Source organism: Streptomyces sp. NPDC058671 (genome assembly GCF_042716475.1).
Classification (GTDB): Bacteria; Actinomycetota; Actinomycetes; order Streptomycetales; family Streptomycetaceae; genus Streptomyces.
In genome coordinates this window covers 1-57,074 of record NZ_JBHXSA010000007.1, presented here as the reverse complement: position 1 = coordinate 57,074, position 57,074 = coordinate 1, and the positions used below count along the sequence as shown (strand labels likewise).

The window sequence follows — 57,074 nt, the reverse complement described above, 5'->3', positions numbered from 1 at the left end:
GTACCGGCGGACTGGGTGGGCCCGTCCGGGCGGAGCAAGCAGAGCTGTGGAGCACGTGCGGATGACGCGTTACCCGTTCGGGTGAAGCGGCGAACGGTGATGCGAAGATCCGGGGAGAGAGTGACAGGAATGACGAGGACCTGTCAGGAGTGCGGCCGGAAGTTGGCCGGAAATCGTCCGCTGCCCGGAAGTCGGTGTTCGTTAACCGGAGGGTAGGCAGCCGGCCACCCGAAACGGTGGACCGGCCGATTCCGTTCGCTCCACACCGGCAGAGATCCCCCGACGGAGAGCCCCGCCCCCGTCCCCTCAGCTCACCAGGCTGTCCCGCCACGCCCGGTGCAGGCCCGCGTAGCGGCCCTCGCCCGACACCAGGTCCGACGGCGTGCCGTCCTCGACGATCCGGCCCGACTCCATCACCAGGACCCGGTCCGCGACCTCCACCGTGGAGAGGCGGTGGGCGATCACCACGGCCGTACGGCCCGCGAGGACCGTGTCCATCGCCCGCTGCACCGCCCGCTCGCCCGGCACGTCCAGGGAGCTGGTCGCCTCGTCCAGGATCAGGACCGCCGGGTCCGCCAGGAGGGCGCGGGCGAAGGCGACCAGCTGACGCTGACCCGCCGAGATCCGGCCGCCGCGCTTGCGCACGTCCGTGTCGTAGCCGTCCGGCAGGCCCGCGATGAACTCGTGCGCCCCGATCGCGCGGGCCGCCTCCTCGATCTGCGCGCGGGTCGCGTCCGGGCGGCCGATCGCGATGTTCTCGGCGACCGTGCCCGAGAAGAGGAACGCCTCCTGCGTCACCATGACGATGCCCCGGCGCAGTTCCGGGGTGGCCAGGTCGCGCAGATCCACGCCGTCGAGCAGGACGCTGCCGTCCGTGGGGTCGTAGAAACGGGCCAGGAGTTTGGCGAGGGTCGACTTGCCCGCGCCCGTCGCCCCGACGACCGCGACCGTCTGGCCGGCCGGGATCGTCAGGTCGAAGACGGGGAGGACCTCGCCGCCCGTGCGGTAGGCGAAGCGGACCTCGTCGAAGACGACCTCGCGGCCCGGTGCGCCCGCGCGGGGCGGCAGGGGGCGGGGCGCCGTCGTCTCGGGCACGCCCGGTTCCTGGGCCAGCAGGCCCGCGATCTTCGTGAGGGACGCCGCCGCCGACTCGTACGAGTTGAGGAACATGCCCAGACGGTCGATCGGGTCGTACAGCCGGCGCATGTAGAGGACCGCCGCCGCGAGGACGCCGAGCTCCAGGGAGCCCGAGGCCACCCGGTACGCGCCCCACAGGCACATCCCGGCGACCGCCGTGTTCGCGACGAGGCGCGAGCCCACGACGTAACGGGCCATCTCCAGGAGCGCGTCGCCGTTGCTGCGCTCGTGACGGCGGTTGAGCGCCGCGAACTCGGTGTCGTTGAGCCGCTCCCGGCGGAACGCCCGGACCGGACGGATGCCGTTCATCGTCTCCGCGAACTTCACGATGACGCCCGCGATGGCCGTCGAACGCTCGGCGTAGACCGCTCCGGCGCGCTTCCGGTAGAGGCGGATGAGGAGGTGCAGGGGGAGGAAGGACGCGACCGCCATCGCCCCGATGCCCAGATCGAGCCAGAGCAGGATGACGGAGATCGACACGAAGGACAGGACGACGCCGATCAGTTCCTGGAGGCCCTCGGAGAGGAGTTCCTGGAGCGATTCGACATCGGTGGTCGAGCGGGAGATCAGCCGGCCCGAGGTGTAGCGCTCGTGGAAGTCGACGCTGAGGACCTGCGCGTGGCGGAAGATCCGGCCGCGCAGATCCAGGAGGACGTCCTGGTTGACGCGGGCCGCCCCGCGGACGAAGACGTACTGGAGGGCGCCCGAGAGCGTCGCGCAGAGGAGGTATCCCAGGGCCACCGCGATCACCGGACCGTGGTCGCCGGCGCGGAAGGCCGGGACGCCCCGGTCGATGGCGTACGCGACGAGCAGCGGGCCCGCCTGGATCGCGCCCTCCTTGACCAGGAGGACGAGCGCGCCCCACGCGACCCGGGTCCGGTGCGTGGCGAGCAGCGAGCGCAGCAGCGCACCCGTCGCCCCGGGCGGGGCCGGCAGGTCGTCGCGGTCGAAGGGGTCCCCGTCCGGGGCCGGAGCGGCGGGGGGCGTCTGGGTGAGCGTGTCCGTCATCGGTCCTCGTCCTTGCCTTCGCCGGACATCAGCCAGGCGTACTCCTCGCTGGTCCGCAGCAGTTCCTGGTGGGTTCCCACGGCCGCTATCCGGCCCTTCGAGAGCAGCGCCACCCGGTCGGCCAGCATCACCGTCGACGGGCGGTGCGCCACGACCAGGGCCGTCGTCTCCCGCAGCACCTCCCGCAGGGCCGCCTCGACCCGCGCCTCCGTGTGCACGTCGAGCGCCGACAGCGGGTCGTCGAGGACCAGGAAGCGGGGGCGGCCGACGACCGCCCGTGCCAGGGCGATCCGCTGCCGCTGACCACCGGACAGGCTCAGGCCCTGCTCACCGACCCGGGTCGCGGCGCCCTCGGGCAGCCGGTCCACGAAGCCGTCCGCCTGCGCCACGCAGAGGGCGCGCCGCAGCTCCGGCTCCCCGGCCCCGTCGTCGGCGCCCATCAGGACGTTCTCGCCGACGCTCGCCGAGAACAGCGTCGGCTCCTCGAAGGCCATCGACACCAGGGTCCGCAGCCGCTCCCGTTCCATCAGGGCGATGTCCTCGCCGTCGAGCAGGATGCGGCCGCCGGACGCCTCGTGCAGCCTCGGCACGAGCGCGGTGAGCGTGGTCTTGCCGGAACCCGTGCCGCCGACGAGGGCCAGGGTCTCGCCGGGCCGGATGTGCAGGTCGATGCCGTCCAGGACCGGCGGGGAGTCGTCGGGGGCGTCCGGGTAGCGGAACGACACGCCCTCGAAGCGCACCCCGTCGGAGCCGTCCGCCGCCGGGGCGTCCCGCACGGCGGGGGTGTCGGGCTCCTCCTCGGCGTCCATCACCTCGAAGTACCGTTCCGTCGCCGTCGCCGCCTCCTGGGTCATCGCGAGCAGGAAGCCGATCGACTCCACGGGCCAGCGCAGTGCCAGGGCCGTCGACAGGAACGCGACGAGCGTGCCCGCCGACAGGTCCCCGTCCGCGACCTGGACCGTGCCGAGGACGAGCGCCGCCCCGATGGCCAGTTCCGGTACGACGGTGATGACCGCCCAGATCATCGCGAGCAGCCGGGCCTTGGCCAGTTCCGTGCCCCGGAGCCGGCCGGAGAGCTCGCGGAAGGCCCTCGCCTGGCTGCGGTGCCGGCCGAAGCCCTTGACGATCCGGATGCCGAGGACGCTCTCCTCGACGACCGTCGTCAGATCGCCCACCTGGTCCTGGGCGCGCCGCGCGACCCTGCCGTAGCGGCTCTCGAAGGCCGAGCAGACCAGCACCAGGGGGACGACGGGGGTCAGCAGGACCAGTCCGAGCGACCAGTCCTGGGAGAGCAGCAGGACATAACCCGCGAGGATCGTCACACCGTTGACCAGGAGGAACGTCAGCGGAAAGGCCAGGAACATCCGGACCAGCATCAGATCGGTCGTGCCCCGCGAGAGCAGTTGCCCGGACGCCCACCGGTCGTGGAAGGCGATCGGCAGCCGCTGGAGCCTGCCGTACAGGTCGGCCCGCATCCGCGCCTCGACCCCGGCCAGCGGCCGCGCCACCAGCCACCGCCGGTACCCGAAGAGCACGGCCTCGGCGATCCCGAGCAGCAGCAGGTACAGCGCCCCCAGCCACACCCCGCCGGGGTCCCGCTCCGCCACGGGCCCGTCCACCATCCACTTCAGGACGAGCGGAATGACGAGCGACAGGCAGGACGCGACGATCGCGACGAGCGCGGCGGCGGACAACCGTCCCCGCACGGGCCGCACGTACGGCCAGAGACGGAGAAGCGCCCGTACCGCCGAGCGGTCGGGGGCGTCGGCGGTGGCGGGCTCTGGGGCGACAGTTTTCTCGGGCATCAGGCCCGACCCTACGGTTCACCACTGACACCTCTCATCCGGTTTTCCGGCCCCCGGGGCCGGGAGTCGTACCCGCCGTCAGCCGATCGGTTGACGGCGGAGACGAGCGGAACGGCCGATACCGGAGGGGGCGACCCGCCGACAGGCTGGGCACATGACAGCGATCGAGGTGCGGGGACTGCACAAGTCGTACGGCGGCCGGAAGGCGGTCGACGGGATCTCCTTCGACGTCGGCGAGGGGGAGATCTTCGGCATCCTCGGCCCCAACGGCGCCGGCAAGACCACCACCGTGGAGTGCGTCGCGGGACTGCGCAGGCCCGACGAGGGACGGGTGCGGGTCTTCGGGCACGACCCCGTGAGGGAGCGGGCCGAGGTCACCCGGGTTCTCGGGGTCCAGCTCCAGGAGAGCGAGCTCCAGGCCAAGCTGACCGTCGGCGAGGCGCTCGACCTGTACGCCTCCTTCTACGAGCGGCCCGCCGACCGGCGGGAACTCGCCGGGCGGCTCGGCCTCCTGCCCCACCTCGGGACCCGGTTCGGCAAGCTCTCCGGCGGCCGGAAGCAGCGGCTCCTCATCGCCCTCGCGCTGATCGGCGGCCCCCGCGTCGTCGTCCTCGACGAGCTGACGACCGGACTCGACCCGCGCGCCCGCCGCGAGGCCGGGTCGCTCGTCGAGGACATCCGCGCGGGCGGTGTCACCGTGCTGCTCGTCACCCACTTCATGGAGGAGGCCCAGCGCCTCTGCGACCGGATCGCCGTCATCGACGGGGGCCGGGTCGCCGCGCTCGACACGCCCGCCGGCCTGATCGGGCGGGCGTCCGCCGCGAAGGAGATCTCCTTCGCCGCCGACACGCCGCTCGACCCCGAGGCGCTGCGGGCCCTGCCCGGAACCGTCTCCGTCACCGTGGCGGACGGCCGGACGGTCGTCGCCGGCACGGACGGGACCGTCAACGCGTTCGTCTCCCTCCTCGCCCGCCGGGGCGTCACCGCCCGCCGGCTGCGCGTCACCGACGCCACCCTCGACGACGCCTCCCTCGACCTGACGGGAACCGCACTCCGATGAGTACGCCCAGCCCTGCCGCGGCCGTCCTGCGGACCGAGATCCGCCTCTTCACCCGCGAACCCGGCTCCCTGTTCTGGGTGATGGTCTCGCCGACCGTGCTCCTCGTGGTCCTGGGTCTGATCCCCTCGTTCCGGGAGGCCTCCGAGGACCTCGGCGGGCGCCGCGTCATCGACCTCTACGTCCCCGTCGCCGTCCTCTTCGCCCTCATCATGTCCGGGGTCCAGGCCATGCCCCCGGTGCTCTCCGGCTACCGCGAACGCGGCATCCTGCGCCGCATGTCCACCACCCCGGTCCGGCCCGCGGCCCTGCTCACCGCCCAGATCGCGCTGCACGCCGGTGCGACTCTGCTCTCCTCGCTCCTGGTGATCACGGCGGGCCGGCTCGCCTTCGGCGTCGCCCTCCCCGGGAACCCCACCGGGTACGCCCTCGCCCTGCTCCTCGCCGTGGCGGGCGCTCTGGCCATCGGCGCCACCGTGTGCGCGGCCTCCCGCACCCAGGGCATCGCCTACGCGGTCGGCTCGGCCGCCGCCTTCCCCGCCATGTTCACGGCCGGCGTCTGGGCGCCCGTCCAGGCCATGCCCGATACGCTGCAACGGATCGTCGGACTCACCCCGTTCGGTGCCGCCTCCGAGGCCCTCGACGCGACGGCGGGGGGCGGCTGGCCCGGCTGGGCGGCGCTCGGGGTGATGGCCCTGTGGACGGCCGCGCTGACCGCCGCGTCGGTGCGCTGGTTCCGCTGGGAATGACACGAGGGGAGGCGGCGGGGTGACCACCACCGTCGAGGAGCGCCGGCGCCAGCTCTCCCGCTGGGGCCCGTACGGACTGCTCGGCATCGCCCTCGTGCTCGCCGGGGCGTCGGCCGACCTGTTCATGACCCGCGGGGAGATCGTGACGGCCGGCGTCCTGGTGGCGGCGGCGCTCCTCCTCCACCTGCTGTGGGACCGCCGCTGCGCCCGGGTCGTCGCGGCCACCGGGTGGGACCCCGAGCGGCCGGGGACCGAATCCGTGATCGTCCCGGGGGCGCCCGCACCCGCCTCCGTCGTGTACTTCGTCCTGCGCACCGCCCTCGCCTTCGCGCTGACCTGGCTCAACCCCTTCTTCGCGGTCTACGCCTGCGCCGGCTACTTCGACGCCGTCCCCCTGCTGCCCCGCCGCCTGGTCCAGGCCGGACTCCTCGTCACCGCGGTCACCATGGCCGGTTCCCAGTCCGGCGGTCTGCCCCCCGCCTCCCTCGTGCAGTGGCTCGCCTTCGGCGGTCTGTTCGCCCTGAACTCCACCGTCGCCGTGGGCTTCTCCCACCTCGGCACCAAGGAGGCCGAGAAGGCCGCCGAACGCGCCGCCACGATCGCCGAACTCGCCCGCGCCAACGCCCGCCTCGAACAGGCCCTCGCCGAGAACGCGACCCTCCAGGCCCAACTCCTGCTCCAGGCACGGGAGGCCGGGGTCGCCGACGAGCGCCGCAGGCTCGCCGCCGAGATCCACGACACCCTCGCCCAGGGCTTCACCGGGATCATCACCCAGCTCCAGGCCGCCACCGCGGGACCCGACCCGGAGGCCGGCCGCGTCCATCTGCAGCGGGCCGCCGACCTCGCCCGGCACAGCCTGGGCGAGGCCCGCCGCTCCGTGCGGAACCTGAGCCCGGTGGCCCTGGAGCACGACAGGCTCCCCGAGGCCCTCCGCAAGACCGTCGGGAACTGGGCCGAACGCACCGGCGTGGAGGCCCGGTTCACCGTCACCGGCACCGAGCAGCCGCTCCACGACGAGGTCGCCGCCACCCTGCTGCGGATCGCCCAGGAGGCCCTCGCCAACGCCGAACACCACTCCGGCGCCTCCCGGGCCGGCGTCACCCTCTCCTACATGGGCGACGAGGTCACCCTGGACGTACGGGACGACGGCCGCGGTTTCGACCCCTCCGCCTCCGGCGCGGGCCACGGCCGGGGGTTCGGCCTCGACGGCATGCGCGCCCGCGCCGAGCGGCTCGCCGGGACCGTCACCCTGGAGACCGCTCCGGGCGAGGGGACGGCCGTCTCCGCTCGCGTACCGTGGGCGGGCCATGACTGACATCACCCTGCTGATCGTCGACGACCACCCCGTCGTACGGGACGGTCTGCGCGGCATGTTCGCCGCCCCCGGCTCCGGCTTCCGCGTCCTCGGCGAGGCCTCCGGCGGCGTCGAGGCCGTCGCGCTGGCCCTCCGCCTCGACCCGGACGTCGTCCTCATGGACCTGCGCATGCCGGAGGGCGGCGGCGTCGACGCCATCGCCGAACTCACCCGCCGCGGCGCCCGCTCCCGGATCCTGGTCCTCACCACGTACGACACGGACACCGACACGCTCCCGGCGATCGAGGCCGGTGCCACCGGCTACCTCCTCAAGGACGCGCCCCGCGACGAACTCTTCACCGCCGTACGGGCGGCGGCCGGGGGCCGTACCGTCCTCTCCCCGGCCGTCGCGTCCCGGCTCGTCACCGCCGTCCGCGCCCCCGCCGCCCCGCCCGCCGACACGACCCTCTCGGCGCGCGAGACCGAGATCCTCGTCCTCGTCGCCCGGGGCACGGTCAACCGCGCCATCGCCGCCGAGCTGTTCATCAGCGAGGCGACCGTGAAGACCCATCTGACCCACATCTACGGCAAGCTGGGCGTGAAGGACCGGGCCGCGGCCGTCGCCACCGGCTACGACCGGGGCATCCTGGGCCGGGCCCGGCCCCTCACGCCTCGACCCGCAGCAGCACCACCGACCGGCCCCCCATCGTGAGGGTCCCGCCGCCCCGGTGGCTCGTCCCCGGCGGACCCGACTGGTCCTCGCGTGCGGTGTCGACGACCAGTTCGTACGACTCCGCCCAGGGCGGGCCCGGGAGGCGCAGGTCGAGCGGGTCCGGGCCCGCGTGGAGGACCGCGAGGAAGCTGTCGTCGGCGATCTGTTCCCCGCGCTCGTCCCGGCCCGGGATGTCACGGCCCGACAGGTAGAGGCCCAAAGTGGCCGCGGGCGCGTACCAGTCGCCCTCCGTCATCTCGGTGCCGTCCGCGGTGAACCAGGCCAGGTCCCGCAGCCCGTCCGCGCCCTGCGGCCGGCCGGAGAAGAAGGCCCGGCGGCGCAGCACCGGATGCCGGTCGCGGAGGGCGAGCAGCCGGCGGGTCAGGGCGAGGAGCTGGGCGCGGCCCGCGTCCTCGGGCAGCGTCCAGTCGACCCAGCCGATTTCGTTGTCCTGGCAGTACGCGTTGTTGTTGCCGCCCTGGGTGCGGCCCATCTCGTCGCCGGCGACGAGCATCGGGACCCCGGTGGACAGGAGCAGGGTGGTCAGCAGGTTGCGCTGCTGGCGCAGACGGAGGGCGTTGATCCCGGGGTCGTCGGTCTCGCCCTCCGTCCCGCAGTTCCAGGACCGGTTGTCGTGGGTGCCGTCCCGGTTGCCCTCGCCGTTGGCCTCGTTGTGCTTGCGCTCGTACGTGACGAGGTCCCGCAGGGTGAAGCCGTCGTGGGCGGTGACGAAGTTGACGGAGGCGTACGGCCGGCGCCCGCCCCAGGCGTACAGGTCGCTGGAGCCGGAGAGCCGGTAGCCGAGGTCCCGCACATCGGGCAGGGCGCCGCGCCAGAAGTCCCGGACGGCGTCCCGGTAGCGGTCGTTCCACTCGGTCCACAACGGGGGGAAGGCGCCGACCTGGTAGCCGCCGTTTCCCACGTCCCAGGGCTCGGCGATCAGTTTGACCCGGCGGAGCACCGGGTCCTGGGCGATCACCGCGAGGAACGGGGAGAGCATGTCGACGTCGTGGAAGGAGCGGGCGAGGGCCGCCGCCAGGTCGAAGCGGAAGCCGTCGACGCCCATCTCGGTCACCCAGTACCGCAGGGAGTCGGTGATGAGCCGGAGGACCTGCGGCTGCACGACGTGCAGGGTGTTGCCGCAGCCCGTGTAGTCGGCGTACCTGCGGGCGTCGGACTGGAGGCGGTAGTAGCCGCGGTTGTCGATGCCCTTGAGGGACAGGGTGGGGCCGAGCTCGCCCGCCTCCGCCGTGTGGTTGTAGACGACGTCGAGGATGACCTCGATCCCGGCCGCGTGCAGCGCCCGCACCATCCGCTTGAACTCGCCGACCTGCTGCCCGGTGGTCCCCGACGAGGAGTAGCCGGCGTGCGGGGCGAAGTAGCCGATGGAGTTGTAGCCCCAGTGGTTGCGCAGCCCGCGTCGCAGGAGGTGGTCCTCGTGCGCGAACTGGTGCACGGGGAGCAGCTCCACCGCGGTCACGCCGAGCCCGACGAGGTGCTCGATCGCCGCCGGGTGGGCCAGACCCGCGTACGTGCCGCGCAGCCGCTCCGGGATGCCGGGGTGCTGCCGGGTGAAGCCCTTGACGTGCAGCTCGTAGATGACGGAGTCCTGCCAGGGCGTCTTGGGTCTGCGGTCGTCGGCCCAGTCGTCGTCGTCCTGGACGACGACGCCCTTCGGGACGTACGGGGCGGAGTCCCGCTCGTCGCGGACGGTGTCGGCGACGTGCTGCTGCGGCCAGTCCCGCACGTGCCCGTACACCTCGGGCGGCAGCGCGAAGTCGCCGTCGACGGCTCGCGCGTACGGGTCGAGGAGCAGCTTCGCCGGGTTCCACCGGGCGCCCGTCCACGGGTCCCAGCGGCCGTGGACCCGGTAGCCGTACCGCTGCCCGGCTCCGATTCCGGGCACGAAGCCGTGCCAGATCTCGTGGGTCAGCTCCGTGAGCGGTAGCCGCCGCTCCGTACCGTCCGGCCCGAAGAGGCACAGCTCCACGGCCTCCGCCCCGCCCGCCCACAGCGCGAAGTTCGTTCCCGCCACCCCGTCGGGGCCGACCCGGCAGCGCGCGCCGAGGGGCGTCGGCGCACCCGGCCACACCGGGGGTCCGGCCCGCTCCGGGGCATGCTCCGGTACCGCCTCCTGCTCGGCTGCGCTCGCCACCGTCCCGGCCTCCTGCGGCTCGTCGGGCCCGCACGCGGGGGAGCGGCGGCGTCCCGGCCGCCGCTCCCGCGTGGGGTCTCCTCCTGTTCTGCCCGCGCCACCGCGCTCCCAACATGACCCGTACGGACGTTTCCCCCGGAGGGTGGCCGTCGTTGGGCGGGGCGTGACACATGTATGGAAGCGGGCGGGTTACGCCCTCGCGGTGGCGGGCCTGATGGCGGGCCTCGTGGGCTGCACGGGAAGCGGTGGCGGACGGGGCATCGACATCTCGCTGCCGGGCAAGGCGCGGGCCCCCGGTGACGTCATCCGGGTCAGCCCGGAGGACGGCAGCCGGGGGGTGAGTGCCGAGGGACCGGTCGAGGTGAAGGTGGACAGCGGGCGCCTCGAACGGGTGACCGTCGTCCAGGTGGAGGACGCCCAGCGGACCGAGGTGGCGGGGGAGATCTCCCCGGACGGGCTGCGCTGGCGGCCCCGGGCGGACGCCCGGCTGGCGCTCGCCGCGAAGTACAGCGTGGACGCGGTCGCGCTCGACGCGCACGGGCGCCGTTCCGCGCGGCACACCACCTTCACCACCGTGGTGCCGGAGAGCCGCTTCATCGGCTACTTCAAGCCGGAGAATCGTTCCACGGTCGGCACCGGCATGATCGTCTCCTTCGGTTTCAACCGGCCGATCGAGAACCGCGCCGCGGTCGAGCGGGCGATCCGGATCACCTCGGAGCCGCCGGTGGAGATCGTCGGCCACTGGTTCGGCAAGGAGCGGCTCGACTTCCGCCCCGCCGCGTACTGGCAGCCGGGCACCCGCGTCACCGTCCGCCTCGGCCTGCGGGACGTCGAGGGGGCGCCGGGGGTGTACGGCATCCAGCGCAAGACGGTCGGCTTCACCGTCGGCCGCTCCCAGGTCTCCGTGGTGGACGCCGCCGCGCACACCATGGAGGTCAGGAGGGACGGCGCGGTCCTGGCGACCCTGCCGATCACCGCGGGGGCGCCGAAGACCACCACGTACAACGGCAAGATGGTCGTCACCGAGCTGTACGACGTGACGCGGATGGACGGGCGCACGGTCGGCTTCGGCGGCGAGTACGACATCAAGGACGTGCCGCACGCGATGCGGCTCACCGAGTCCGGGACCTTCCTGCACGGGAACTACTGGGCCTCGCCCGGCACGTTCGGTACGGCCAACGTCAGCCACGGCTGCGTGGGGCTGCGGGACGAGAAGGGCGGCAGCGCCCGGTCGCCCGCGGGCTGGTTCTTCGACCGGACGCTCATCGGCGACGTCGTGGAAGTGGTCAACTCCCGTGACCGGAAGGTCGCTCCCGACAACGGCCTCGGCGGCTGGAACATGGAGTGGAACCGGTGGAAGGCCGGCTCCGCTCTGCACTGACCCCTCGTCGCCCTCGCACCGTCCGGCACTTCCGTCGTCTTACCAGGTCGATCGGGACTGAACGGTGACATTCACGAGGATCTTTCGTGTCCTGCGGTGTGATTATCTAGCGCCGTGTGCGCGAGTGAATGCGCACGGGGGTGGGGCCGTGGCGGTGCCAGGCCGTGCGAGGGGAGACGACCACAGTGAACGCGCAGCCGATATCGGGGACATCGGTAGGGACGAAGCGGCGCAGCCGAGGACGCGGGGGCGTCCGGCTGCAGGCTCTGGCGGCGGGAGCGATGCTCCTGGTGCTCACCGCCTGCGGCGGCGGTGAGACGTCCGGCGGTACGGGGGGACAGGGGCCGGCGGCCCAGAGGGGCGGCACCCAGGGGAACGCGGCCTCGCAGGCGGTCGTGACGATCCTGCCGAAGGACGGCGCCGAGTCGGTCGCCACCAGCGGGGCCCTCAAGGTCACCGCGGCGCAGGGCAAGCTGACCACGGTCACGGTCGCCGACTCCAAGGGCACCGCGGTCGAGGGCAAGGTCTCGGCGGACGGCAGCAGCTGGACGCCCACCGCCCACCTGGCGGGAGGGACCCAGTACAAGGTCCACGCGATCGCGAAGGACGCCGAGGGCCGTGAGTCGGCGAAGGACACCACCTTCACCACCCTGGTCCCGAAGAACACCTTCATCGGCCACTACACGCCGGAGCACGGTTCGACGGTCGGCGTCGGCATGCCGGTGTCCATCAACTTCACCCGGGGCATCACCGACCCCGAGGCCGTCGAGAAGGCCATCAAGGTGACGGCCGTGCCGGCCGTGCGGATCGAGGGCCACTGGTTCGGCAACGACCGTCTCGACTTCCGCCCGGAGAACTACTGGGCCGCGGGCACCAAGGTGACCGTCGAGCTCAACCTGGACGGCGTCGAGGGCCGCCCGGGTGTCTACGGCAAGCAGAAGAAGACGGTGTCCTTCACCATCGGCCGCCGTCAGGTCTCCACCGTCGACGCCAGCGCCAAGACGATGAAGATCGAGCGCGACGGCAAGATCATCAAGACGATCCCGATCACCGCGGGCGCCCCGTCGACGACGACGTACAACGGTCAGATGGTCATCAGCGAGAAGTACAAGGTGACCCGCATGAACGGGGCCACGGTCGGCTTCGGCGGCGAGTACGACATCAAGGACGTGCCGCACGCGATGCGCCTGTCCACCTCGGGCACCTTCGTGCACGGCAACTACTGGGCCTCGGCGGGTACCTTCGGGTCCGCCAACGTCAGCCACGGCTGCGTCGGCCTCCAGGACGCCCGGGGCGCGGGCGACAGCTCCATGCCGGCGGCCTGGTTCTACGACCGTTCGATCATCGGTGACGTGGTCGTCGTGAAGAACTCGAAGGACAAGCAGATCAAGCCGGACAACGGCCTCAACGGCTGGAACATGGACTGGTCGGAGTGGATCGCGTAGCCGTACACGACCGACGGGGGGCCCGGTGCTGTGAGCAACAGCACCGGGCCCCCCGTCGTTGACGGACACTAACCTTCCCTCCATGACTGTGAACCTCGAAGTCGCCGAAGGCGTCGGCACGATCCGTCTCGACCGCCCCCCGATGAACGCCCTGGACGTCGCCACCCAGGACCGGCTGCGCGAGCTGGCCCAGGAGGCCACCGACCGCGACGACGTGCGGGCCGTGGTCCTCTACGGCGGCGAGAAGGTGTTCGCGGCCGGCGCGGACATCAAGGAGATGCAGGTCATGGACCACGTGGCCATGGTCAAGCGCTCCCGTGCGCTCCAGGACTCCTTCACCGCCGTGGCCCGCATCCCCAAGCCCGTCGTCGCCGCGATCACCGGGTACGCCCTCGGCGGCGGCTGCGAACTGGCCCTCTGCGCCGACTACCGGATCGCCGCCGACAACGCGAAGCTGGGCCAGCCGGAGATCCTCCTCGGCCTGATCCCCGGCGCGGGCGGCACCCAGCGCCTGTCCCGCCTGGTCGGCCCCTCGAAGGCGAAGGACCTCGTCTTCACCGGCCGGATGGTGAAGGCCGACGAGGCCCTGGCGCTGGGTCTGGTCGACCGGGTCGTCCCGGCCGCCGAGGTGTACGAGCAGGCGCACGCATGGGCGGCGAAGCTCGCACAGGGGCCGGCGGTCGCGCTGCGGGCCGCGAAGGAGGCGATCGACCAGGGTCTCGAGGCCGACATCGACACCGGTCTCGCCATCGAGCGCACCTGGTTCGCCGGTCTGTTCGCGACCGAGGACCGCGAGACGGGCATGCGCAGCTTCGTGGAGGAGGGCCCGGGGAAGGCGAAGTTCGCCTGACGGGTCGTTCCGGGGGTCGATTCCGTCGGAACGGCCCCCGCGGACGCCTCCGTGCGGCCATGATGGGGGGCATGGCGGGCCTGGAGGGTAGGGAGCAGCCGTGGCAGCGCGCGAGCGCCGCGGCAGCGCGGTGGTCACCGGCCGCGGACGAGGAACAGGCCGTCGAAGCCATGGAGTTGTACGGCAATCCGGCGGACGACGACGTCCGGCTGCCGTCCCGCCCCGAGTCCGCGTGGGTGGCCCGCAGGCTCACCGAGCACGTCGTGCTCCGGCAGTGGGGGCTCGGGCCGCTGATCGCCGAGCACGCCGTGCTGCTCGTCTCGGAACTCGTCGGGAACGCGGTCCGGCACACCGGTGCCCGGGTCTTCGCGCTGCGGTTACAGCGGCGGCGCGGCTGGATCCGCGTCGAGGTGAGGGACCCCTCGCGCGGACTGCCCTGTCTGATGCCGGTGCACGAGCTCGACACGAGCGGCCGGGGGCTCTTCCTCGTGGACAAGCTGTCGGACCGCTGGGGCGTGGACCTGGCGCCGCGCGGCAAGACGACCTGGTTCGAGATGCGGGTCTCCGACCGCTGAACGCCCGGTCCTCTCCGGCGCTCCCGGACGCACGGAAGCCCCCGTGCGCCGTGGTGGGGTGCGTGGGGGCTTCCGTGTGATGCGCCGTGGACGGGGGGGTGTATCCACGGCCGCTCTGTCGACCTGGCCCGGGTCAATGGGGGTCGTGGCTCCGACTATGGCAGACGGGTGGCCGTGTCGCCAAAAGTTCTTACTGGGGCGATGCAGGGCAAACCCTGACAGTTGCATGATGAATCGTTGGTGACATGCAGCACCCGCCTTGTAAACAGTGAATGGCTATGCGGTTCATCGATTGTTTCCCGTGATCGTCCGCATGCTGGACCCTCCGTCGGGGCGTGCAAACGTCCTGAATTGGCCCAATCGCCGTCAATCGCGCTGTACCGCCTTTAAATGGTCGCGTGAAGTCGACCGACCGCCGCGACGCCCTCCGAGCGGGTGCGGCCGCCGCCCTCGCGGGAGCCCTCGCCACCGCCTGCGGCACGGAGCCACGCCCCGCCGCCCCCGCCCCACGGCGCCCCGCGCCCGCACCCCAGGCGGCCCCCGCCCCACGGCGCCTCCCCGGACAGCCCGCCGAGATCGCCCACGGTCCCCGCGACCGCCCCCGCGTCGCCCTCACCTTCCACGGCCAGGGCGACCCCGCCCTCGCCCGGACCCTCCTCACCCAGGCCGAGAAGGCCGGCGCCCGCGTCACCGTCCTCGCCGTCGGCAGCTGGCTCGACGCCCACCCCGACATGGCCCGGCGGGTCCTCGACGGCGGACACGACCTCGGCAACCACACCCAGCACCACACCGACGTCAACGCCCTGACCGAAGCCGACGCCCACGCCGAGATCCAGGCCTGCGCCACCCGGCTGCGCCGTCTCACCGGCTCCATCGGCACCTGGTTCCGGCCCTCCCGCACCCGGCACGCCACCCCCGCCGTCCTGCGCGCCGCCCACCGCGCCGGCTACCCGCACGTCCTCTCGTACGACGTCGACTCCCTCGACTTCACCACGCCCGACGCCACCGCCGTCGTCCGCAACGTCACCGGCACGGCCCGCGCGGGCTCCGTCGTCAGCCTGCACTTCGGCTACCCGGTCACCGCCGTCGCCCTGCCCCTCCTCCTCGCCGACCTCGACCGCCGCGGGCTGCGCGCGGTCACCACCACGGAGCTGCTGACCTGATGGCACACCGCACGAAGCGCACCAGGACCCTCGTCGCCGCCGCCCTCCTCACCGCCCTCGCCGGCTGCGGCGGCGGCGACCCGGGAGACGGAGCCGCCCCGGTGAAGAAGGCCGCCCCCGTCAAGAAGGCCCCCGTCGTGCCCGCCGGACTCCCCGGCATGCCGCCGCTGCTCGACCCGAACGACGTCTACGCCGCCGACCGGCCGAACCGGCTCTCCCCGGTCGTCAAGGACTTCCCCTCCCGGATCTACGTCCCCAACACCAACTCCAACACCGTCTCCGTCATCGACCCCGCCACCTACCAGGTCGTCGAGACCATCCCCGTCGGCATCCAGCCCCAGCACGTCGTGCCCTCCTGGGACATGAAGACCCTCTGGGTCAACAACAACCGGGGCCACACGCTCACCCCCATCGACCCCGCCACCGGCGCCGCCGGCAAACCCGTCGAGGTCCACGACCCGTACAACCTGTACTTCACGCCCAACGGTAGGTACGCCGTCGTGATGGCCTCCCTCGACCGCGAACTCGTCTTCCGCGACCCCCACACCATGGAGCGGAAGAAGACCGTCCCGGTCAGCTGCTACGGCGTCAACCACGCCGACTTCTCCGCCGACGGCCGGTACTTCGTCGTCTCCTGCGAGTTCTCCGGCGAGCTGCTCAAGGTCGACACCGAGAAGATGGAGGTGATCGGCCAGCAGAAACTGCCCCTCGAAGGCGCCATGCCGCAGGACGTGAAGATCTCCCCGGACGGGAAGACGTTCTACGTCGCCGACATGATGGCCCACGGCATGTGGGTCCTCGACGGCGAGAAGTTCACCACCCCCACCCTGCTGCCCACCGGCAAGGGCTGCCACGGCCTCTACATCAGCCGGGACTCGCGCGAGATGTACGTCCCCAACCGCGGCGAGGGCTCCGTCTCCGTCTTCGACTTCGCCAAGAACAAGCTCACCAAGAAGTGGTGGCTGCCGGACGGAGGCTCCCCCGACATGGGAGGCGTCTCCGCCGACGGCAAGGTCCTGTGGCTCTCCGGCCGCTACGACTCCGAGGTCTACGCGATCGACACCACCACCGGCAGGCAGCTCGCCCGCATCCCGGTCGGCAGCGGCCCCCACGGCCTCGCCGTCTACCCCCAGCCGGGCCGCTACTCCCTCGGCCACACGGGCATCTTCCGGTAGCCCGCCCCGAGACCCCGCGCGGCCGGACCGGCCGGGCCAGCTAATCTGACCCCCGTCAGATAGGCACCGAGAAGGGGCGGAAGCAGTGGCGGACATCGAGTCGGCACGTACGGCATTCAACCGGTACGACGTGGACGGGGACGGCTTCATCACCGCCGCGGAGTACAAGAGCGTCATGGCGCAGCTGGGCGACTTCAACGTCACCGAGACGGTCGCCGAGGTGCTCATCAAGCAGCGCGACGCCAACGGCGACGGCCGGCTGTCCTGGGACGAGTTCTGGGCCCACCTCAGCAAGGCCTGATCCGCCGGGTCGGACGGGCGGAGCGACCCTGAGTTGCCGCCCGTCCGGGGCTCGGTGACGATCGTCCGGTGACGCTTCCCGGACCCTTCGGTACCCCGAGCCGTCTGACAGCGGCGGTCCTCGCCGTCGTGGCCGTCCTGGTCGTCGCCCTGCTGGGCGCCGGTCTCGCGCAGACGGGCACCGGCGAGCTCCGCATACCCGCCGACGGCACCACCACGCTGCTACGGCTCCTCGTCCTCACCGGTCTGGCCGTACACGCCGGTGAACTCGCCGGGAACCGGCTCGCCCGCGCGGGGCCGCGGCCCCGCGCCTGGTCCGCCCCCGCCGCCCTCCTCGCCGCGGCCGCCTCGGCCGGGCTCCTGCTCCTCTTCGCCGCCGTCAGCGGACTCGGCCCGGCCGTCGCGTACGGGCTCCGCGAAGGCCGCCTCCTGCTCGTCACGGCCAACGCCTTCGTCCTGGCCGCCCTCTGCGCCGCCTCCCGGCGCCCCGCACTCGCCGTAGTTCCGCTCGCCCTCGCCGTCGTAGCCGAGGCGATGCGCGCCCATCCGGAGACGTACCAGCCCCTCGTGGGGGCCTCCCTCACCGTCGTCCACCTGACCGCCGCCTCCCTGTGGGCCGGCACGCTCCTGTACGTGCTCCGCACCATGCGGCTGCGGGGCGGCGGGCGCGATGTCCTCGTCAGGTACGCCCGGATGGCCGCCTGGGTGTACGCCGCCCTCGCGGTCACCGGCACCCTCTCGACCCTGCGCAGACTCCCGCTCGACGCCGTCCTGAGCACCGCCTACGGCCGGATCCTCCTGGTGAAGCTGGTGCTGTTCGGCGGCGCCAGCCTGCTCGCGCTCGCCGCCCGCGGGCGGATGCTGTCCGGCGGGAACGCCCAGGCACCCGCGCGCGTGGAGGTCTCCGTCCTCGCGGCGATCGTCGTCGTCTCGGCGCTGCTCACCGTGGTGCCCGATCCCCACGGCATCGTCCCCTGAGCGTCGACCGGAGAAGGCCGGCCGGTCCGGCGGCGGACCGCCGCGCGTGTGACCCGACCCGGGTCCGCCCGCCCCTGGGCACGCCTCCGGGGGGCCGCCGCTCGGGCGAGCCCCCCGGAACCGTCCTGCGGACCCGTCGTACGGGCCCGCCCTGCAAGATCAGACCGCCGGCGCCACGCCGAGCATCGCGGAGGCGTGCTGGAGCGGGTTCAGGGCGGCGCGGGCGGGCGCGGCGGCCTGCGGGAGGTTGCGGCACGTGAAGCCGAGCTTGGTCATGGCCCGCAGGACCTCACCGGAGCTGAAGTCGCGGCGGTCCTGACGGGTGATGACCTGGCCCACCTGCATGAGGGGGTACGTACGGCGGCCGATGATCACGGACTCGCCGACGACCGTCTCGGGCTTCACGCCCTGCATGGACTGCAGGACACCGCTCTTGGTGAGGTCGAACGGGAAGCGGGCGATGACACAGCGCATGATGCCTCACAGGAGAGAAGGGAGAGGGTTCTGCCGCCGTGAGGCGGTTCAGCGCGCGAGGACGAGGACGCCCAGTGCGCTGCCCTGCTCGTCGAGGACGGGCAGGGCGGGGAGCCGGCGGTAGCGCATGAGGTGCTGGGCCTCGGCCATCGCGGTCGCGGGTGAGGCGAACGGCCCGCGGTCGCCGAGGATGTCGCGCAGCCGGACCCGGTCGGTGTAGGCGGAGCCGTCACGGACGGCGGTCAGCCGGGCCGACGTGACGAGGCCCGTGAACAGGCCGTCGTCGTCGCAGACGAGGAGGTGCCCGGTGCGGGCACCGGCCATGACGGACAGGGCCACCTCGACGGTCATGCTGTCGCCGACCCGCGGCCCGGCCGTGTCCATGGCGTCGGCCACGGTCCTCTGCGTGGGGGCGGCGGTGAGCGCCGAGGGGGGCTGCGTCGTGACCGGCGTCAAATGATGCCTCCTGCGGAGATGGGTCGGCTTCCTCTGGTCACGGCGCGGTGGGGGCCGCCGTGACCCTGCTCACGGGGTGGTTCAGGCCGCCCTGTCGACGGCGGAGTGCCGCGCGTTCGCGCGCCGCGCGGCCGAGGCGGGACCGCGCCGGCCACGGGAGGACGCGCCGCGCGGACCACGCCGCTCCGCGGGCGGCGCGGTGATCGTCACGGGAATGCCGGAGGGGGTGCGGGCACCGGTGATCCGGTTGAGCTCCTCCTCGCCGGAGCGGACCTGCGTGGTCCGGGGCACGATGCCCGCGGCCGTCATGAGGCGCGTCATGTCACGGCGCTGCTGGGGGGTCACCAGGGTCACGACGCTGCCGGACTCGCCGGCCCGCGCGGTACGGCCGCCGCGGTGGAGGTAGTCCTTGTGGTCGGTCGGCGGGTCGACGTTGACGACGAGGTCGAGGTTGTCGACGTGGATGCCACGCGCCGCGACGTTCGTCGCCACCAGCACGGTGACGTGACCGGTCTTGAACCGGGCGAGGGTGCGGGTGCGCTGCGGCTGCGACTTCCCGCCGTGCAGGGCCGCGGCCCGGACACCGCAGCCGAGGAGGTCCTCGGTGAGGCGGTCCACGGCGTGCTTGGTGTCCAGGAACATGATCACCCGGCCGTCGCGCGCCGCGATCTCCGTCGTCAGCCGGTGCTTGTCGGCGCCGTGCACGTGCAGGACGTGGTGCTCCATCGTGGTGACCGCGCCCTGGGAGGGGTCCACGGAGTGCACGACGGGGTCGCTGAGGTAGCGGCGGACCAGGAGGTCGACGTTGCGGTCCAGGGTCGCGGAGAACAGCATGCGCTGGCCCTCGGGGCGGACCTGGTCGAGGAGCGCGGTGACCTGCGGCATGAAGCCCATGTCGGCCATCTGGTCGGCTTCGTCCAGGACGGTGATCCCGACCTGGTCGAGCCGGCAGTCGCCGCGGTCGATGAGGTCCTTGAGACGGCCGGGCGTGGCGACGACGACTTCGGCGCCGCCGCGCAGCGCCCCCGCCTGCCTGCCGATCGGCATCCCGCCGACGACGGTGGCCAGGCGGAGCTTCACGGCGCGGGCGTACGGCGTGAGGGCGTCGGTGACCTGCTGGGCGAGTTCCCGGGTGGGGACCAGCACGAGGGCCAGCGGCTGACGCGGCTCGGCGAGCTTCCCGGCGGTGCGGGCGAGCAGGGCCAGACCGAAGGCGAGGGTCTTGCCGGAGCCGGTCCGGCCGCGGCCCAGGACGTCACGGCCCGCCAGGGAGTTCGGCAGCGTCGCGCCCTGGATCGGGAACGGCACGGCGACACCCTGCGCGGTGAGCGCGGCCAGCAGGGTCTTCGGCATGTCGAGGTCGGCGAACGACTCGACGGCGGGCAGCGCCGGGGTGATGGTCTTCGGCAGGGCGAACTCGCCCTGGACCGCGACGGGGCGCCGGCCGTAGCCGCCGGAGCGGCTCGGCGCGGACGAGCCGGAGCGACCGCCCCGGGCGGAACCGGCGGCGGAACCGGCGGCGGAGCCGTATGTGCGACCGCCGGTGCGGCGGGGGGTGCGGGAAGAGCGACTGCTGGTACGTACGGGGTTCACTCAGAACCTTCCTCGACACGGCACGTATCGAGGTATTCCCGCAGCAGAAGTACAGCGCGGGGAATCACAGGAACGAGCCGAATGAATGCGAAAAGAAACTCGCCTCGTCAATTCTTTGAGAGGCGGGAAATGCCTGCAGCTGGGGCCCGCACCCCGAGGGATGCGGGCCCCAGCTACACAATGCGTCAGTATCAGGCGGGGACGATGTTCTCGGCCGTCGGACCCTTCTGGCCCTGCGCGATCTCGAAGACGACCTTCTGGCCTTCGAGCAGTTCCATCACGTCCTGATCGGCGAAGTTCGAGAAGTGGGCGAACACGTCGGTGCCGCCGCCGTCCTCCTCGATGAAACCGAAACCCCTGGCTGCGTTGAACCACTTCACCGTGCCGGATGCCATGTCATATCTCCTCGGGAGAACTCGATGATGGCCCGACAGGAAGAATCGCCGGAGATACAGGAACGCTTCGACAGTAGCACGCCGCATCAGTCCGTGTGCGAGAGATAACCCCGCGCAGTTCTTTAGGGTAAGAAGCCTTCTCGCGCCGTACGGCAAATTCTCACCTCGCGGCCCTAGATACCGGCGTCGGGGCGGGAGACCGCTGGGCGCCGTCCCGATCCCGCCCAGACCCTGGGGGAGGGCGCCGCCCGTACGGTCAGCGACTGTGCGACGGGAGCAGCGCAGCCACTGCGGCGCCCCGGCGGGTGGGCTCAGGCGGGCGGACCGTCGTGAAGAATGCGCTGGTAGAGCCGGTGGTCTCGCCAGGCGCCGTCGACGTGCAGATACTCCGGCGCTGTTCCGTACTGCTGGAATCCGGCTTTCTCCAGGACGCGCTGCGAGGCCAGGTTGTCCGGCAGAGTGCCCGCCTCCACCCGGTGCAGGGCGAAGTCGCTCAGCGCGCTCCGGCAGGCGGCTTCGACGGCCGCCGTCGCCAGACCCCGGCCGGCCCACCCGCTGTCGATCCAGTAGCCGACGCCCGCGCTGCGGAGGGGCCCCAGCGTGATCTTGGACAGGGAGATGCCACCGACGATCCGTGCCTCGTCCACCATGACGAGCACCCATGGCATGCAGTGGCCGGCGTGCCGCTGCGCGAGCTGATGCACGAGCCGGGACCGCTGTCCGAGCTCGGTGAAGTACTCCTCCGGCCGGGCAGGCTCCCACGGTCGCAGGTAGGCGCGATTGCGTGCCAGCGCCACCGCGAGGGCAGCGGCGTCGTCGAGGACGGCCGGTCTCATCTCCACACCGCGCCCGAGCGGTCCGGGAGCCTTTGCCGTCATGGCATCGGGACGCCGTGGGGAACCGGTTTCGCCGGCCGCACGTACTCGTCGAGGGAGCGCCCGCAGCGGACTCGGAACCGCGCGACGGGCTCGGCGCGTGCGAGGTCCAGCACGATGGTCCGCTCCTCGGTCCAGCCCTGGAGCCGGAACTCGGCATTCCCGATGTGTACGAGGCCGAAGCGGGGTTCACCCGCGATGCAGAGCACGAGCCGCCCGTCCCGTACGTCGACGGATCCCGGCAGGCTGTCCTCCGGGTCGGCTCCGGAGTCGTCCGACCAGTCCGGGAAGTCGGCGGGAACTCCGACCTCGCAGCGCAGCGCCTGTTGCTCGAAGGGCTGCAGCGGGACCGGTTCGCGGGTCATGAGGACGTCGCTCCACGGGAGCTCGGCAAGGAAACCGGCCGGGAAGAGCGACATCAGGGCCGGAGTCGGGACGGTGTCCACCACGAGGTGGATCCGACGTTCGGCACCCCGGTTCCTGGCGATGTGGGGGCGGTCGAAATCCGCGTACCAGAGCTGTCCGGCCTCCCAGTGGTACGTCGTGCCGTCCACCACGAGCTCGGCGCCGCTCTGGGTCACCACGGGGATGTGCAGACGCAGGAATCCCCAGGGGAAGTTGGTGTGCCCGTCGCTGTGCTCGTGGGTCTCCGACCCCGGCCCGAGCGCCATGAGGCGGGCGCTGTGCAGCGGTGCGGGGAAGCCGGCCAGGACCTCGGCGAGGTAGGGGCAGCGGTCGAGTACGGGAGTGTCGAGGTGATCCTCGAGGCCGGCGCCACCGGGATCCGTGCGCAGAACGCTTCCCGCCGGCGAACGCAGGGGAATGATCTTCCAGTCGAAGGTGTCCTCCTCGCCCAGTCCGTTCTGATGCACCGGGCGGTTCGGTCGCCAGGTGAGATCGGCGAGGTCGTGGACCTCGGCCGCGAGCCGCGCCGGGTCGAAGGCGAGGCCGAGAGGGGCGGCAGGGGGGAGATGACGCCACGTGGCACCCGCCACGGTTCCCAGGGGAGCGGACACGGGATCTACCCTTCGGTCGATCGAGCTGAGGGACGGGCGGCCGGATTGTCGACCGCCTCGGTCGCCTCCGGATCCGCGCGGGGCGACTTGTGCGGGGTGACGCGCCAGGGGCGATGCCGGCCGATGAGCGCAGCCGTCAGCAGCGCCGCCGTCCCGGCGCTCGCGAACACCCACCGCAGGGGCATCCAGTCCGCCATCAACCCGCCTGCCGCCAGGCCGATCCCTTGGGCGGCGATCGAGCCCGCTCCGGTGAGCGTCATCGCCCGGCCTCTCAGCCGGTCGGCCACGCGCTCCACGTACAGCTGGTCGAGGGGGAGCGCGAAGGCCGTTCCGGCGCCGCTGACGAAAAGCAGGGCCAGTGCCACGGGCAGGGACGGACCGAAGGCGAAGAGGAGCAGGGGCGCCCCCGCCAGGACGATCAGGGCCGGGACCCGCCGGCACCGTTCCTCCGGCCCCAGGAACCGGGCGACGACCGCCTCGCCGATCACGGTGCCGACCGCCGGGCAGGCCAGGAGGAGCCCCACGCTTCCGGGCCCGCCTCCCCACTCGGCGGCGTAGGGCGCGGCGAGTCCTTCCGGCAGGACGATGAGGGCGGTCGGTACCCACTGGAGAAGCAGGAGACGACGCAGGACCGGGTCGTTGAGGATCGACCGGTTTCCCCGGACGGTCTCGCGGACCATGCCCGATCCGTGGTCCGCGGTGTCGGCGCCGGCAGGTCTCGGGCGGACGAACATCAGCACCGTCGTGAGGGAGAAGGCGAAGGTGGCGGCGTCGATGAACAGGGTCGTTCTCGGCGTCACGACGATCAGCAACGCTCCACCGAGACCGAAACCCGCTATCTGGCCGATCTGGACGGCTCCGGAGAACATGGATCTCGCGAGGGGGTATCCGCTCATGCCGATGATCTCGGGGAGCATCACCTGCCTTGCGGCCCGGAACAAGGGAGAAAGCGCTCCCGACGCGGTGACCAGGACGAGCAGTACCGGAATGGGCATTCCGGGTACGGTCATCGCCAGTACACAGGCCATTCGCCCCAGATCGCCGATCAGCATGAGCCGGCGGGCGGGCACCATATCGACAACCGCTGACGCCAGGGCGGCGGTGAGAAGCTGGGGTACGAAGCCGAGTGCGAAGGTGAGGGCGGCCATGAAAGCGGAATCGGTGCGATCGTAGACAAGGACCGACAGAGCCACCTTGGTCAGGACGTCACCGAGAATCGACACGGTATGCGCCGCGAAGAGTCCGCTGAACTCGCGATTGCGGAGGAGCTGCCCGTACGTGGTGGCCGTGCTCATTCCGTGCTACCGCTCACCGGGCACCGCGCTCCCGCCCCCGCGCGGTCGGTCGCCGGAGAGCCGGCCGGGGCGTTCCGGTCCGACCTCGTCGTGAGCCGTACCCTCAGCCCGCTGGGCGAGAGCCCGCGTGAAGGGTCGGGAACGACCGTGGCGGCCGGGGAACGCGCAAAGCGAAAGGCGCGTGCGAGGAGAGCGGTCGCGAGGGTCATCTCGATCAGGCTCCACGCCATTCCCATGCAGATCAGTGGTCCCGCCCCGAACGGCAGGTAGGCGAACTGCGGAGCGACGCCGCCCGAGCCGTCGGGCAGCCAGCGGTCCGGATCGAATGCCGACGGGTCGGGAAACCACCGGGCGTCCCGCTGCATCACGTAGGCGGGGACCATGACCTTGGTTCCGGGCTCCAGCCTGTAGCCGCCCAGCGAGGTCGCGTGCAGGGCGTGCCGGGCGAACATCCAGTTGGGCGGCCAGAGGCGGAGCGCTTCGCGTACCACCCGACTCGTGAGGTCCAGCCGCTCGTAGTGAGCGTGCGTGAGGGGGCCGGACGCCGGAAGGGCCGCCTCGGCCTCCGCCGCGACCCTGTCCTGCAGTTCGGGGTGCCGTGCCAGCTCGTGGACGGTCCATCCGAAGCCGGCTGCCGAGGTGTTCTCCGCGGCGAGCAGCGTGGCCGCGAGAGTCTGGCGGATGATCGCGTCCGGCAGCGCACCGTGCCGGGCGGTGGGCTGCATCAGCACGTCCAGGAGGTCCTCGGCGTCCCGCGGCCCCTCGCCCCGTCGAGCGCCGAGCACCTGGCCGATGACCCGCTCGAGCCGGCGGTTCGCCCGCACGACCCGGCGATGGCTCGGGAGCGGAAGGCTCAACGGCAGGGACACGGGCCTGCTGACGACCGGCGTCAGCGCGTCGAAGAGCTCCCGCCCGCGGCCGGCCACCCGGTGGGCGTCCCTACCGAGACTGAGCACGGCCCCGACCCGCGCGGTGAGGGAGCGCATACGGTCGACCACATCGATCTCGCCCTTTCCCCAGGAGGAGATCTCGCCATTCAGCTCCGCCGCGATCACGGGAATCCTGGTGTGCATGGAGGAAGGACGCAGGGACCGCATGCGGGCGGCCCGCGAGGACGCCCACTGCTGCCGGGTCTCCGCGTCGTCTTTCTGCCTGCGGTGGAGGAAGTCGACCTCGGCGCCGAAATCGGTGTGCGTCCGGGTGAGGACCTCCCCGGCGAGTACAGGGTCGGCCACGACGACGATGTGGCGGTCGAATGACCAGATCGCGCCATACCTGTCCGACATTCGCACCATGAATTCCAGACGATTCTGGTCGTATGCCGGACCGTTACCGGCGAAGCGCCCACCGAGCGGACCTGGCGGTCGATTCATCGACTCCCCCATGAGGTGTGGCATAAGGCCCCGGGCCGGGTCGAGATACAGCGCCTCGTCCCGGCCCGGGGTGGTACGCGGATCGCGCTCGGTGAGGTCAGTACTTGTAGAAGCCGGCCAGGGCCGTCATCTTCGTGCGGCGGGCGATCGCGTACGGGACGGTCTTGAGCATGGCCATCGTCAGTACCTCTTTCATGAAGGTGGGCTCCGCATCGCGGAGTTCTCGGCGTATTGCCGCGCCCCGGAGAAGGATCTTCCCGGAGCTCCTCGTGCGCTCTCAGACTGCCCCGGCCGCCGCATCCCCGTCCAGGGAGATCCGCCTGCACTAAGCTGCGTGCAGGATCTTCCCTGGGGGGAATGGTGGAACGTCCGTTGATCGATGAATTGGGCCGGTTGGGCAGGCGGGAAATCGACGTCTTCCGCTGGGCGGCGCAGAATGGGCATCTCGATGTCGAGAAGGCCGCGCGGGACCTCGGGTTGGACGGAGAAGCGGTACTGCGGGCGGCGGCCTCGCTCGGAGACCGGCACCTGCTCCGGCCGCTGCCGGGGGACACGGGCGACGGGCGCCTGATGCCCGTCGCACCGGAGAGCGCGGCAGCGGTCATGTTCACGACTGCCGAGGCGGACTTGCGCGCCCAGTTGGCGCGGATCGACGAACTCAAGGGGGACTTCGACGTCCTGGGGTCGATCTACGCAGAGGTCCGACGCGATCGGCGGAGACAGACACCGATCCAGGAAGTGCACGGCCGCACGGCCGCGACCGAACTGATCGATGACGCTCTGGCCCGCTCCCGGGTGGAGGTGCTGACCTGCGAACGCGGCAGGGAAGTGCCGTCAGAGCGCATGGAGCAGGCGAATGATCGCGACCTGTCCCTTCTCGGGCGTGGCGTCCGGATGCGGACCCTCTACCAGCACTCCGCCCGCCACGAGGCTGTCACCCAGGACTACGTGAACCATCTCGCCTCGTCGGGCGCCCAGGTCCGTACCCTGCCCGAACTGTTCGGCAGGCTGACGATTGTCGACCAGGAGGTGGCGTTCATCCCCCGGGCCGACGGGAGGGACGGCGTGGTCGTCGTCCAGGACCTCTCCACCGTCAGCTGTCTGTGCGCGGTCTTCGATCACTCGTGGGTGCAGGCCACCCCACTCAACCCCGGCCACTTCGGCACCCCCGTGATCACGACGGAGGCCAAGCAGACGATCGTGCGGCTGCTCACGGAGGGCATGAAGGACGAGGTGATCGCGAGGAGGCTCGGCATGTCCCTGCGCACGTGCAGGAAGCACATCGCGGAGGTCATGGAGAGTTTCCGGGCCGAGAGCCGCTTCCAGCTGGGATACCTGATCCGAGCGAGACTGGGAGACGCGAGGCGGGCCAAGACCGGAAGCATCGACGGGGTGGTCGCTGCCGCCCTCTCCGCCCGAGAGGGCGACGAAAGGCCCTGAGCGCCGACCGGCTCCGGTGACCCGGTCGGCCGGCGCCGCAGCCGTCGGGGCGGTCGTGCGGAATCGGGCCGGAACCTCAGCACTCGATGATGTTCACCGCGAGACCGCCGCGCGCGGTCTCCTTGTACTTCACGCTCATGTCCGCGCCGGTCTCCTTCATGGTCTTGATGACCTTGTCCAGGGAGACCATGTGGCTGCCGTCGCCGCGCATCGACATCTTCGCCGCCGTGACGGCCTTGACCGCCGCCATGCCGTTCCGTTCGATGCACGGGATCTGGACCAGGCCGCCGACCGGGTCGCAGGTCAGGCCCAGGTTGTGCTCCATGCCGATCTCGGCCGCGTTCTCCACCTGCTCCGGGGAGCCGCCGAGGACCTCGGCGAGCGCGCCCGCCGCCATCGAGCAGGCCGAGCCGACCTCGCCCTGGCAGCCGACCTCGGCGCCGGAGATCGAGGCGTTCTCCTTGAACAGCATGCCGATCGCGCCCGCCGCGAGCAGGAAGCGGACCACGCCGTCCTCCTTCTCCTCCGGGGAGGCGCTGCCGGCCGCGAAGTTCATGTAGTAGTGCAGGACCGCCGGGATGATGCCGGCCGCGCCGTTCGTCGGGGCGGTGACCACCCGGCCGCCCGCCGCGTTCTCCTCGTTCACGGCCATCGCGTAGAGGGTGATCCACTCCATGGAGTGCGCCGCCGGGTCGCCCTCGGAGCGCAGCTTGCGGGCGGAGTTCGCGGCGCGGCGGCGGACCTTGAGACCGCCGGGAAGGATGCCCTCGCGCGACATGCCGCGCGAGACGCAGGCCTGCATGACCCGCCAGATCTCCAGGAGGCCCGCGCGGATCTCGTCCTCGGTGCGCCAGGCCTTCTCGTTCTCCATCATCATCGCGGAGATCGAGAGGCCGGTCTCCTTCGCGAGACGCAGCAGCTCGTCACCGGTGCGGAAGGGGTACTTCAGGACGGTGTCGTCGGGGACGATCGGGTTCTCGCCCGCGACGGCGTCCTCGTCGACGACGAAGCCGCCGCCCACCGAGTAGTACGTCTTCTCCAGGACGGTGCCGCCGTCCGCGTCGTACGCGAAGATCGTCATCCCGTTGGCGTGGTACGGGAGCGCCTTGCGCCGGTGCAGGATCAGGTCGGCGTCGAAGTCGAAGGGGATCTCGTGCGCGCCGAGGAGGTTGATCCGGCCGCTCGTCCTGATCCGCTCGACCTCGGCGTCGGCGGTCTCCACGTCCACGGTGCGGGGCGAGCTGCCCTCCAGGCCGAGCAGGACGGCCTTCGGGGTGCCGTGGCCGTGACCGGTGGCGCCGAGCGAGCCGTACAGCTCGGCCCGTATCGAGGCGGTGTGGGTGAGCAGGCCCTCGTTCTTCAGCCGCCGGGCGAACATCCGGGCGGCGCGCATGGGGCCCACCGTGTGGGAGCTGGACGGGCCGATGCCGATCGAGAACAGGTCGAAGACCGAGATGGCCACGGAGAACTCCTTGTGGGGGGCTGACGCCGTTGTCTGCCGGGGTGGTGCAGAACCGTGCGGGGGAAGCGGGGGAAAGGGGGTGGGGCACCGCGCTCACTGTCCAGTGTGCGCGATGCCCCGGAACGTCGTACCGACGAAAGGTGGAACTAAAGCGTACGAAATTACTTCAGACCGGGGTACAGCGGGTGCTTGTCGGCGAGCGCCGTCACCCGGGCCTTCAGCGACTCGGCGTCGAAGCCGGGCTTCAGGGTCTCCGCGATGATGTCGGCGACCTCGGTGAAGTCCTCGGCGCCGAAGCCGCGGGTGGCGAGCGCCGGCGTGCCGATCCGCAGGCCGGAGGTGACCATCGGCGGGCGCGGATCGTTCGGGACGGCGTTCCGGTTGACCGTGATGCCTACCTCGTGGAGACGGTCCTCGGCCTGCTGGCCGTCCAGCTCGCTGTCGCGCAGGTCGACGAGGAGCAGGTGGACGTCCGTACCGCCGGACAGGACGGAGACGCCGTGTGCGGTGACGTCGTCCTGGACCAGGCGCTCGGCGATGATGCGGGCGCCGTCCAGGGTGCGCTGCTGGCGCTCCTTGAACTCCTCCGAGGCCGCGACCTTGAAGGAGACGGCCTTGGCCGCGATCACGTGCTCCAGCGGGCCGCCCTGGAAGCCGGGGAAGACCGAGGAGTTCAGCTTCTTCGCGAACTCCTTCTTCGCCAGGATGATGCCGCCGCGGGGGCCGCCGAGCGTCTTGTGCGTGGTGGAGGTCACCACGTCCGCGTACTCGACCGGGTTCGGGTGCAGACCGGCGGCGACCAGGCCCGCGAAGTGGGCCATGTCGACCCACAGCTTGGCCTCGACCTCGTCGGCGATCCGGCGGAACTCGGCGAAGTCCAGCTGGCGCGGGTAGGCGGACCAGCCCGCGATGATCACCTTCGGGCGGTTCTCCTTGGCGAGGCGCTCGACCTCGGCCATGTCGACCCGACCGGCCTCGTCCACGTGGTAGGCGACCACGTTGAACTGCTTGCCGGAGAAGTTCAGGCGCATGCCGTGGGTGAGGTGACCGCCGTGCGCCAGGTCCAGACCCAGGATCGTGTCGCCGGGCTGGGCGATCGCGAAGAGGGCGGCCTGGTTCGCGGAGGCGCCGGAGTGCGGCTGGACGTTGGCGTACTCGGCGCCGAACAGGTCCTTGACCCGGTCGATCGCGATCTGCTCGGCGACGTCGACGTGCTCGCAGCCACCGTAGTAACGGCGGCCCGGGTAGCCCTCGGCGTACTTGTTGGTGAGGACGGAGCCCTGCGCCTCCATGACGGCGACCGGAGCGAAGTTCTCCGAGGCGATCATCTCGAGGGTGGACTGCTGACGGCGGAGCTCGGCGTCGACGGCGGCGGCGACGTCCGGGTCCAGCTCGTGGAGGGGAGTGTTCAGAAGCGACATGAAGCGATCCCTAAGGGGTCTCGGGCCCGGTCTCAGTTCCCGGCGGAGAACTCGGCGTACGCGTCGGCGGAGAGCAGGTCGTCCGGCGTCTCCGTGACGCGCACCTTGAACAGCCAGCCACCCTCGAACGGAGCCGTGTTCACCAGGGACGGGTCGTCCACCACGTCCTGGTTGGCGGCGACGATCTCACCCGTCACGGGGGAGTACAGGTCGCTCACGGACTTCGTCGACTCCAGCTCGCCGCAGGTCTCACCCGCGGTGACGGTGTCGCCGACGGCGGGGAGCTGGGCGTAGACGACGTCACCGAGCGCGTTGGCGGCGAACTCGGTGATGCCGACGGTCGCGACGCCGTCCTCGGCGTCCGACAGCCACTCGTGCTCCTTGGTGTACCGCAGCTGCTGGGGGTTGCTCATGGCCTGATTCTCCTGGATCGGGGGAGTACTGATGAACGTGGGTCTTGCGGGATGAGACGCGACGTGAGACGGATGCGTCACGTCCGGCTCGTGCGGAGCGTCACTTCCGGCGCTTGTAGAAGGGCAGCGCCACGACCTCGTACGGCTCGTGGGTGCCGCGGATGTCCACACCTACACCCTGGGTGCCGGGCTCGGCGTGCGCCGCGTCCACGTACGCCATCGCGATCGGCTTCCCGAGGGTCGGGGACGGGGCACCGGAGGTGACCTCGCCGATCACCTCACCGTCCTTGACGACGGAGAAACCCGCGCGCGGGACGCGGCGGCCCTCGGCGACCAGGCCGACGAGCCTGCGCGGCGGCGCGGTCTCGGCGCGCTCGGCGGCCTTCTCCAGCGCCTCACGGCCGACGAAACGACCGTCGTTGGTCGTCTTCTCGAACTTCACGACCCGGCCGAGGCCCGCGTCGAAGGGGGTGAGGGCCCGGGTCAGCTCGTGGCCGTACAGCGGCATGCCCGCCTCCAGGCGGAGCGTGTCGCGGCAGGACAGGCCGCAGGGGATCAGGCCGACGCCCTCGCCCGCGTCGGTCAGCGCCTTCCAGACGGTCTCGGCGTGCTCGGGCTTCAGGAACAGCTCGAAGCCGTCCTCGCCGGTGTACCCGGTACGGGCGATCAGGGCGGGCACGCCCGCGACCGTGCCGGGCAGGCCCGCGTAGTACTTCAGACCGTCCAGGTCGGCGTCGGTGACCGACTTCAGGATGCCGGGGGACTCCGGGCCCTGGACGGCGATCAGGGCGTACGCGTCACGGTCGTCGCGCACCTCGGCGTCGAAGCCCTCCGCGCGCTCGGTCAGCGCGTCCAGGACGACCTGGGCGTTGGAGGCGTTGGCGACGACCATGTACGTGGTCTCGCCGAGCCGGTACACGATCAGGTCGTCGAGGATGCCGCCGTCCTCCTGGCAGATCATCGTATAGCGGGCGCGGCCGTTGCCCACCGTGGAGATGTTGCCGACGAGGGCGTGGTCGAGGAGCGCGACGGCCTCCGGGCCGGTGACGGTGATCTCGCCCATGTGGGAGAGGTCGAAGAGACCCGCCCTCGTGCGGACGGCGAGGTGCTCGTCGCGCTCGCTGCCGTACCGGAGCGGCATGTCCCAGCCGGCGAAGTCGGTCATGGTCGCGCCCAGGGAACGATGCAGGGCATCGAGGGCGGTCAGGCGGGGGGCAGTGCTCATGGGGTGGCTCCCGGGTCCCAAGGGCGTGATCGGTGACGAACACATGACGGCGAGGACGTCCTCCCCATCTGTCATGGAACCTGAGAGGTTCACCGAGGGCATCTCGTCTCCGAGAGTTCGGCTTGCACCTTGGGTGGGGACACAGCAGGGTGTCCCGCTTTTCAGATCTGCCTCATCCGCGCGGTACGGGGCCTGAGAGATTCAAGGGAGGGTCTTGCTCCTTCGGCGTCCGGACACGCTGGGCGGTCCGGAACTCTCCCGCGCGGATTCGAGCGGCCGGTATGCGATTGTGTGGCGACTGTGCGCGCCTGGCGGGCACATCATTGCACGCGAGCTTCGCGGGGCATATCGCTTGTGTCCCATTACCACTTCTTTACACTTTGTGGGCAAGGGTCTCCCGAGGCCCGGCAGGGGGAGAAGCGATGAGGATCCAGCACAGCGGCGCGTGCGCGCCGAGCACGGGCATACCGTCCCAGCGGGCCCGCGCCAGGACCCGGGGCCGCGGCCGGATCCTGCGGGACCTCCGTCGGCTCGGCGGCCGGGGTCCGCACGCCCTCACCTTCGCGGCCGGTGACCTCGTCGTCGTCTCAGGACTGCCCGGCAGCGGCAAGTCGACCCTCATGAAGCGAGCCGCCGAGGGCACCGGCATCGACTCCCAGGACGTCCGCGAGCACTGGGAGGCCCGGATGCCCCGCCTCCTGCCGTACGCCGTCTACCGCCCCCTGGTCCGGCTCGCGCACTACGCGGCGCTCCACCGCGCCCTGCGCTCCGGCGCCGGGGTGATCGTGCACGACTGCGGCACCCAGTCCTGGGTGCGCGGCTGGCTCGCCCGCGAGGCCCGCCGCCGCGGCCGGGCCCTGCACCTGCTCCTCCTCGACGTCCCCCCGGGCATCGCGCGCGAGGGCCAGCGCGCCCGCGGCCGAGGTGTCTCCGCCTACGCCTTCGCCCGGCACCGGCGGGCCGTCGGCCGGCTCGTCGAGGCCGCCGAGTCCGGCCGCCTCCCGCACGGCTGCGCCTCCGCCACCCTGCTCGACCGGGACGCGGCGGACGCCCTGCGGAGGATCGGCTTCCGGGAGGCCGCCTGAGGGACGCGCGGGGCCCCCGGCACCCTCGTTTCCGTACCCTTTCCGCCACGGCCACGCCGAGGCGGCGTTAGGGTGCTGCCGGGGCGGCCGGTGCGGCAGGCCGTGCGAGAAGGGGAAACGGGACCGTGGACGTGACGTGGCCGGGCAACGAGCTCGAAGAGGTCCTTGCCGCCTCACTCGGCAACCCGGCGGCCGGCGGCCGCCTGGTCGAGGTGCTCGGGCGCAGCCCCATCTGGGTCCCCCTGCCCAACGGCGGCGGACCCGAGAGCCCCGACCTCGACCTCGCCACCATGGAGATCGACGGCGCGGCCTACGTCCCCGTCTTCAGCTCCGAGCAGCAGTTCCTCGCCTGCGTCGGCACCCACATGTCGTTCACCGTCGCGCCCGCCCGCGACTTCGCCCGCGGTCTGCCCCCGCAGCTCGGCATCGCCGTGAACCCCGGCGGCACCGTCGGCGTCCCGCTGCCCCCGCCCGCCGTCGCCGAGCTCTGCCGCGTCGGCCGCACCCCGCTCGACGGCCCCGCCACCGGCGGCCGTGTCCGGCTCTTCGAACCCGACTGGCAGGACGACCCCGTCGACTTCCTCGCCGCCGCCTCCGCCGAGTTCGAGGCCACCGGCGTCGTGACCAGCGCCCGCCGTGCCCTCGCCAGCGTCGAGGGCACCGAACCCGCCCTCTTCGTCGGCGTCCAGCTCGCCGCCTGGGACGGCGTCGACCGCCACGCGCCCCTGGACGCCCTCGGCCGCGCCCTGGGCCGGGTCGAGGTCGCCTGGCCGGTCAACCTCATCCTGCTCGACATGGCGCAGGACCCGGTCGGCGACTGGATGCTGGAGCGGGTGCGCCCCTTCTACCAGCGCACCGCCGGGTGACGGACGACCTGTTTAAGCTGAACTGAATCGTCGGCTGGACGAACGTGGTGAACGGAAGAGGGGTGGGACCCAGGGTGAGCGCGTCAGGCACCGCGGCGACCGGACAGGTCGAGCACATGCTGCGCCAGGTGGCACCCGGACGCTACGACGCGTACGAGCAGCTCCTGCACGCCCTCGCAGACGGCGAGCTCTGGATGCTGCTCTGGCACGGCTCTCCCGGCGCGTCCGACGCCCAGTACGGCAACATGGAGGTCGACGGCTTCGGCTACGCGCCCTGCGTCACCTCCGCGCAGGAACTCTCCGCCTCCGGCTGGACCCGCGCCCACGAGCTCGTCACCGGCCGGGAGATCGCCCGCGCCCTCTACCCCGACCGCTGGGGCGTCTGGCTCAATCCGCACGCCCCCGGCGGCGGCGTCGGCATCCCCTGGGCCGACCTGCGCCGGATCGCCACCGGCCTCGACCGGATGCCCGCCGGGCCGCTGCGGGTCAGCGAGCCCGCCCTGGAGATCCCGCAGTTCTACGCCCTGCTCACGCAGAACGCGCACCGCACCCCGGCCGTCCGGGCGCTGCGCCGCGGCTGGGTGCAGCCCGCGCTCGGCTCCCCGTACCTCGCCATCGGTCTCGACCTGTACGACACGTCCCCCGCGGCCGTCGACACGGTCCGCGCGATGATGCGCCAGTCGATCGGCGCCGTACCCGCCGGGCTGCCCGTCTCGACGGTCGCCCTGTCCGACGCGTACGACCCGGTGGCCCTGTGGCTGCGGGCGAACGGGCGCCCCTTCTACGACCGCGAGGCGCACGCGGGGCGCGGCCCGGCGCCCGCCCCCGGGTACGGCTACCCGCCGCAGCACCGCTGACCGGGGCGCCCCGGTCCCCGAACCGTCGATCGCTTCCCCCCCGCCGTCCGATCGATCAGACGACGGGGAGGTCCGCGCGAACTCGCCGAGATGACAACGCTGTTAAAACCGCCGGCGCACTTGTCCGGGATCTGACCGGTTTGGCGAGTGTCCGGGTCTCGACTAGGTATCACCGTTATCCGGACTGTTCTCCAGTTGGATGCCCGTCTGTAGTGTTCGGCCGGTCACAACCTCTCAGACGGTGAACCCGGGGTGGACCCATGCGCATAACCAAGTCCCGTACGGTCCGGGCGATCACGGTGGCGGCAGCCGTCACCCTGGTCGTCACGGGTTGCTCCAGCGAGCGAGGGGACGGTGACAAGGCCGGTGCGAAGGACACGTTCGTGTTCGCGGGTGCCGGTGACCCGGGTTCCCTGGACCCCGCTCTCGCCAGCGACGGCGAGACCTTCCGGGTGACCCGGCAGGCCTTCGAAGCGCTCCTGGAGCACGAGTCCGGCGGCAGCAAGCTCGTCGGCGGCCTCGCCGAGACCTGGTCGAGCAACCCGGCCGGCACGGTGTGGACCTTCAACCTGCGCCAGGGTGTCAAGTTCCACGACGGCGAGGCGTTCAACGCCGCCGCCGTCTGCGCGAACTACAACCACTGGTTCAACTGGAAGGGCACCTACCAGTCCAGCGCCGTCTCGTACTACTGGCAGTCCATCATGGGCGGCTTCGCGAAGAACGAGGACCCCGAGGCGCCGAAGGCGAACTACAAGTCCTGCACCGCGAAGGACGAGAAGACCGCCGTCATCGAGGTCAACGAGCCCTCCGCGCAGCTGCCGGGCGGTTTCTCCCTCCAGGCGCTGGCGATCCACTCGCCGAAGGCGCTCAAGGAGTACGCGAAGCAGGACGCGTCCGCCAAGGGCGACGCCATCACGTACCCCAAGTACAGCCAGGAGGCCGGCACGGTCGCCGGCACCGGCCCGTACAAGATCACCAAGTGGAACAAGGGCAACAAGGAAGTCTCCCTGGAGCGCTTCGACGGCTACTGGGGCGACAAGGCCAAGATCAAGAACCTGGTCTTCCGCACCATCGACACCGAGGAAGGCCGTCGTCAGGCCCTCCAGGCCGGTGACATCGACGGCTACGACCTGGTGTCGCCCGCGGACGTGAAGACGCTGGAGAAGGAGGGCTACGCGGTTCCGACCCGTGACGTCTTCAACCTCTTCTACGTCGGCATGAGCCAGGGCAAGAACGCCGCGCTGAAGAAGCCCCAGGTCCGGCAGGCCATCGCGCACGCCATCGACCGCGAGAACATCGTGAAGACCCAGCTGCCCGAGGGCGGCAAGGTGGCCACGCAGTTCATGCCCGCCACCGTCGCCGGCTTCTCGGACAAGGTGAAGACGTACGCGTTCGACACCGCCAAGTCCAAGGCGCTCCTCAAGAGCGCCGGCGAGCCCGCGCTCAAGGTCGAGTTCTGCTACCCGACCGAGGTCACCCGCCCGTACATGCCCGCCCCGCAGGACATGTTCGAGCTGATGAAGGCCGACCTGGAGAAGGCCGGCATCACCGTCACCCCGAAGCCGATGAAGTGGGCCCCGGACTACCTGGACGCCACCGAGGCCGGCTCGTGCGACCTGCACATGCTCGGCTGGACCGGTGACTTCAACGACGGCTTCAACTTCATCGGCACCTGGTTCTCCAAGCAGGAGAAGCAGTGGGGCTTCAACGACGCCAAGGTCTTCGCCGCCGTGAACGGCGCCTCCAAGATCGCCGACCCGGCCCAGCGCGTGGAGGCCTACAAGAAGGCCAACGAGGCGATCATGGAGTACCTGCCGGGTCTCCCGATCTCCTCCTCGCCGCCGGCCATCGCGTTCGCCAAGAACGTCAACCCGCCGAAGGTCTCCCCGCTGACGCAGGAGAACTTCGCCGAGGTCTCCTTCAAGTAACCGCACAGCACACCGGGTCCGCCCGGCCACTCACCGGGGGCCGGGCGGACCCGGTTCTCACGCACACGCAAGAAAGGGGCACGCGGGGTGCTGCGACTCGTCGTACGAAGACTGCTACAGCTCATACCCACCCTGCTCGGCCTGTCGGTTCTCCTCTTCCTGTGGCTGAACCGACTGCCCGGCGGACCCGCCTCAGCGATCCTGGGCGAGCGGGCGACCGAAGCCGAAGTGGCGCGCATCAACCGGACGCTGGGACTCGACCAGCCCGTCTGGGTGCAGTACGGCCGCTTCCTCAAGCGCATCTTCGAGCTTGACCTCGGCACCTCCACCCAGACCGGGCAGCCGGTGTGGGACGAGTTCGCGCTGCGGTTCCCGGCCACCGTGGAACTGAGCATCGCCGCCATCGTCATCGCCGTCGCCGTCGGCATCCCGCTCGGCTACCTGGCGGCCAAGCGCCGCGGCGGCTGGCTGGACGTCGCCTCCGTCTCCGGCTCGCTCGTCGGCATCTGCATTCCGGTCTTCTTCCTCGCCCTGATCCTCAAGGGCATCTTCGCCGTCAACCTCGGCCTCTTCCCGAGCTACGGACGACTCTCGACCGGCCTCGACGCGACCAGCGTCACCGGGCTCGCCATCCTCGACGGGCTGCTCACCGGGGAGTTCGACGCGTCCTGGGACGCGTTCATGCACCTGGTCCTGCCGGCGGTCACCCTCGCCTCGATCCCACTCGCCGTCATCGTCCGGATGACCCGCGCCAGCGTGCTCGAAGTGCTCGGCGAGGACTACATCCGCACCGCCGACTCCAAGGGCCTGCAGAAGAACACGATCCGTGTCCGCCACGTGCTGCGCAACGCGCTGCTTCCGGTGGTCACCGCGATCGGCCTGCTGACCGGCAGCCTGCTCTCCGGGGCGGTCCTGACCGAGTCCGTCTTCTCCTTCGGCGGCATCGGCTCCTTCATCCGCACCTCCATCGACGCCCGCGACTATCCGGTGCTCGTCGGCTTCATCATGTTCATCGCCGTGGTGTACGTCCTCATCAACCTGCTGGTCGACCTGGCGTACAGCCTCATTGACCCGAGAGTGCGGGTGCACTGACGTGAGCACCAAAACAGACAAGATCGACCGGCTGGCCCAGCTCACCCAGCTGAACGAGGCCACGGTCGGCGCCAGCCTGTGGCGCGAGGCGTTCCGACGGCTCAAGGCGAGCAAGATGGCCGTCATCGGCGCCGTCGTCATCGCCCTCTTCGTCGTGATGTCGGTCATCGGCCCCTGGATCGCCCCGTATTCACCCACCGCACAGGACTGGCGCGGTGAAGTCCTCTCCAACCAGGGTCAGTTCGTCGGGATGCGCGGGGAGAACTGGTTCGGCCTCGACCACCTCGGCCGCGACCTGTTCTCCCGGATGCTCGTCGGCGCCCGCCAGACCCTCCTCGTCGGCGTCGTCTCGATGCTCATCGGTCTCGTCCTCGGCGCGCTGATCGGCATGCTCTCCGGCGCCGCCGCCACGCTCGGCGGCAAGCCGGGCCAGCGGATGGACACCGTCGTCATGCGCTTCATCGACATCATGCTGTCGCTGCCGTCGCTGCTGCTCGCCGTCTCCGTCGCGGCGGTCATGGGCCAGTCCCTCACCACCGTGATGATCGCCGTCGGTGTCGTACAGATCCCGATCTTCGCCCGGCTGCTGCGCGGCTCGATGCTCGCCCAGGGCGGTGCGGACTACGTGCTCGCCGCGAAGGCGCTCGGCGTACGCAAGAAGCGGATCGTCGTCACCCAGATCCTGCCGAACTCGCTGAGCCCCGTCATCGTGCAGGCCACGCTCAGCCTCGCCACCGCGATCATCGAGGCCGCCGCCCTGTCCTACCTGGGCCTCGGCAACCCGGACCCGGCGATCCCGGAGTGGGGCGTCATGCTCTCCCAGGCGCAGCGGTTCTTCGACAACGAGCCGATGATGGCCGTCTACCCGGCGGTCGGGATCATCATCACCGCTCTTGGCTTCACCTTGCTCGGCGAGGCCATGCGCGAAGCTCTCGACCCGAAGCTGCGAGGCTGAAGTCCCATGGCACTGCTTTCAGTTGACGAACTCACCGTCACCTTCGGCGGGCGCGGCCGCAAACCCTCCACCGCGGTCGACGGGGTCTCCTTCGACGTGGACCAGGGCCAGGTCGTCGGCCTCGTCGGCGAGTCGGGCTGCGGCAAGTCCGTGACCTCGCTCGCCCTCATGGGCCTGCTCCCCGACAAGGGCGTCACCGTCGGCGGGCGCGCCGCGTTCGACGGGGTCGACCTGCTGACCCTCAGCGACAAGAAGATGCGGGACATGCGCGGCAGCCAGCTCGCCATGATCTTCCAGGACCCGCTCTCCTCGCTGAACCCGGTCGTCCCGATCGGCATCCAGGTCACGGAGATCCTCAAGCGCCACCGGGGCCTGAAGGGCGAGCCCGCCCGCAAGGAGGCCGCCCACCTCCTCGAACGGGTCGGCATCCCCGACCCCGACCGGCGCCTCAAGGAGTACCCGCACCAGCTGTCCGGCGGCATGCGCCAGCGCGCGCTCATCGCGATGGCCGTGGCGTGCGCGCCCCGGCTGCTCATCGCCGACGAGCCCACCACGGCGCTCGACGTGACCATCCAGGCGCAGATCCTGGAACTGCTCAAGGAACTCGTCGACCAGGAGGGCACCGCCCTGCTGATGATCACCCACGACCTCGGTGTCGTCGCCGGAATCTGCGACCAGGTCAACGTGCTGTACGCGGGCCGGGCCGTGGAGTCCGCGGGCCGGCGCGAGCTGTTCGCGCACCCGACCCATCCGTACGCCCACGGTCTGCTCGGCTCCGTCCCCCGTCTGGACGCCCCGCGCGGCGAGCCGCTCCGCCCCATCCGCGGATCCATCAACGACAAGATCGCCTGGGCCGACGGCTGCGCCTTCGCACCCCGCTGCGACCACTACACGATGGAGTGCCTGACCGGCACGCCCGAACTGTCCGAACCGCGCGCCGAGGGCCACCAGGTCCGCTGCGTCAACCCGGTCCTTCCCGCCTCGGACAAGTCGGAGGTCCCGGCATGAGCCTGCTCGAACTCGACGGTGTGAAGGTCCACTTCCCCGTCAAGAAGGGCCTCCTCTTCAACCGCACGGTCGGCCACGTGTACGCCGTCGACGGCATCTCGCTCAGCGTCGAGGCCGGTCAGACGTACGGTCTGGTAGGCGAGTCGGGGTGCGGCAAGACGACGCTCGGCCGGGCCGTGCTGCGCCTGACCGACATCACCGACGGCGGGGTCGTCTTCGACGGTACGGATCTGGCGAAGCTGCCCGAGGAGGAGATGCGCACCTTCCGCCGCCGTCTCCAGATGGTCTTCCAGGACCCGCTGGGCAGCCTCAACCCGCGCCAGAACATCGAGTCCATCCTCAGCGAGGGCATGGCCGCGCACGGCATCGGCGCGAACCAGGAGGAGCGCCGGGAGAAGATCAAGGCGATCCTCGCCCGGGTCGGCCTCCCGGCCAACGCGCTGTCCCGCTACCCGCACGAGTTCTCCGGCGGTCAGCGCCAGCGCATCGGCATCGCGCGGGCGCTGGTCCTCGAACCGGATGTCATCATCTGCGACGAACCCGTCTCGGCGCTGGACGTGTCGATCCAGGCGCAGGTCATCAACTTGCTCGAGGAACTCCAGAAGCAGCTGGGCCTGACGTACCTCGTCATCGCCCACGACCTCGCCGTCGTCCGTCACATCTCGGACGTCATCGGGGTCATGTACCTGGGCTCGTTGGTCGAGGAGGCGCCGAGCGACGCGCTGTACGAGGGGCCGCGGCACCCGTACACCAAGGCGCTGATGTCGGCGGTACCGGTACCGGACCCGGAGGTCGAGGACCGCCGCGAGCGCATCCTGCTCCAGGGCGACCTCCCCTCCCCGGCCAACCCGCCGACGGGTTGCCGCTTCCACACGCGCTGCCCGTGGAAGCAGGAGACCCTCTGCGCGACGGACCGGCCGCAGCTCACGGACATGGGTGACGGCCACAAGGTGGCCTGCCACTTCGCCGCCGAGATCGAGGCGGGGACGGTGCGGCGCACGGCGCCGACGGGCATCGAGGCGGTGATCCCGGCGCAGGCGAAGGTCGCGGTCGAGCCTGCGGGGGCCGGTGCAGGGGCAGGGGCCGACGCCAAGGCCGCTGCCGACGCCGGGTCCGGGGCCGAGGTTAAGGCCGACGCCCGGGGCGATGCCGGTGCCGCTGCCGACGCCAAGGCCGTCTCCGTGGCCGCCGTCGAGCCCAAGGGCGCCGCCGACGGGGACGTCTCGAAGGCGTGACCCGGGAGAGGTGTGACGCGCGGGAGAGGTGACCCGCGTCGTCCGCAGTCCGCGTGAGGCCCCGTCCGCCCCTGGCAGCGGGGCCTCACGCGTGCCGACCGCGCTTCGGGAACCGGCACAATTGGTCGGTGCTCCACAACCTGTTCAGTCCCGATGTCCAGCACGCGCTGGACCTCGTCGGCATCTTCGTGTTCGCCATCTCCGGCGCCCTCCTCGCCGTCCGCAAGAACTTCGACGTCTTCGGCATCGCCGTCCTCGCCGAGGTCACCGCCCTCGGCGGCGGCCTCTTCCGCGACCTGGTCATCGGCGCCGTGCCCCCCGCCGCCTTCTCCGATCTCGGCTACTTCCTCATGCCCCTGATCGCGACGGTCCTGGTCTTCTTCCTGCACCCGCAGGTCGAACGCACCCAGACCGCCGTCAACGTCTTCGACGCCGCCGGCCTGGGCCTCTTCTGCGTGACCGGTACGACGAAGGCGTACGACTACGGCCTCGGCCTCACCTCCTCCGCCGCGCTCGGTCTCGCGACCGCCGTCGGCGGCGGCGTCCTGCGTGACGTGCTCGCCAACGAGGTGCCGTCGCTGCTGCGCTGGGACCGGGACCTGTACGCGGTCCCGGCGATCGTGGGGGCGGTGATGGTCGTGCTCTGCATCCGTTTCGACATGCTCAACCCGTTCACCAGCGGCGCCGCCATCCTCACCGCCTTCGCGCTCCGACTGCTCGCGCTGCGCTACCACTGGCGCGCGCCCCGCGCCTGGAACCGGCGCTCGTCCACGCGCGAGGAGCCAGAAAAAGCTACCGCTCAGTAGGTTGCTGCGGTACCGTCGGGACATGAGCACGAGCACCGAGACGAGCACCCTCGCGTCCCCCGCCGCGACGAGCGAGTTCGACCGCGACACCGCCCTGACCCCGCGCGAGCCCGGTGTGTACGACGCCGAGCTCTCCGCAGGCTGGACGATCATCCACGCGGTCAACGGCGGCTACCTCCTCGCTCTGCTCGGCCGCGCTCTCGGCGAGCACCTCCCGCACCCCGACCCGTTCACGATCTCGGCGCACTACCTGACGCCGTCCGTACCGGGCCCCGCGGTGATCAGGACGGAGACGGTCCGCACGGGCCGGACCCTGTCCACGGGCCAGGCCTCGCTCTTCCAGTACGCGGAGGACGGCACCGAGGTCGAGCGGATCCGGGTCCTCGCCTCGTACGGAGACCTCGACGCGCTCCCCGACGACGTCCGCACCACGGCGACGCCCCCGGCGATGGCGCCGATCGAGAACTGCTTCAGCGCCGCCGACAACCCGGCCCCCAGGATCCCCGGCTCCTCCGCCATCGCGGACCGGCTGGACCTGCGCCTCGACCCCGCCTGCGTCGGCTGGGCGGTCGGTGCTCCCTCCGGCAGGGGCGAGATGCGCGCCTGGTTCGGTCTCGCCGACGGCCGCGAGCCCGACGCCCTCTCCCTCCTCCTCGCGGTCGACGCCCTGCCGCCGACCTCCTTCGAGCTGGGCCTCACGGGGTGGACCCCGACCATCGAACTCACCACCCACGTCCGCTGCCGTCCGGCCCCGGGCCCCCTGCGGGTCTCCATCACCACCCGCAACCTCGCCGGCGGTTTCCTGGAGGAGGACGCGGAGGTCTGGGACAGCGCCGACCGCCTGGTGGCCCAGTCCCGCCAACTGGCCCGCGCGCCCCGCACCTGACGAGACGCGGACCGGCACCGCGGGGCCGCGGCGCCGAGACCCGACGGGAGTGGCCCCGCGGGACAGCGGCGCGAGGCCGTGACGGGAGCAGCCCTCGCCCGAGGCCGCGCCGCACGGTCGGCGCCCCCGCACCTGACGAGGACACGGACCGGCACCGCGCGACCGCGTCGTGAAGACCGCGACCGGACGGGCCCCGCCGGACCTCCTTACCGAGGCTTGGACCGGACCGGACCGGCCCTGCGGGGCCTCGGCGCGAGGCCCGGTCGCGATCGGCCCCTCGCCCGCGCCCGAGGCCGCGCCGCGCGGCCGCCCGCGGGCCGCGCCCTCGTCCGGCCGGCGCCCTCGTGAGGCGGGTGCCTTCCTGCGGCCGGCGCCCTCGTGAGGCGGGTGTCTTCCTGTGGCCGGCGCCCTCGTGAGGCGGGGTCCCGCGCCGTAAACCGGCCACCCGCCGGGCCCGACGGCGCGGGCTCGTAGAATCGACCCACCATGGCTTACCTCGACCACGCCGCGACCACGCCCATGCTGCCCGAGGCGATCGAGGCGATGACCGCCCAGCTCGCCGTCACGGGCAACGCCTCCTCCCTGCATGCCCCCGGACGGCGGGCCCGGCGGACCGTCGAGGAAGGGCGCGAGACGCTCGCCGCCGCACTCGGCGCGCGGCCGAGCGAGGTCGTCTTCACCTCCGGCGGCACCGAGGCCGACAACCTCGCGGTGAAGGGCCTCTACTGGTCCCGGCGCGACGCCGACCCCCGCCGTACCCGGGTCCTGGCCAGTCCCGTCGAGCACCACGCGGTGCTCGACGCGGTCGACTGGCTCGCCGCCCACGAGGGCGCGGACGTCGAGTACCTGCCGGTCGACCGGTACGGCCGGGTGCACCCCGAGGCCCTGCGGGAGGCCATCGCCCGGGACCCGGAGTCCGTCGCCCTCGCCACCGTCATGTGGGCCAACAACGAGATCGGCACCGTCATGCCGGTCCGTCAGCTCGCGGACGTCGCCGCCGAGTTCGGCGTGCCGCTGCACGCCGACGCGGTCCAGGCGCTCGGTCAGGTCCCGGTCGACTTCGCCGCGTCCGGGCTCGCCGCGATGACCGTCTCCGGCCACAAGATCGGCGGCCCCTACGGCATCGGCGCTTTGCTCCTGGGGCGCGAGCACACGCCCGTACCCGTGCTGCACGGCGGAGGCCAGGAGCGGCACGTCCGCTCCGGCACCCTCGACGTGCCGGCCGTCGCGGCGTTCGCCGTCGCCGCCCGGCTCGCCACCGAGCGGCGCGAGGAGTTCGTCCGCGAGGTCGGCGCCCTCCGCGACGAGCTCGTCACCGCCGTCCGTACGGCCGTCCCCGACGCGCTCCTCGGCGGCGACCCCGTCGAGCGGCTCCCCGCCAACGCCCACTTCACCTTCCCCGGCTGCGAGGGCGACTCCCTGCTCCTGCTGCTCGACGCCGCCGGGATCGCCTGCTCCACCGGATCCGCCTGCACCGCGGGCATCGCCCAGCCGAGTCACGTCCTCCTCGCCACCGGCACCGACCCGGACCTGGCCCGGGGCACCCTGCGCTTCTCCCTCGGCCACACCTCCACGAAGGAGGACGTCGCGGCGGTGGCGGGCGCGATCGGCCCGGCCGTCGAACGCGCGAGGACGGCCGGCCTCACGTGACCGCCGCGAGGATGCGGGCCCCTGCGCAACCTCTCGCACCCACCCCCGCGAAGACGCCCGCCCCCCCGTCTCCCCGGGGTGCTCCTCACGCGGCCGTCTTCGACGACTCCCGTACCAGCTTCAGATAGCGGTCCCAGTCCCAGTGCGGACCGGGATCCGTGTGGTCCGTGCCCTCGACCTCCACGTGCCCGATGATGTGCTCCCGGTCCACGGGTATCCCGTGCCGCGCGCAGATGTCGGCCGTGAGCCGCGCCGACCCCGCGTACATCGCCGCCGTGAAGTCCTGCGGCCGGTCGACGAAGCCCTCGTGCTCGATGCCGACGCTCCGCTCGTTCATGTCGCGGTTCCCGGCGTGGAAGCCGACGTCGAGCTCGCGGATCATCTGCGCCACATGCCCGTCCTTGCGCACGACGTAGTGCGTGGCGGCCCCGTGCCCCGGGTTCTTGAAGACCTTCAGCGCGGTCGCGTAGCTGCCCTGGACGACATGGATCACGACCCGGTCGATCCGGTAGTCGTCCGGCCGGTCGGCCCGCCGCCAGTTCGCCCGGGCCGCCGACGTCCACTCGGCGGCCCGGTGGTCTAGCTCACCCTCGACCCGTCTCCTCTCCATCCCCGGCAGCCGCCACCACGCGCGCGCCAGCTCGTCCCTGGCCAGCGCGGCCGTGCCCAGCACGGCGACCCCGCCCCCGAGCAGGACGGCGCGCCGCCCCACCTTCTTGTCCGGCCCGCTCCCCGTACCGTTCGACTTGCTCCCCATACCACCGAGAACGCTTACTACCGTGACCGTGGTTCCCGGCGCCCCGTACCCTGGTAGGGCTATGACTCAGACCCCGCCCCCGCGCCCCCTTCGCGTCCTCGCCGCCATGTCGGGCGGAGTGGACTCCGCCGTCGCCGCCGCCCGTGCCGCCGAGGCGGGCCACGACGTCACCGGCGTCCACCTCGCCCTCTCCGCGAACCCGCAGTCCTTCCGCACGGGCGCGCGTGGCTGCTGCACGATCGAGGACTCCCGGGACGCCCGCCGGGCCGCCGACGTCATCGGCATCCCCTTCTACGTGTGGGACCTCGCCGAGCGGTTCCGCGAGGACGTCGTCGACGACTTCGTCGCGGAGTACGAGGCCGGCCGCACGCCCAACCCGTGCCTGCGCTGCAACGAGAAGATCAAGTTCGCGGCGCTGCTCGACAAGGCGCTCGCCCTCGGCTTCGACGCGGTCTGCACCGGCCACTACGCGACGGTCGTCCTGAACGAGGACGGCACCCGTGAGCTGCACCGGGCCTCCGACATGGCCAAGGACCAGTCGTACGTCCTCGGTGTCCTGGACGAGAAGCAGCTCGCGCACGCGATGTTCCCCCTGGGCGACACCCTCACCACCAAGGACGAGATCCGGGCGGAGGCCGAGCGGCGCGGGCTCGCGGTCGCGAAGAAGCCCGACAGCCACGACATCTGCTTCATCGCCGACGGCGACACCCAGGGTTTCCTCGCCTCCCGCCTCGGCAAGGCGGAGGGCGACATCGTCGACGAGGGCGGTACGAAGGTCGGCACCCACGAGGGCGCGTACGGCTTCACCATCGGCCAGCGCAAGGGCCTGCGGATCGGCCACCCGGCCGCGGACGGCAAGCCCCGTTACGTCCTCGACATCTCGCCCGTGAACAACACGGTCACGGTCGGCCCGGTGGAGGCCCTCGACGTGACCGGCCTGACGGCGATCAAGCCCCGCTGGTGCGGCGCCGCCCCGGAGGGCCCCGGCCGTTACACGGCCCAGCTCCGCGCCCACGGCGGCGAGACCGAGGTGACGGCGTCCCTCGCGGACGGCGAGCTCACGGTCACCTTCGCGGAGCCGGTCCGCGGCGTGGCCCCGGGCCAGGCGATCGTCCTGTACGACGGCACGCGCGTGGTGGGCTCGGCCACGATCGCGACGACGACCCGCCGCACGACGACGGCCGCCCCCGCGACCGCGTAGGCCCCACCCCGTCAGGCGGCTTCCACGGCCTCCCGGTCCTCGCAGAAGAACTCCGTGAGGACCGGAGCCAGGACGTGCGGGGCCACCTCGGGCGTCTGGCCCGTCAGGGTGCGGTGCCGGGCGCGGGGGAGGGCCGCCGTCGCGGCGCGGGCCGCACGGCGGGTCCCCGCCGGGCTCGCGCCCCCGTCGACCACCAGTACGCGCGCGTGGACCCCGGCGAGCCGCCGCTCCGGGACCGTCCCGTCGCCGAGGACGGCGAGGTCGTACGCGAGGGTGTGCGCCAGGTCCGTGAGGCCGGGCCGCAGCTCCGCCGGCCCCGCCGAGTCCGTGAGGAACAGGGCGACCGCGGCGGAGCGACGCCCCCGGCCGAGCAGCTCCGCCACCCGGCTCCACCGCTGAGCGGCCTCCGCCGAGTACGGCGGCTCGTACACCGACACGTGCCCCACCGTCAGTCCCGCCGCCACCGCGGCGAGCGCGAGCGCGCCCCCGGTGCCCGTCCCGTGCAGGGCGGCCCCCGCCCCGGCCTCCGCGACCACGGCCGCGAGGTCCTCGACCTCCCGCTCCACGGCGTACGGCCCGGTGTCGCCGCTGCCGCCGCGCCCCCTCCGGTCGTACGCGAGCACCGAGAACCGCCGGGCGAGCAGCAGGCCCAGCGGCCGCTCGGACCCGGACGTCCCGAGGGCGCCGCTCACCAGGACGAGCGGCGGCCCGTCCCCGTAACGCTCGTACGCGATCGGCGTCCCGTCCCGTGACGTGACCCGTCCCCGGACCCTGCTCATCTCGGTCTCCACCTCGTCCATGGCAGAGGAGACCCGGACCGTCACCGGAACTCATCGCCCGGCGGGGGGATTTCCCGACGAATCTCAAAGGCCCCTGGTCAGGGGCCGGGGGCCTACGGTGGAGCGCATGAACATCTGCGTCTTCCTCTCCGCGGCCGACCTGGACGAGCGGTACACGGCCCCGGCCCGCGAGTTCGCCCGCCTCCTCGGCAAGGCGGGCCACACCCTGGTCTGGGGCGGCTCCGACACCGGCCTGATGAAGGTCGTCGCGGACGGCGTGCAGGAGGCGGGCGGCCGCCTCGTCGGCGTCTCCGTCGACTTCCTCGCCCACAAGGCCCGCCCGGCCACCGACGAGATGGTCGTCACCGGGGACCTGGCCGCACGCAAGGCGCTCCTCCTCGCCAAGTCCGACGCGATCGTGATCATGGTCGGCGGCACCGGCACCCTCGACGAGGCCACCGAGATCCTGGAACTGAAGAAGCACGGCAAGCACACCAAGCCGGTGGTCCTGCTCAACACGGCCGGCTTCTACGACGGCCTGAAGACCCAGTTCCAGCGCATGGAGGACGAGGGCTTCCTCCCGCTGCCCCTCACCGACCTCGTCCTCTTCGCGGAAGACGGCCCGACGGCCCTGGCCCACCTGGAGGAGAACATCGGCTCCCGCTGATGCGAGCATGGCTCCCATGGCTACACATGTGATCACCGGAGCCGGTTCAGGCATCGGCGCGGCCGTCGCGCGCCGCCTCCACGCGCGCGGGGACGAGCTCGTGCTGCACGCGCGTGACGCGGGACGCGCCAAGGAACTCGCCGCGCGGTTCCCTGGGGCCCGGACGCTCGTCGGGGACCTGGCGGACCCGGACAGGCTGTCCTGGGCGTTCTCGCACCAGAGCATGCCCGAGCGGGTGGACGGCCTGCTGCACATCGCGGGCGTCGTCGACCTCGGGCCCGTCGGGGACCTCACCCCGAAGACCTGGCACCACCAGCTCAACGTCAACCTGGTCGCCCCGGCCGAACTGACCCGGCACCTCCTGCCCCAACTGCGGGTCTCCCAGGGCCACGTCGTCTTCGTGAACTCGGGCGCCGGGCTCGCCGCGCACGCCCAGTGGGGCGCGTACGCCGCCTCCAAGCACGGTCTGAAGGCGCTCGCCGACTCCCTGCGGCACGAGGAGCACGCCCACGGGGTGCGGGTGACGTCCGTCTATCCGGGCCGCACCGCGAGCCCCATGCAGGCGAAGGTCCACGCCCAGGAGGGCAAGGAGTACGACCCCTCCCGGTGGATCGACCCCGAGTCGGTCGCGACGGCGATCCTCACCGCGATCGACCTGCCGCGCGACGCGGAGATCAACGACCTCACCGTCAGGCCGGGGCGCTGACCATGGGCGACACGAACGACATCACGCTCTGGGGACCCGCCACCGGCGTCGGTTCCCTGCCGGGCGGCGACGCCCGCGAGGCCGCCAGGACCGCCACCGGGTCCTTCGAGGACTTCCCGTTCCTGGCCGAGCTGCCGGCCCGCGGCCCCGGCGCCGACATGATCGGCCGGACGATCGGGATGCTGGTCGACCTGTACGCGCACGTGGAGCCGAGCGGCTGGCGGATCAGCGACCGGCCCGGCCGGGACACCCGGCGGGCCCGCTCCTGGCTCGGCGAGGACCTGGACGCCCTCGAGGAGTTCACCCAGGGGTACGAGGGACCGCTCAAGGTGCAGGCCGTCGGCCCGTGGACGCTGGCCGGAGCCCTGGAGCTGCACGGTGGCGAAGCCGCGCTCGGGGACGCGGGTGCCTGCCGCGACCTGGTCGGTTCGCTCGCCGAGGGCCTCCACGGGCACCTCGCGGAGCTGCGCAAGCGGATCCCGGGGGCCAGGATCGTCCTCCAGCTCGACGAGCCCTCGCTCACCGCGGTCCTGCGCGGGCACGTCCGTACCGCCAGCGGCTACCGCACCTACCGCGCCGTCGACCGGCAGGTCGTGGAGAGCGCCCTGCGGGAGGTGATGGGGGTCCACGACGGGCCGGTGGTCGTGCACTCCTGCGCCCCGGACGTGCCCTTCGCGCTGCTGCGGCGAGCCGGAGCCGCCGGCGTCTCGTTCGACTTCGGTCTGCTCACCGAGCGTGACGAGGAGACGATCGGTGAGGCCGTCGAAGCCGGCACCAAGCTCTTCGCCGGTGTGGTGGCGTCCACCGACGGCCCGTTGTCAGACCCGGGCGGTAGCGTCATGGGTGTCAGGACGCTGTGGCGCAGGCTGGGGCTGAATCCGGGGACTCTCGCGGAGTCCGTGGTCGTCACTCCCACGTGCGGGCTCGCGGGCTCTTCGCCCGACTACGCCCGTGCGGCGCTCGCCCACTGCGTCCGGGCGGCGAGATCGCTGGCGGACAACCCAGAGTGACCGGGTTTCGAGGCACGGGAGGACGGACGAAGGTGGCAGTCGAACAGGGGGCCCTGCCCGCCGAGGCACGGGAGAAGCACGCCGACCTGGCCGAGCAGGTCGAGGAGCACCGCTTCCGGTACTACGTGAAGGACCAGCCTGTCATCAGCGACGGCGACTTCGACCGGCTCCTGCGCGCCCTGGAGGCGCTGGAGGAGGAGTACCCGGAGCTGCGGACACCCGACTCGCCGACCCAGAAGGTCGCGGGACAGTACGAGACCGAGTTCACCTCCGTCGAGCACCGCGAGCGGATGCTCTCCCTGGACAACGCCTTCGACGACCAGGAGCTGGCGGCCTGGGCCGAGCGGATCGCGCGGGACGTCGGCACCCCCGACTTCCACTACCTGTGCGAGCCGAAGGTCGACGGCCTGGCGGTGAACCTCACGTACGAGCACGGGCGGCTGACCCGGGCCGCCACGCGCGGCGACGGCCGCGCCGGCGAGGACATCACGCCCAACGTCCGGACGATCGCCGACATCCCGGACCGGCTGCACGGGGACCGCGTCCCGGACCTGGTGGAGATCCGCGGTGAGGTCTACTTCCCGATGGAGGCCTTCGAGGGGCTCAACGCCCGTCTGGTGGAAGCCGGAGACAAGCCCTTCGCCAACCCGCGGAACGCGGCGGCGGGTTCGCTCCGCCAGAAGGACCCCAAGGTCACCGCCTCCCGTCCGCTGCACATGGTCGTGCACGGCATCGGTGCCCGCGAGGGCTTCGACATCTCCCGCCTCTCGGAGACCTACGAGCTGCTGCGCGAGTGGGGCCTGCCCACCGCCCGGCACAACAAGGTGGTCGGCTCGCTCGACGAGGTGCGGGAGTTCATCGCGTACTTCGGGGCGAACCGCCACTCCGTGGAGCACGAGATCGACGGGGTCGTCGTCAAGCTCGACGAGATCCCGCTCCAGGGCCGGCTCGGCTCCACCGCGCGCGCCCCCCGCTGGGCCATCGCCTGGAAGTACGCGCCGGAGGAGGTCAACACCAAGCTGCTCGACATCAAGGTCGGCGTCGGCAGGACCGGCCGCGTCACACCGTACGCGCAGGTGGAACCGGTGACCGTGGCCGGCTCCGAGGTCGAGTTCGCCACCCTCCACAACCAGGAGGTGGTGAAGGCCAAGGGCGTCCTGATCGGCGACACGGTCGTGCTGCGCAAGGCCGGCGACGTCATCCCGGAGATCCTCGGGCCGGTCGCCGACCTGCGGGACGGCAGCGAGCGGGAGTTCGTGATGCCCGCCGAGTGCCCGGAGTGCGGGACGTCGCTGAAGCCGATGAAGGAGGGCGACATCGACCTCCGCTGCCCGAACGCCAGGACGTGCCCGGCCCAGCTGCGCGAGCGGCTCTTCTTCCTCGCCGGGCGCCAGTGCCTGGACATCGAGAACTTCGGCATGGTGGCCGCTGCGGCGCTGACCCGCCCCCTGGAGCCGGCCGAGCCGCCCCTCGGGGACGAGGGCGACCTCTTCGACCTCACCATCGAGCGGCTGCTTCCGATCAAGGCGTACGTCCTCGACCCGAGCAGCGGGCTGCCCAAGCGGGACCCGAAGACCGGCGAGGAGAAGATCGTCACGGTCTTCGCCAACCAGAAGGGCGAGCCGAAGAAGAACGCGCTGGCGATGCTGGAGAACATCGCGGCGGCGAAGGAGCGGCCGTTGGCCCGGTTCATCAACGGGCTCTCGATCCGGCACGTGGGGCCGGTCGCCGCCGAGGCGCTGGCCCGGGAGTTCCGTTCCCTGGAGCGGATCGAGCAGGCGAGCGAGGAGGAGCTGGCGGCCGTCGACGGGGTCGGCGGGATCATCGCGGCCGCAGTGAAGCAGTGGTTCTCCGAGGAGTGGCACCGGGAGATCGTGCGCAAGTGGCGCGCGGCCGGGGTCCGTCTCGAGGACGAGGGCGCGGGAGAGGACGAGGGGCCGCGTCCGCTGGAGGGGCTGACGGTCGTGGTGACCGGCACCCTCGAGAAGTTCACCCGAGATGGCGCAAAAGAGTCCCTGCAGCGGCTCGGAGCGAAGGTGACCGGTTCCGTTTCGAAGAAGACCGCCTTTGTGGTGGTGGGTGAGAACCCGGGTTCGAAGTACGACAAGGCGATGCAGCTGAAAGTTCCGGTTCTGGACGAGGACGGCTTCTCCGTCCTGCTCGAACAAGGGCCCGACGCCGCTCGGGAGGCCGCGGTCCCCGCCGCCCCGTGACCCCCCGCCGTCCCCGACGAAGCTCACCCGTTCGGCGCATACCAGATCGTTACGGGTGGCCGGGTCGCATTCGGGCAAGACAAGGAGAGCGCTGCCCGTCGAAGCCCTCGGCGGCCTAGTGTGGTGACCGTGCGTCTCGTCGTGCACGGCCGCGCGAGGGCTCTGCCGGTCGTGGCGCCAGGACCACGGCCCCGTCGACACGAGACACGCCGCCCGACGGCGGCCGTGCGACGGACGGCCGGACCACCGGCGGCCGCGCGACCGCGGCCGTCGCACCCCGACGGCACCGCCGCCTGTGAGAGGGACGGGAATGGAACCGACCGAGAGCGCCGCCCCGGTCCCACGGCCACACGGCCGTGCGGTCCCGCAGGGCCTTCCCTCCCGGCTGCCCGCAGCCGTGGTGGGCATCGCCGCCGTCGTGCTCGTCGTCGGGCTCCAGCAGGCCCTGAGCGCCGGGCACGTGCTCTTCCCCGGCGGTGTGGCCGGCTGGTCCCTCGCCGTCCTCACCGGCCTCATCGTCGGCCACCTGGTCGCCCTCGGCCGCGACCGCTGGTGGGGCGGCACCGGATCCGGCGCCGCCCTCACCCTCGCCGTCCTCCTCCTGTACGGCTGGGTGCCCGCCGGTCTCGTCTCCCTGACGGTCGTCGCCTTCGTCGGCGCCGCCCGCCGGCACCGCTGGCGACAGGGCCTGCTGCACGGTGCCGCCGACGTCCTCGGAGTCGCCGCCGCCGCCCTCGTCCTCGCCCTCTTCGGAGAGGTACCCAGCGTCGATCGGCCCTGGCAGCCCCTCGACTGGACCATCGGGGACCTCCCGGAAGTCGTGCTCGCCGCGACCACCTATCTCGTGGTGACCCGCGTCCTCCTGTGGTACACGCTCGCCCCCCAGAGCGGCGGCCTGCCCACCATCGCCCGCACCGCCCTCCTCCGGCAGGGTCTCGTCGCCGTCGCCCTGCTCGGCATCGCCCCGCTGATCTGCGTGGTCGCCGCCACCAGGCCGGTCCTGCTGCCGCTCTTCGCCGTGCCCCTCATCGCCCTCGACTCCACCCTCTGGATCGCCCGCGCCCGCGCCGAGGAGCAGCTGCGCGACCCGCTGACCGGGCTCCCCAACCGCCAGTGGCTCCTGGAGCGGGCCTGGACCGCCCTGGAGGAGGCCGAGGGCGAGGGGGCCCGCGCCGCCCTCGTCCTGATCGACCTCGACCGTTTCCGGTCGGTCAACGACACCCTGGGTCACCTCGCGGGCGACCGGCTGCTCCTCCAGATCGCCGACCGGCTCCGCCTCGCCCTGCCCCGCGGTGCCGAGGCCGCCCGGCTCGGCGGCGACGAGTTCGCCGTCCTGCTGCCCATCGCCGACTCCACCACCAGCGCCCAGCGGGTCGCCCGCCACCTCGTCGCCGAGCTCTCCTCGCCGCTCGACCTCGACGGACTCACCCTCGTCCTGGAGGCGAGCGCCGGCGTCGCCGTCTTCCCCGACCACGCCCTCGACGCCGAAGGCCTGCTGCGCCGCGCCGACGTCGCCATGTACCAGGCCAAGCGGGACCGCACCGGCGTCGAGGTCTACGAGTCCAAGCGCGACTCGAACACGCCCGACCGGCTCGGACTCCTCGGCGACCTGCGCCGCGCCCTCGACGCCGGCGACGTCGAGCTCCACTACCAGCCCAAGGTCCGCTTCGACGGCCAGGTCGCCGGCCTCGAAGCCCTCGTCCGCTGGGTGCACCCCGAGCGCGGAAAGGTCCCGCCGGACGAGTTCATCGCCATCGCCGAGTCCTCCGGCCTGATGCCGCACCTCACCGAGTACGTCCTGGAGACCGCCCTCGCCCAGGTCGCCCGCTGGCGCGCCCAGGGCCTCGACGTCCCGGTCGCCGTCAACGTCTCGCCGCGCGACGTGCACACCCCCGGCTTCGCCGGCGCCGTCGCCGCCCGGCTGGCCCGCCACGGCGTCCCGGCCGGCGCGCTCCAACTGGAGATAACGGAGCACGTGCTCCTCGAAGACCCCCAGCGGGCCGCCGACACGCTCAACGGCCTCACCGGCCACGGCGTCAAGATGTCCCTCGACGACTTCGGCACCGGCTACTCCTCCCTCGTCCATCTCCGCCGACTCCCCGTCAGCGAGCTGAAGATCGACCGCTCCTTCGTCGCCCGGCTCGCCGTCGACACCGAGGACGCCGAGATCGTCCGCTGCACGGTCGACCTCGCCCACTCCCTCGGCCTCCTCGTCGTGGCCGAGGGCGTCGAGGACGACGAGACCTGGGAGCGCCTGCGCGACCTGGGCTGCGACGCCGTCCAGGGCTGGCTGGTGGCGGCCGCGATGCCGCCGGGGGAGGCGACCGCCTGGCTCCTGGCCCGCGGCGAGCACGGCTGGCGCCGCCCCGCCGACCTCGCGGCCGAACTGGACGTCGACCAGACCTCCGGGCAGGTCGTCCCGTAGCCCGTGTCCACCCGCCACCGGGACGCCGGGCAAACCGTTTCACGGGCAGGCGCACCGGCCCCATAGGATGGGGCCACACCATCAAGCTCACCCCGTGAGGATCCGCATGCCTGGCATCACGCGCGAGGAGGTCGCCCACCTCGCACGGCTGGCGCGTCTGGAGCTGAAGGGCGAAGAACTCGATCACTTCGCCGGCCAGCTCGACGACATCATCGGCGCGGTCGCCCGCGTCTCCGAGGTCGCCGACCAAGACGTACCGCCGACCTCCCACCCGCTGCCGCTGACCAATGTCATGCGCGCGGACGAGGTCCGTCCGTCGCTCACCCCCGAGCAGGCGCTCTCCGGCGCCCCGGCCCAGGAGCAGCAGCGTTTCAAGGTGCCGCAGATCCTGGGGGAGGACTAACAGTCATGACGGACAACATCATCAAGCTCACCGCGGCCGAGATCGCCGGGAGGATCGCCGCCGGCGAACTGACCGCCGTCGAGGTCACCGAGGCCCACCTCGCCCGCATCGAGGCCGTCGACGAGAAGGTCCACGCCTTCCTCCACGTCGACCGCGAGGGCGCGCTCGCCCAGGCCCGCGCCGTCGACGAGAAGCGCGCCCGGGGCGAGAAGCTCGGCCCGCTCGCCGGTGTGCCGCTCGCGCTCAAGGACATCTTCACCACCGCCGGCATGCCGACGACCGTGGGCTCGAAGATCCTCGAGGGCTGGATCCCGCCGTACGACGCGACCCTGGTCAAGAACCTCAAGGCCGCCGACGTCGTCATCCTCGGCAAGACCAACATGGACGAGTTCGCGATGGGCTCCTCGACGGAGAACAGCGCCTACGGTCCGACCGGCAACCCCTGGGACCTGACCCGGATCCCCGGCGGCTCCGGCGGTGGCTCGTCCGCCGCCCTCGCCGCGTACGAGGCCCCCCTCGCCATCGGCACGGACACCGGCGGTTCCATCCGCCAGCCCGCCGCCGTCACCGGAACCGTGGGCGTCAAGCCGACCTACGGCGGGGTCTCCCGCTACGGCATGGTGGCGTTCTCGTCCTCCCTCGACCAGGGCGGCCCCTGCGCCCGTACGGTCCTGGACGCGGCCCTCCTGCACGAGGCGATCGCCGGGCACGACCCGCTCGACTCGACCTCCATCGACGCCCCGGTCCCGCCGGTCGTCGAGGCCGCGCGCAACGGCTCGGTCGCCGGCATGCGCGTCGGCGTCGTCAAGCAGTTCCGCGGCGAGGGCTACCAGGCCGGTGTGGTGCAGCGCTTCGACGAGTCCGTGGAGCTGCTGAAGTCGCTGGGCGCCGAGATCGTCGAGCTGGACTGCCCGACCTTCGACCTCGCCCTCTCGGCGTACTACCTGATCGCGCCGTCCGAGTGCTCCTCCAACCTGGCCCGCTTCGACGCCATGCGCTACGGCTTGCGCGTCGGCGACGACGGCACCCGGTCGGCCGAGGACGTCACCGCCCTCACCCGTGAGGCCGGCTTCGGCGACGAGGTCAAGCGCCGCATCATCCTCGGTACGTACGCGCTGAGTTCCGGCTACTACGACGCCTACTACGGCTCGGCGCAGAAGGTCCGTACGCTCATCACCCGCGAGTTCGAGCAGGCCTTCGAGCAGGTGGACGTGATCGTCTCCCCGACGACTCCCACCACCGCCTTCCCGATCGGCGAGCGCGCCGACGACCCGATGGCCATGTACCTCGCGGACCTGTGCACGATCCCGACCAACCTGGCCGGCAACGCCGCCATGTCGCTGCCCTGCGGCCTCGCGCCCGAGGACGGCCTCCCGGTCGGTCTGCAGATCATCGCCCCCGCCATGAAGGACGACCGGCTCTACAAGGTCGGCGCCGCCGTCGAGGCGGCCTTCGTGGAAAAGTGGGGGCACCCGCTGCTTGAGGAGGCTCCGTCGCTGTGAGTGCCATGGCAAAGAAGGCCAAGAACTTCAAGAAGTCGAAGACCGGCGTGTACGTGTCGCTGGCCAGCACCGCGTTCGGTGCCATCAGTGTCGCCAAGCAGGCCAAGCTGGCCCGCAGCGACGGCGACACCCTGCGGCTGATCGACGCCGCCGTGTCCGCCGCCGCCATCGTGACCGGCCTGGCGATCCTCTACCGGGAGCTGAAGCGCCTGGGCGACGAAGACGTCCTGCTGGGCTGAGAGGGAAAGTCTCACCGTGACTGTCACTGAACTGCTGTCGTACGAAGCGGCGCTCGCCGCGTACGACCCCGTCATGGGCCTTGAGGTCCATGTCGAGCTGGGTACCAAGACGAAGATGTTCTGCGGCTGCTCGACCGAGCTGGGCGCGGACGCCAACTCGCAGACGTGCCCCACCTGTCTCGGCCTGCCCGGCTCGCTCCCGGTCGTCAACGCGATCGGCGTCGAGTCCGCCATCAAGATCGGTCTCGCGCTGCACTGCGAGATCGCCGAGTGGTGCCGCTTCGCCCGGAAGAACTACTTCTATCCGGACATGCCGAAGAACTTCCAGACCTCCCAGTACGACGAGCCGATCGCCTTCAACGGCTATCTGGACGTCCAGCTGGAGGACGGCGAGGTCTTCCGCGTCGAGATCGAGCGCGCCCACATGGAGGAGGACACCGGCAAGTCCACCCACATCGGTGGCGCGACCGGCCGCATCCACGGCGCCTCGCACTCGCTGCTCGACTACAACCGGGCCGGCATCCCGCTCATCGAGATCGTCACCAAGCCGATCGAGGGCGCGGGCGAGCGGGCCCCCGAGGTCGCCAAGGCGTACGTCGCCGAGCTGCGCGAGCTGATCCGCGCCCTGGGTGTCTCCGACGCCCGCATGGACAAGGGCCAGATGCGCTGCGACGTGAACCTGTCGCTGCGCCCGCACGGCACCAAGACCTTCGGCACCCGCTCGGAGACGAAGAACGTCAACTCGCTCCGCTCGGTGGAGCGCGCGGCGCGCTTCGAGATCCAGCGCCACGCGGCCGTGCTCACCTCCGGTGGCACGATCGTGCAGGAGACCCGTCACTTCCACGAGGACGACGGCTCCACCACCGCGGGCCGCATCAAGGACAACGCCGAGGACTACCGGTACTTCCCGGAGCCCGACCTCGTCCCCGTCGCCCCGGCCCGCGAGTGGGTCGAGGAGCTCCGCAGGGGCCTTCCCGAGCTGCCTCGGCTGCGCCGTACCCGGCTGCGCGAGGAGTGGGGCGTGTCCGAGCTGGACATGCAGTCCATCCTCAACGCCGGCGCGGTCGACCCGATCGTCGCGACGATCGAGGCGGGCGCGGACGCGGCTTCGGCGCGCAAGTGGTGGATGGGCGAGCTCGCCCGCAACGCCAACGAGCAGGGCGTCTCGCTGGAGGAGCTGGCCATCACCCCGGCCGACGTGGCCCGGGTCTCGGCCCTGGTCACCTCCGGTGACCTCAACGACAAGCTGGCCCGTCAGGTCATCGAGGGCGTTCTCGCCGGCGAGGGCTCCCCGGACGCGGTCGTCGAGAAGCGCGGTCTGAAGGTCGTCTCCGACGACGGCGCCCTCGGCACGGCCGTCGAGGAGGCCATCGCGGGCAACGCGGCCATCGCCGACAAGATCCGCGGCGGCAAGGTCGCGGCGGTCGGCGCCCTGGTCGGCGCGGTCATGAAGGCGACCCGCGGTCAGGCCGACGCGGCGAGGGTCAAGGACCTGATCCTGGAGAAGCTGGGCGTCAGCGAGGGCTGAGCTCCCTCTCGTACGTGACGGGGACGGCCCCGCACCGGAACTCCGGTGCGGGGC

51 protein-coding genes and 1 riboswitch are annotated in these 57,074 nt (G+C 71.8%); of the genes, 34 read left to right on the top strand and 17 right to left on the bottom strand.

From position 1 onward, the window contains the following. Nucleotides 1–306: 306 nt before the first annotated feature. Complete coding sequence (locus ACFWV2_RS10900; RefSeq protein ID WP_384404710.1) at nt 307–2,145, bottom strand: ABC transporter ATP-binding protein; 1,839 nt, start codon at nt 2,143–2,145, stop codon at nt 307–309. Then, nucleotides 2,142–3,950, bottom strand: a complete 1,809-nt coding sequence (locus ACFWV2_RS10895; protein ID WP_384404709.1) for an ABC transporter ATP-binding protein — start codon at nt 3,948–3,950, stop codon at nt 2,142–2,144. The genes ACFWV2_RS10900 and ACFWV2_RS10895 overlap by 4 nt, the downstream gene beginning before the upstream one ends. 154 nt (nt 3,951–4,104) lie before the next feature. Here ACFWV2_RS10895 and ACFWV2_RS10890 point away from each other — a divergent pair, with 154 nt between their 5' ends. Genes ACFWV2_RS10890 through ACFWV2_RS10875 form a run of 4 tightly spaced genes read left to right on the top strand, consistent with a single transcriptional unit; the run spans nt 4,105 to nt 7,762 of the window. Beyond that, nucleotides 4,105–5,010, top strand: coding sequence for an ABC transporter ATP-binding protein (locus ACFWV2_RS10890; RefSeq protein WP_384404708.1), 906 nt, complete (start codon nt 4,105–4,107; stop codon nt 5,008–5,010). Beyond that, nucleotides 5,007–5,756 carry an ABC transporter permease gene (locus ACFWV2_RS10885; RefSeq protein WP_384404707.1) on the top strand — a complete coding sequence of 250 codons (750 nt, stop codon included), beginning with the start codon at nt 5,007–5,009 and terminating at the stop codon, nt 5,754–5,756. Before ACFWV2_RS10890 ends, ACFWV2_RS10885 begins: the two co-directional genes overlap by 4 nt. A 19-nt stretch (nt 5,757–5,775) precedes the next feature. After that, on the top strand, nt 5,776–7,071 hold the full coding sequence (locus ACFWV2_RS10880; RefSeq protein WP_384404706.1) for a sensor histidine kinase: 1,296 nt from the start codon (nt 5,776–5,778) through the stop codon (nt 7,069–7,071). Continuing rightward, nucleotides 7,064–7,762, top strand: coding sequence for a response regulator (locus tag ACFWV2_RS10875; protein ID WP_384404705.1), 699 nt, complete (start codon nt 7,064–7,066; stop codon nt 7,760–7,762). Before ACFWV2_RS10880 ends, ACFWV2_RS10875 begins: the two co-directional genes overlap by 8 nt. On the opposite strand, the gene glgX is transcribed toward ACFWV2_RS10875, so the two are convergent. Beyond that, a complete protein-coding gene (gene glgX, locus ACFWV2_RS10870) occupies nt 7,716–9,917 on the bottom strand; it encodes a glycogen debranching protein GlgX (protein ID WP_384404704.1) in 2,202 nt (733 codons plus the stop codon). The genes ACFWV2_RS10875 and glgX overlap by 47 nt on opposite strands. Before the next feature lie 163 nt (nt 9,918–10,080). Here glgX and ACFWV2_RS10865 point away from each other — a divergent pair, with 163 nt between their 5' ends. The 8 genes from ACFWV2_RS10865 (at nt 10,081) to ACFWV2_RS10830 (ending at nt 17,784) form a co-directional block, all read left to right on the top strand. Next, complete coding sequence (locus ACFWV2_RS10865) at nt 10,081–11,298, top strand: Ig-like domain-containing protein (RefSeq protein WP_384404703.1); 1,218 nt, start codon at nt 10,081–10,083, stop codon at nt 11,296–11,298. Nucleotides 11,299–11,483: 185 nt separating this feature from the next. After that, nucleotides 11,484–12,743: an Ig-like domain-containing protein gene (locus ACFWV2_RS10860; RefSeq protein WP_384404702.1), complete on the top strand. Its 1,260-nt coding sequence runs from the start codon at nt 11,484–11,486 to the stop codon at nt 12,741–12,743. A gap of 82 nt (nt 12,744–12,825) precedes the next feature. Next, nucleotides 12,826–13,593 (top strand): enoyl-CoA hydratase/isomerase family protein, encoded by a 768-nt coding sequence (locus ACFWV2_RS10855; RefSeq protein ID WP_384404701.1) that lies wholly within the window; start codon nt 12,826–12,828, stop codon nt 13,591–13,593. A gap of 71 nt (nt 13,594–13,664) precedes the next feature. Next, on the top strand, nt 13,665–14,168 hold the full coding sequence (locus tag ACFWV2_RS10850; RefSeq protein WP_384404700.1) for an ATP-binding protein: 504 nt from the start codon (nt 13,665–13,667) through the stop codon (nt 14,166–14,168). A 398-nt stretch (nt 14,169–14,566) separates the two neighbouring features. Further along, nucleotides 14,567–15,331, top strand: a complete 765-nt coding sequence (locus tag ACFWV2_RS10845) for a polysaccharide deacetylase family protein (RefSeq protein WP_384404699.1) — start codon at nt 14,567–14,569, stop codon at nt 15,329–15,331. Further along, on the top strand, nt 15,331–16,506 hold the full coding sequence (locus tag ACFWV2_RS10840; RefSeq protein WP_384404698.1) for a YncE family protein: 1,176 nt from the start codon (nt 15,331–15,333) through the stop codon (nt 16,504–16,506). Before ACFWV2_RS10845 ends, ACFWV2_RS10840 begins: the two co-directional genes overlap by 1 nt. Nucleotides 16,507–16,591: 85 nt before the next feature. Next, the gene (locus tag ACFWV2_RS10835; RefSeq protein WP_073808354.1) at nt 16,592–16,807 is read left to right on the top strand and encodes an EF-hand domain-containing protein; all 216 of its coding nucleotides are present in this window, start codon (nt 16,592–16,594) and stop codon (nt 16,805–16,807) included. A gap of 68 nt (nt 16,808–16,875) precedes the next feature. Then, complete coding sequence (locus ACFWV2_RS10830; protein WP_384404697.1) at nt 16,876–17,784, top strand: CopD family protein; 909 nt, start codon at nt 16,876–16,878, stop codon at nt 17,782–17,784. A gap of 159 nt (nt 17,785–17,943) precedes the next feature. Here ACFWV2_RS10830 and ACFWV2_RS10825 read toward each other — a convergent pair whose 3' ends face one another. The 8 genes from ACFWV2_RS10825 to ACFWV2_RS10790 all read right to left on the bottom strand — a co-directional run bounded on the left by ACFWV2_RS10825 (nt 17,944) and on the right by ACFWV2_RS10790 (nt 25,261). Then, a complete protein-coding gene (locus ACFWV2_RS10825; RefSeq protein ID WP_384404696.1) occupies nt 17,944–18,258 on the bottom strand; it encodes an SCO5918 family protein in 315 nt (104 codons plus the stop codon). A gap of 48 nt (nt 18,259–18,306) precedes the next feature. Continuing rightward, nucleotides 18,307–18,714 carry a CBS domain-containing protein gene (locus tag ACFWV2_RS10820; RefSeq protein ID WP_384404695.1) on the bottom strand — a complete coding sequence of 136 codons (408 nt, stop codon included), beginning with the start codon at nt 18,712–18,714 and terminating at the stop codon, nt 18,307–18,309. Nucleotides 18,715–18,795: 81 nt separating this feature from the next. Further along, nucleotides 18,796–20,307, bottom strand: a complete 1,512-nt coding sequence (locus ACFWV2_RS10815; RefSeq protein WP_384404694.1) for a DEAD/DEAH box helicase — start codon at nt 20,305–20,307, stop codon at nt 18,796–18,798. Between the two features lie 191 nt (nt 20,308–20,498). Then, the gene (locus tag ACFWV2_RS10810; RefSeq protein ID WP_384404693.1) at nt 20,499–20,702 is read right to left on the bottom strand and encodes a cold-shock protein; all 204 of its coding nucleotides are present in this window, start codon (nt 20,700–20,702) and stop codon (nt 20,499–20,501) included. Nucleotides 20,703–21,013: 311 nt separating this feature from the next. Beyond that, nucleotides 21,014–21,538 carry a GNAT family N-acetyltransferase gene (locus ACFWV2_RS10805; RefSeq protein ID WP_384404692.1) on the bottom strand — a complete coding sequence of 175 codons (525 nt, stop codon included), beginning with the start codon at nt 21,536–21,538 and terminating at the stop codon, nt 21,014–21,016. 38 nt (nt 21,539–21,576) lie between these two features. Next, on the bottom strand, nt 21,577–22,593 hold the full coding sequence (locus ACFWV2_RS10800) for an aspartyl/asparaginyl beta-hydroxylase domain-containing protein (protein ID WP_384404691.1): 1,017 nt from the start codon (nt 22,591–22,593) through the stop codon (nt 21,577–21,579). Between the two features lie 5 nt (nt 22,594–22,598). Further along, a complete protein-coding gene (locus ACFWV2_RS10795) occupies nt 22,599–23,888 on the bottom strand; it encodes an MFS transporter (RefSeq protein WP_384404690.1) in 1,290 nt (429 codons plus the stop codon). Then, complete coding sequence (locus tag ACFWV2_RS10790; RefSeq protein ID WP_384404689.1) at nt 23,885–25,261, bottom strand: cytochrome P450; 1,377 nt, start codon at nt 25,259–25,261, stop codon at nt 23,885–23,887. Before ACFWV2_RS10790 ends, ACFWV2_RS10795 begins: the two co-directional genes overlap by 4 nt. 372 nt (nt 25,262–25,633) lie before the next feature. Between ACFWV2_RS10790 and ACFWV2_RS10785 the strand changes: the two genes are divergently transcribed. Continuing rightward, on the top strand, nt 25,634–26,701 hold the full coding sequence (locus ACFWV2_RS10785; RefSeq protein WP_384404688.1) for a LuxR family transcriptional regulator: 1,068 nt from the start codon (nt 25,634–25,636) through the stop codon (nt 26,699–26,701). A gap of 76 nt (nt 26,702–26,777) precedes the next feature. Here ACFWV2_RS10785 and ACFWV2_RS10780 read toward each other — a convergent pair whose 3' ends face one another. The 4 genes from ACFWV2_RS10780 to gcvT all read right to left on the bottom strand — a co-directional run bounded on the left by ACFWV2_RS10780 (nt 26,778) and on the right by gcvT (nt 31,222). Further along, nucleotides 26,778–28,163: an L-serine ammonia-lyase gene (locus ACFWV2_RS10780; protein ID WP_384404687.1), complete on the bottom strand. Its 1,386-nt coding sequence runs from the start codon at nt 28,161–28,163 to the stop codon at nt 26,778–26,780. Nucleotides 28,164–28,324: 161 nt separating this feature from the next. Next, the gene (gene glyA, locus ACFWV2_RS10775; protein WP_360786370.1) at nt 28,325–29,584 is read right to left on the bottom strand and encodes a serine hydroxymethyltransferase; all 1,260 of its coding nucleotides are present in this window, start codon (nt 29,582–29,584) and stop codon (nt 28,325–28,327) included. Between the two features lie 32 nt (nt 29,585–29,616). After that, nucleotides 29,617–29,997 (bottom strand): glycine cleavage system protein GcvH, encoded by a 381-nt coding sequence (gcvH, locus tag ACFWV2_RS10770; protein ID WP_360786372.1) that lies wholly within the window; start codon nt 29,995–29,997, stop codon nt 29,617–29,619. Nucleotides 29,998–30,097: 100 nt separating this feature from the next. Next, on the bottom strand, nt 30,098–31,222 hold the full coding sequence (gene gcvT, locus ACFWV2_RS10765) for a glycine cleavage system aminomethyltransferase GcvT (RefSeq protein WP_384404686.1): 1,125 nt from the start codon (nt 31,220–31,222) through the stop codon (nt 30,098–30,100). A 171-nt stretch (nt 31,223–31,393) separates the two neighbouring features. Continuing rightward, nucleotides 31,394–31,493: riboswitch (glycine riboswitch) on the bottom strand. Nucleotides 31,494–31,644: 151 nt separating this feature from the next. Here gcvT and ACFWV2_RS10760 point away from each other — a divergent pair. From ACFWV2_RS10760 to ACFWV2_RS10710, 11 genes are all read left to right on the top strand, one after another. After that, nucleotides 31,645–32,307 carry an AAA family ATPase gene (locus tag ACFWV2_RS10760; RefSeq protein WP_384404685.1) on the top strand — a complete coding sequence of 221 codons (663 nt, stop codon included), beginning with the start codon at nt 31,645–31,647 and terminating at the stop codon, nt 32,305–32,307. A 125-nt stretch (nt 32,308–32,432) separates the two neighbouring features. Next, nucleotides 32,433–33,173, top strand: a complete 741-nt coding sequence (locus tag ACFWV2_RS10755) for an enhanced serine sensitivity protein SseB (RefSeq protein WP_384404684.1) — start codon at nt 32,433–32,435, stop codon at nt 33,171–33,173. A 74-nt stretch (nt 33,174–33,247) separates the two neighbouring features. Then, complete coding sequence (locus ACFWV2_RS10750) at nt 33,248–34,030, top strand: enhanced serine sensitivity protein SseB C-terminal domain-containing protein (RefSeq protein ID WP_384404683.1); 783 nt, start codon at nt 33,248–33,250, stop codon at nt 34,028–34,030. 260 nt (nt 34,031–34,290) lie between these two features. Then, nucleotides 34,291–35,958, top strand: a complete 1,668-nt coding sequence (locus ACFWV2_RS10745; protein WP_384404682.1) for an ABC transporter substrate-binding protein — start codon at nt 34,291–34,293, stop codon at nt 35,956–35,958. 87 nt (nt 35,959–36,045) lie between these two features. Then, nucleotides 36,046–37,050 (top strand): ABC transporter permease, encoded by a 1,005-nt coding sequence (locus ACFWV2_RS10740; RefSeq protein ID WP_384404681.1) that lies wholly within the window; start codon nt 36,046–36,048, stop codon nt 37,048–37,050. 1 nt (nt 37,051) lies between these two features. Next, nucleotides 37,052–38,005 carry an ABC transporter permease gene (locus ACFWV2_RS10735; protein ID WP_384404680.1) on the top strand — a complete coding sequence of 318 codons (954 nt, stop codon included), beginning with the start codon at nt 37,052–37,054 and terminating at the stop codon, nt 38,003–38,005. 6 nt (nt 38,006–38,011) lie between these two features. Further along, nucleotides 38,012–39,013 carry an ABC transporter ATP-binding protein gene (locus ACFWV2_RS10730; protein ID WP_384404679.1) on the top strand — a complete coding sequence of 334 codons (1,002 nt, stop codon included), beginning with the start codon at nt 38,012–38,014 and terminating at the stop codon, nt 39,011–39,013. Then, complete coding sequence (locus tag ACFWV2_RS10725; RefSeq protein WP_384404678.1) at nt 39,010–40,248, top strand: ABC transporter ATP-binding protein; 1,239 nt, start codon at nt 39,010–39,012, stop codon at nt 40,246–40,248. Before ACFWV2_RS10730 ends, ACFWV2_RS10725 begins: the two co-directional genes overlap by 4 nt. A gap of 128 nt (nt 40,249–40,376) precedes the next feature. Next, a complete protein-coding gene (locus tag ACFWV2_RS10720; protein ID WP_384404677.1) occupies nt 40,377–41,054 on the top strand; it encodes a trimeric intracellular cation channel family protein in 678 nt (225 codons plus the stop codon). 22 nt (nt 41,055–41,076) lie between these two features. Continuing rightward, nucleotides 41,077–41,940 carry a thioesterase family protein gene (locus ACFWV2_RS10715; protein ID WP_384404676.1) on the top strand — a complete coding sequence of 288 codons (864 nt, stop codon included), beginning with the start codon at nt 41,077–41,079 and terminating at the stop codon, nt 41,938–41,940. Between the two features lie 486 nt (nt 41,941–42,426). Next, on the top strand, nt 42,427–43,590 hold the full coding sequence (locus ACFWV2_RS10710) for a cysteine desulfurase family protein (RefSeq protein WP_384404675.1): 1,164 nt from the start codon (nt 42,427–42,429) through the stop codon (nt 43,588–43,590). Between the two features lie 85 nt (nt 43,591–43,675). On the opposite strand, the gene ACFWV2_RS10705 is transcribed toward ACFWV2_RS10710, so the two are convergent. Beyond that, nucleotides 43,676–44,347, bottom strand: a complete 672-nt coding sequence (locus tag ACFWV2_RS10705) for an N-acetylmuramoyl-L-alanine amidase (protein WP_384404674.1) — start codon at nt 44,345–44,347, stop codon at nt 43,676–43,678. Nucleotides 44,348–44,408: 61 nt separating this feature from the next. Here ACFWV2_RS10705 and mnmA point away from each other — a divergent pair, with 61 nt between their 5' ends. Next, nucleotides 44,409–45,548: a tRNA 2-thiouridine(34) synthase MnmA gene (mnmA, locus tag ACFWV2_RS10700; RefSeq protein ID WP_384404673.1), complete on the top strand. Its 1,140-nt coding sequence runs from the start codon at nt 44,409–44,411 to the stop codon at nt 45,546–45,548. An 11-nt stretch (nt 45,549–45,559) separates the two neighbouring features. On the opposite strand, the gene ACFWV2_RS10695 is transcribed toward mnmA, so the two are convergent. Then, nucleotides 45,560–46,327 (bottom strand): alpha/beta fold hydrolase, encoded by a 768-nt coding sequence (locus tag ACFWV2_RS10695; RefSeq protein WP_384404672.1) that lies wholly within the window; start codon nt 46,325–46,327, stop codon nt 45,560–45,562. Between the two features lie 127 nt (nt 46,328–46,454). Between ACFWV2_RS10695 and ACFWV2_RS10690 the strand changes: the two genes are divergently transcribed. From ACFWV2_RS10690 to gatB, 9 genes are all read left to right on the top strand, one after another. Further along, nucleotides 46,455–46,994 (top strand): TIGR00730 family Rossman fold protein, encoded by a 540-nt coding sequence (locus tag ACFWV2_RS10690; protein ID WP_384404671.1) that lies wholly within the window; start codon nt 46,455–46,457, stop codon nt 46,992–46,994. Nucleotides 46,995–47,001: 7 nt separating this feature from the next. Beyond that, nucleotides 47,002–47,700, top strand: coding sequence for an SDR family oxidoreductase (locus ACFWV2_RS10685; protein ID WP_360786400.1), 699 nt, complete (start codon nt 47,002–47,004; stop codon nt 47,698–47,700). 2 nt (nt 47,701–47,702) lie between these two features. Continuing rightward, nucleotides 47,703–48,710: a methionine synthase gene (locus ACFWV2_RS10680; protein WP_384404670.1), complete on the top strand. Its 1,008-nt coding sequence runs from the start codon at nt 47,703–47,705 to the stop codon at nt 48,708–48,710. 32 nt (nt 48,711–48,742) lie between these two features. Continuing rightward, a complete protein-coding gene (gene ligA / locus ACFWV2_RS10675) occupies nt 48,743–50,923 on the top strand; it encodes an NAD-dependent DNA ligase LigA (protein WP_384404669.1) in 2,181 nt (726 codons plus the stop codon). A gap of 310 nt (nt 50,924–51,233) precedes the next feature. Next, nucleotides 51,234–53,348 (top strand): putative bifunctional diguanylate cyclase/phosphodiesterase, encoded by a 2,115-nt coding sequence (locus ACFWV2_RS10670; RefSeq protein WP_384404668.1) that lies wholly within the window; start codon nt 51,234–51,236, stop codon nt 53,346–53,348. A gap of 106 nt (nt 53,349–53,454) precedes the next feature. Then, nucleotides 53,455–53,751, top strand: a complete 297-nt coding sequence (gatC, locus tag ACFWV2_RS10665) for an Asp-tRNA(Asn)/Glu-tRNA(Gln) amidotransferase subunit GatC (RefSeq protein ID WP_015036350.1) — start codon at nt 53,455–53,457, stop codon at nt 53,749–53,751. 5 nt (nt 53,752–53,756) lie between these two features. Further along, nucleotides 53,757–55,253, top strand: a complete 1,497-nt coding sequence (gatA, locus tag ACFWV2_RS10660) for an Asp-tRNA(Asn)/Glu-tRNA(Gln) amidotransferase subunit GatA (protein ID WP_360786408.1) — start codon at nt 53,757–53,759, stop codon at nt 55,251–55,253. Between the two features lie 5 nt (nt 55,254–55,258). After that, complete coding sequence (locus ACFWV2_RS10655; protein WP_360786542.1) at nt 55,259–55,492, top strand: hypothetical protein; 234 nt, start codon at nt 55,259–55,261, stop codon at nt 55,490–55,492. 16 nt (nt 55,493–55,508) lie between these two features. Beyond that, nucleotides 55,509–57,020, top strand: coding sequence for an Asp-tRNA(Asn)/Glu-tRNA(Gln) amidotransferase subunit GatB (gene gatB, locus ACFWV2_RS10650; RefSeq protein WP_384404667.1), 1,512 nt, complete (start codon nt 55,509–55,511; stop codon nt 57,018–57,020). The last annotated feature ends 54 nt before the right edge of the window (nt 57,021–57,074 follow it).

Excerpts from the sequence above, each read along its gene's own strand:
- ACFWV2_RS10900 (WP_384404710.1), bottom strand. The coding sequence starts at position 2,145 with ATGACGGACACGCTCACCCAGACGCCCCCCGCCGCTCCGGCCCCGGAC.
- ACFWV2_RS10895 (WP_384404709.1), bottom strand. The coding sequence starts at position 3,950 with ATGCCCGAGAAAACTGTCGCCCCAGAGCCCGCCACCGCCGACGCCCCC.
- ACFWV2_RS10890 (WP_384404708.1), top strand. The coding sequence starts at position 4,105 with ATGACAGCGATCGAGGTGCGGGGACTGCACAAGTCGTACGGCGGCCGG.
- ACFWV2_RS10885 (WP_384404707.1), top strand. The coding sequence starts at position 5,007 with ATGAGTACGCCCAGCCCTGCCGCGGCCGTCCTGCGGACCGAGATCCGC.
- ACFWV2_RS10875 (WP_384404705.1), top strand. The coding sequence starts at position 7,064 with ATGACTGACATCACCCTGCTGATCGTCGACGACCACCCCGTCGTACGG.
- ACFWV2_RS10855 (WP_384404701.1), top strand. The coding sequence starts at position 12,826 with ATGACTGTGAACCTCGAAGTCGCCGAAGGCGTCGGCACGATCCGTCTC.
- ACFWV2_RS10850 (WP_384404700.1), top strand. The coding sequence starts at position 13,665 with ATGGCGGGCCTGGAGGGTAGGGAGCAGCCGTGGCAGCGCGCGAGCGCC.
- ACFWV2_RS10840 (WP_384404698.1), top strand. The coding sequence starts at position 15,331 with ATGGCACACCGCACGAAGCGCACCAGGACCCTCGTCGCCGCCGCCCTC.
- ACFWV2_RS10825 (WP_384404696.1), bottom strand. The coding sequence starts at position 18,258 with ATGCGCTGTGTCATCGCCCGCTTCCCGTTCGACCTCACCAAGAGCGGT.
- ACFWV2_RS10810 (WP_384404693.1), bottom strand. The coding sequence starts at position 20,702 with ATGGCATCCGGCACGGTGAAGTGGTTCAACGCAGCCAGGGGTTTCGGT.
- ACFWV2_RS10805 (WP_384404692.1), bottom strand. The coding sequence starts at position 21,538 with ATGAGACCGGCCGTCCTCGACGACGCCGCTGCCCTCGCGGTGGCGCTG.
- ACFWV2_RS10795 (WP_384404690.1), bottom strand. The coding sequence starts at position 23,888 with ATGAGCACGGCCACCACGTACGGGCAGCTCCTCCGCAATCGCGAGTTC.
- ACFWV2_RS10790 (WP_384404689.1), bottom strand. The coding sequence starts at position 25,261 with ATGAATCGACCGCCAGGTCCGCTCGGTGGGCGCTTCGCCGGTAACGGT.
- glyA (WP_360786370.1), bottom strand. The coding sequence starts at position 29,584 with ATGTCGCTTCTGAACACTCCCCTCCACGAGCTGGACCCGGACGTCGCC.
- gcvH (WP_360786372.1), bottom strand. The coding sequence starts at position 29,997 with ATGAGCAACCCCCAGCAGCTGCGGTACACCAAGGAGCACGAGTGGCTG.
- gcvT (WP_384404686.1), bottom strand. The coding sequence starts at position 31,222 with ATGAGCACTGCCCCCCGCCTGACCGCCCTCGATGCCCTGCATCGTTCC.
- ACFWV2_RS10760 (WP_384404685.1), top strand. The coding sequence starts at position 31,645 with ATGAGGATCCAGCACAGCGGCGCGTGCGCGCCGAGCACGGGCATACCG.
- ACFWV2_RS10745 (WP_384404682.1), top strand. The coding sequence starts at position 34,291 with ATGCGCATAACCAAGTCCCGTACGGTCCGGGCGATCACGGTGGCGGCA.
- ACFWV2_RS10730 (WP_384404679.1), top strand. The coding sequence starts at position 38,012 with ATGGCACTGCTTTCAGTTGACGAACTCACCGTCACCTTCGGCGGGCGC.
- ACFWV2_RS10725 (WP_384404678.1), top strand. The coding sequence starts at position 39,010 with ATGAGCCTGCTCGAACTCGACGGTGTGAAGGTCCACTTCCCCGTCAAG.
- ACFWV2_RS10715 (WP_384404676.1), top strand. The coding sequence starts at position 41,077 with ATGAGCACGAGCACCGAGACGAGCACCCTCGCGTCCCCCGCCGCGACG.
- ACFWV2_RS10710 (WP_384404675.1), top strand. The coding sequence starts at position 42,427 with ATGGCTTACCTCGACCACGCCGCGACCACGCCCATGCTGCCCGAGGCG.
- ACFWV2_RS10705 (WP_384404674.1), bottom strand. The coding sequence starts at position 44,347 with ATGGGGAGCAAGTCGAACGGTACGGGGAGCGGGCCGGACAAGAAGGTG.
- mnmA (WP_384404673.1), top strand. The coding sequence starts at position 44,409 with ATGACTCAGACCCCGCCCCCGCGCCCCCTTCGCGTCCTCGCCGCCATG.
- ACFWV2_RS10695 (WP_384404672.1), bottom strand. The coding sequence starts at position 46,327 with ATGAGCAGGGTCCGGGGACGGGTCACGTCACGGGACGGGACGCCGATC.
- ACFWV2_RS10690 (WP_384404671.1), top strand. The coding sequence starts at position 46,455 with ATGAACATCTGCGTCTTCCTCTCCGCGGCCGACCTGGACGAGCGGTAC.
- ACFWV2_RS10685 (WP_360786400.1), top strand. The coding sequence starts at position 47,002 with ATGGCTCCCATGGCTACACATGTGATCACCGGAGCCGGTTCAGGCATC.
- ACFWV2_RS10680 (WP_384404670.1), top strand. The coding sequence starts at position 47,703 with ATGGGCGACACGAACGACATCACGCTCTGGGGACCCGCCACCGGCGTC.
- ACFWV2_RS10670 (WP_384404668.1), top strand. The coding sequence starts at position 51,234 with ATGGAACCGACCGAGAGCGCCGCCCCGGTCCCACGGCCACACGGCCGT.
- gatC (WP_015036350.1), top strand. The coding sequence starts at position 53,455 with ATGCCTGGCATCACGCGCGAGGAGGTCGCCCACCTCGCACGGCTGGCG.
- gatA (WP_360786408.1), top strand. The coding sequence starts at position 53,757 with ATGACGGACAACATCATCAAGCTCACCGCGGCCGAGATCGCCGGGAGG.
- ACFWV2_RS10655 (WP_360786542.1), top strand. The coding sequence starts at position 55,259 with ATGGCAAAGAAGGCCAAGAACTTCAAGAAGTCGAAGACCGGCGTGTAC.